The sequence below is a fragment of the Halobacillus sp. B23F22_1 genome (assembly GCF_043497005.1).
In the GTDB taxonomy this organism is placed as follows: Bacteria; Bacillota; Bacilli; order Bacillales; family Halobacillaceae; genus Halobacillus_A.
Genome location: NZ_JBIEKE010000003.1, coordinates 1 through 55,920 on the forward strand (window position 1 = coordinate 1; position 55,920 = coordinate 55,920).

The following is a 55,920-nucleotide window of genomic DNA, read 5'->3' on the forward strand; positions in this document are numbered from 1 at the left end:
CAAACTCTCCATAAAAGTTGAGAATGACTTGCTCATTTGCACACCGAATGTGCTTGTTTTACTTCCTTCTATACTATAGAAAGAAATCTTGACGTACTGGTTGGTTCGTTCAGTTTTCAAAGATCAAATTTGTTCGCCGCTTCAAAATGGCGACTTAATTAATATATCATGTGTTTAAGTTAAAGTCAATAACTTTTTTCATGATATTTAATTTGTTTTCTTGCGATGTCGCGACCTCTTGATGCGACGTTTAATAATATACCACGCTTTTAAAGACAGCGTCAATATGTTTTTTCATAAAAAACCCTTTCTTTTATGATAACAAAGAAAGGGCCTTCCATTTAATAGCTTAGTTTTCCTCTTTTCTAGAAACTTTATACATCCGATGATAGATGTTTATCCCCTTCGTATCCTGCAGAACTATCTCTACTAACTCTTTTTCTACTAAATACTCAATCATAGAAGAAAGATCCAGGGCATATTCCTTAATTTCCGGATGGACTTTTAATTCTCCAAATGACCAGGGCTCCTCTCTTTGGTTCATTAAATCAAGGAGATGCTTAGCACTTGTTTTTGCTCGTATACTCACGGCGTGCTCCACCGCAAGGGTCATGAGCTCCACTCTTTTTTCAGGTGACTCTTTGCTCATAATCAACTCTTCGTAATACTTATAGACTTCCGGCTCAATTTTCTTTACTTGATTCCATACGGTCACTTCAGGGTGAAATCCTTTTTCAATAATCGCAAGTCTTGCTAAGTAATGCAAGGAATGAACCATCCGGCTAAAGGCATCAAGGTGGTGCCCATTTTCATATAAATCTTTTGATTCACTGTAGCTGCGAATCAATTTCGCAAATTCAATCGCCTTTTTTAAATCCCTCGTACCTGTTGGAAAAGTCCTAAGCTTTTCTTTAAGTTCACTAATGTAATCATTTCTTTCAAATATTATCGATCCATTAATCACCCATTCCACTGAACGTCGATAAGAACTGGTCTCAATCCAGTGCTGCAATAATTGTTCATCTACAATATGCATAGCGGCAGTTTTTCCTTCAAAATCATAATGTTTCACATACCAAGGTTCCTCAGCCTCTCGCACAATAATAAATAGAATCACATCAAAATTATCAGTGACGGGACTGATCGGTTTTTTCTTTTCTAAAATTAAAATGCCAAGAGTATTCACTTGGCTGGCTCTTTCTTGGTAAATGGGCCGTAATAGATCTTCCATTAAAGTTCCCCCATATCGTAATTCGGTACACTATGTTATTCGATATAGAATAGCAAATTCCTTTTCATAAATATATTTTTCTCATAAAAAATGCTATACTACGGTTGTAAGCTTACTAGGAGGGAAATCAGTTGGCGTTAAAATATACGAGTAAAATTAACAAAATTCGTTCGTTTGCTTTTTGGCTGATTTTTGTTGGGTTTGGCGTCATGTACATAGGTCTTCTTTTTAAAGAAACGGCCTGGGCGATGGCTATATTCATGATTTTGGGGATGGGCTTTATTGGCTTAAGTACTGTTGTTTATTTTTGGATCGGCATGCTTTCTACAAAAACCATCCAAATCGTGTGCCCCAGCTGTGAAAAACCGACAAAAATGCTCGGTCGTGTCGATGCGTGCATGCATTGTAAACAGCCTTTAACCATGGATAAGTCGCTAGAAGGAAAAGAGTTTGATGAAAAATATAATTCAAAACGCTACCAAAAGCAAGAAGCCGATCAACGGACATAAGTACAAAGGCTTAAAGCACCCTGGTATACACGAAACACATAAACAAAACGGCCGCGGGAAGGTGTTTGGCAGATTGCTTATGATGCGACCGTCTGGGCGCTGGAGCAGGATGTCGCTCCTCTAAACATATATCAACAGCTTGGAATTTTATAATTTTCCAGACAATAATAAAAAGGACCTGCTGAAATCAGCAGGTCCTTCTATTTGTTTATTCCTTTAATGGGCAGCTTTAGCTTTGCATTGCGAACAAGTTCCATATACTTCCATGCGATGATGACTTACAGTAAATCCAGTCACCTGTTCAGCTAATGATTCCACTTCATTTAAACTAGGATAGTGAAAATCAACGATCTTACCGCATGATTCACAAATTGCATGATAGTGATCAGATGTATTGCAATCGAAACGGCTTGATGAATCTCCATAAGTTAGTTCTCTAACGAGACCAATTTCTCTAAACACGCGAAGGTTGTTATAAACCGTTGCTACACTCATGTTAGGAAATTTACTCTCTAATGCTTTGTATATTTCATCAGCTGTAGGGTGAGTCATAGAATTCAGTAGGTATTCAAGCACCGCATGACGTTGCGGTGTTATTCGTACCCCAGAATCTTTTAACGTATCTATGGCTTCTTGAAGTCGATGATCTGACACCGTCATGCACCTCGCTTTCATAAACTGATTCTTGATTTAGAAAATTATTAAATTAGAATCCTTATAATTAGTTTAACCTGCTTGTTAATCTATTGTCAAACAAAGTTAATAACTATTCTATGCTCCTTTAAACATCAGGGTGTAAAGGTACTTCCTTCCCGCCTGAACGATAATTTACGTATCGTGCCGCTACAAACAATAAATCAGATAAACGGTTTAAATAGCTGATGACGAGTGGGTTGTTTACTTCTTCCTCTAGTCCAACCGCCGTACGCTCTGCTCTTCTCACTATAGTTCTTGCCATATGAAAAGCCGCTGAAGACTCATGCCCTGAAGGCAGAATAAAGTTCTTTAATGGTGATAATTCTTTATCCCACTGATCAATTTGCTTTTCTAATTCTTCTATATGTTCGTTTTTTAACTGCCATTTTACTTCTTTTCCTTTTGGCGTGGCTAATTCAGCTCCGACATGAAAAAGAATGGTTTGAATTTTATGCATAGCCGCTATAAATGCTTCTTTCCCGTCCCAATCTTCCCGAGTTAAGTGGCTTAATGCCACTCCTATCGAAGAATTTGCTTCATCACAAGTTCCATAAGCTTCTACACGCAAGTTATTTTTGGCCACTCGCGTTCCATAAATGAGCGATGTTTCACCTTTATCCCCTGATCTTGTATATATACGCATGATTAATACCCCCGTTTAGGATCAATTACGTTTTCCAGCTTACCGTTCTTTAAGTATGCTTTTAGATTACGTTCAAATAGTTCAAATCCTCTTGGAATATAATGTGGTGATATTCCTGAAAGATGTGGTGTAACTGTAATGTTTTCTTCATCCCAAAACACATGATTTTCCGGCAGCGGTTCCTCTTCAAACACGTCCAGTACAGCATGAGCCACATCTCCCGAGCGCACGGCGTCAAGGATATCCTCACTTTTCACAAGGTCTCCTCTTCCCATGTTTAGAAAAACGGAATGAGAAGGCATTTTCCTAAAGTGTTCTCTATTTAACAAATACCGTGTACCTGACGTACTAGGTAGGGCGGCAACAAGATAATCTGCCGCTTCAAGCGCTTGATTTATTTCCTCTACATTATACGTTTCGTCAAAATAATCCTTTGATTTGCCAGAGCGTGAAACTCCGATCGTCTTCATTTGAAAAGCCCGGGCAAGTCTTGCAGTTTCTTGAGCAATGGCCCCTGTTCCCAGCAAGACCATCGTACGTTGATTAATTTCTTGCATCGGAACACGACGATCCCACTTGTGTTCTTTTTCCCTATTCGTAAGCATTTTCGCGTTACGGGCGACTTGAAGTATCATCGATAGAGCATACTCAGCCATAGGTTTAGCGTGAATTCCTCTTACATTTGTCACCAGAATATCCTGCTGATCAATTTCGCTAAAAGGCATACGATCCATTCCTGCAGATAAAACCATAATCCATTTCAACTGCTTAGCCATTTGGATTCTTTCCTTGTTTAAGTCTTCCCCATATGTAACAAATACATCTGCTCCAGGTAAATATTCTTCTGCTTCATCCATTCCATGGCAAAAAAGAAATTCTACCTCGTCAAAAGTTTGTTCAAAGTGTTTTCTAACGTCATCAGGTACACGTTTGATAGCTGATAATATAAGCACCGTACCCCTCCTGCCCTGTTTTCTTCTATTCTTATAAGTAAAATATAATTCATCGCAACTTATAGGTAAAGGAGTTTAAACTTCATTACCCTTTTTAATAAAAATGAAACCGTGATAGTATGCCTATCACGGTTTTAAAATTACGCTAGTTTTTCACGAATAAATTGTAAGGCAGATTCAACGTGTCCATCTACTTTAACTTTACGATAGTCTTCAGCAAGCTTTCCCTCTTTATCGATAATAAATGTAGAACGTTCAATTCCGTAATATTCTTTCCCGAAGTTTTTCTTCAGTTTCCAAACGCCATACTCTTCAGCTACTTTGTGATCCTCATCAGCTAATAACAAGAAAGGGAGATCGTGTTTATCAATAAACTTCTTATGGCTTTCAATTGGATCTGGACTGACGCCAAGTACTACGGCATCTAGGTCAGCAAAGCTTTCATGGTGATCACGGAAATCACACGCTTCTGTTGTACATCCTGGAGTCATGTCTTTTGGATAAAAGTATAGTACTACGTTTTGACCTTTATAATCGGATAATTTCACCTTTTCCCCTGTGTGGGCCGTTAGTTCAAAATCTGGCGCTTGTTGTCCTACTTCTACTGTCATACTTAAATCCCTCCTAAATCATTTCTCATTTAAGAGTATCGCATCTGCAGCTAAACTTCCAATCTCAGCTATCTCTTTTTGAGGTTTGCCAGACTTTTGCGACTAAAGCCGCAGGAATGGTATAGCCTATCATTGCTTCTAGAAGGGCGATCCACCGCCCCCAGCCAATAGGCATTAAATCACCATATCCTACTGTAAATAAAGTGACCCCGCTAAAATAAATCCCTCTTGAAATTTCATATCCCCACATTGGAGGGTCATGGTGGACCGTTCTCATAAACACTTCTACACCTCGGACAGATAAGGAAGCATAAATTAACCCAAAGCCAATCATAACTACGGTGTATAAAAGAACAAGGGTAATAAAAATATGAAAAGAAAACATATGATGTTCAATCTCTAGTGAAGTAAATAACTGTCTGATGCTCCCTGAAATGAGTAAAAAACAAATCATAACAATAAATATCGTCATCATAAGGCCACGATCCTTTTTAAAAGTAGACAGGCTTACTCACTAGATATGCGAGTTCTTTCTTTATTATGAGTTCTCTCTAGTCTTCTGCCTAACCAAATCGTGTTAGAATATAGGTTGAATGCTTTTTTGGAGGGATATAAATGAACTTTACACAATCTGAATTATTATATGAAGAAGCACAGACACACATCGTCGGCGGTGTCAATTCTCCTTCTCGTGCTTACAAAGGGGTAGGCGGGGGAACTCCGGTTTACATGGAACGGGGAGAAGGCGCTTATTTCTATGATGTAGACGGGCATAAATACATTGATTACTTAGGGGCATACGGTCCAATTATCACAGGCCATGCCCATCCACATATTACGAGCGCTATTGTTGAAGCTGCTCAAAACGGGGTATTGTACGGGACACCGACGTCTCTAGAAAATCGATTTGCTAAAATGCTGAAAGAGGCAATTCCTTCTCTAGATAAGGTACGGTTCGTCAATTCAGGAACAGAAGCCGTTATGACGACTATTCGAGTCGCACGCGCTTATACAGGCAGAAATAAAATTATAAAATTTGCCGGCTGTTACCATGGCCACTCTGACCTTGTACTTGTCGCAGCAGGTTCAGGTCCTTCTACTTTAGGAACACCTGACTCAGCAGGAGTTCCAGCTTCTATTGCACAGGACGTAATCACCGTCCCGTTTAACGACATTGAACCGTTTAAGCAAGCTCTTGAAAAATTTGGGGATGAAATTGCCGGCGTTTTAGTTGAACCGATCGTTGGAAATTTTGGTATTGTAGAACCTAAACCAGGATTTCTTCAGCAAGTGAACGACCTGACACATGACGCTGGAGCTCTTGTTATCTATGATGAAGTCATTACAGCTTTTCGTTTTACGTACGGAAGTGCTCAGCAGCTTCTAAACATTGAACCCGACATGACAGCGATGGGTAAAATTATTGGCGGCGGTCTTCCGATTGGAGCCTACGGCGGTCGTGCCGATATTATGGAACAAGTGGCTCCGCTGGGTCCTGCTTACCAAGCAGGAACAATGGCCGGCAACCCAGCTTCAATGTCAGCAGGCATTGCATGTCTAGAGGTACTGAAGCAAGAAGGAGTTTACGAAGAAATGGATCGTTTAGGTGCAATGCTTGAACAAGGTATTTTAGAAAAAGCAGAAACTCATGACATCGACCTAACCGTTAATCGATTAAAAGGAGCGCTCACTGTCTATTTCACTAATGAACAAGTCGAAAACTACGAACAAGCAGAAAATACTGACGGAGAACAATTCACTCAATTTTTCAAATTAATGTTGGAAGAGGGCATTAACTTAGCGCCATCTAAATATGAAGCATGGTTCTTAACGACTGCCCATAAAGAAGAAGATATTATACAAACCATAGAGGCGGTAGATCGGACATTTAAGAAAATGGCTCAGCATCTCTAATTCACTAAGCGCACATCCTACAAAGGGAGTGCGCTTTTCTAATCTGATTACAGTCGTTATGATAAGGGTAATGTTCACATAACATTCTATATTTCTGCAGTATATATCGTATATAATGAATGAGTAATAATTTTACAGAGAAGGATGAATAACATGAAGCTTGGAGCTCGCATGATGAAAACGGGACTGGCCGTTGCTGTCGCTTTATATATAGCCAGCCTGTTAGGGTTTATCAGCCCATTACTCGCCGCTATTGCAGCGATCTTCTCCATTCAGCCATCGATTTACAGGTCATACCAATCGATTGTTGAACAAATTCAAGCCAATATAATAGGTGCAGTCGTAGCAATTATTGCGGTTTTCACTTTAGGTAATGATCCTTTCATCGTCGCTTTTGCAATTATTGTCGTCATCGGATTAACGATGAACTTAAAGATGAATGAAAATACGATTTCTTTAGCAGCTGTAGCAGTTATCGCTCTTATGGATTCAACAGACCAGACCTTTATATATTTCGCAGCTTCACGTTTTGCTTCTCTGATCTTAGGGATATTAGCAGCTTTTCTTGTTAATTTAATGTTTGTGCCTCCAAAATACGAAACGAGGCTCTTCACAAAAATTGATACATCTACAAATGAAATTCTACAGTGGCTGCGCGTCATGACACGCCAGCTGTCTGATGAACCAGCTTTAAAATATGAGATTACAAGGATCCAGGACAATATCCGCTGGACCGACCATACTTATCTTCTTTATTCTGAAGAACGTACGTATTTTAAAGGTTCACGTTTTTCAAAAGGGCGAAAGCTCGTCTTGTTCAGGCAGCTCATCACGACGACAAAAAAATCATTTGATGTGTTAAAAGCTTTTTATCGGTTAGAAAGTAAAATCGAACAAATCCCTTATGAATTCCAAGATGCCCTTGTTGGAGAACTGGATAAGTTAATAAACGCGCACGAAAAACTTCTCCTAAGTTTAAAAGGGCGTATTCGCGAGACCCATAAAAAATCTTTGCGTCAAATCGAAGAACCAAACATTCCGATGCTGGTTGAAAAGTTAATGAAAGAATATGAAGATAGCAACCATCATCCTGATAAGCTTGTCTTTCTTCCGCTCGCTTCCCAGCTGATGGAATACTACTACCAACTCGAAAAACTTAAGCGCTTGTTAAAAAGTTATCAAAAGTATCATCCTAACAATTACCTTCAAACCACTGATAAATAAAAAAGAAACCCGGTGAGATATCCTTTAGACGAGGCTGGGACAAAACTGAATAAAGCTTAAAATAATCCGAACGATTCTATAGAAATCAGTTCGGATTATTTATATTAAATCGAAATTACACCATCGCTCCGCCAAAACACTTCGCTTTCCTCGCGGCGGGTACCAGGTACCGAAATTCACACTTGGCACTTCGCCCTTTTACAGCTTTTCGGTACCTGGTACCCTTATGCTCCCTCGCTGCAATAGAGTATCTCCACTGTTGCGGCATTTTCTCCATCTATCCAAAGGGAGCCAGGTGAAGGAGTGTCTTTTTCTGGCTTAAGGAACTTCCAAGGAGCGAGGACCCTTCCACTCCTGCGGAAGAACGAGTGAGCCGAGATCGCCGAGTGTGGGTTTCACGAGGAAGCTCGGGCTCTCGTCCGCGGAAAGGGAAGGTCCTTCGCTCCTGAAAGCAAGTAAAAAAGCTTGCGGAAAACCTAAATTTTCCACAAGCTGAGGAGACCCGGTATGGTCTCCTTTTTTACGTTCCCATATATTCTGTTTGATTGTCATCCAGCTGCTGCACCTGGTAAAGATCATAATAATGTCCTTTACGCCTGATTAATTCTTCATGGGAGCCCACCTCCACAATTTCTCCATTTTCAATATGCACGATACGACTCGCGTGAGTAATCGTAGCTAAACGGTGAGCTACAATGAACGTTGTCCGATCGGAAGCTAATCGCTCCAGAGCATTTTGGATTAAGTTTTCGCTTTCTAAATCCAATGCAGAGGTAGCTTCATCTAATATGAGCAATGGAGGGTTCTTCAAAAACACCCGTGCAATGGCCACACGCTGCTTTTGACCTCCCGACAGCTTAACACCTCTTTCTCCAACCAAAGTATCGTAACCATCAGGTAGATCCATAATGAACTCATGTGCATTCGCCGCCTTTGCCGCTTCTATTACTTGTTCATCTGAAGCATCCGGGTCCCCCATTTGTATATTCATTTTAATCGAATCACTAAATAAGATGTTATCTTGAAGCACCATTCCAATTTTATCGCGCAACGTTCGAGCTTGAACATCACGAATGTCTTTCCCATCAATCAAAATCTGACCGCTGGTGACATCATAAAAACGAGGGATTAAACTGATTAGTGTAGATTTTCCTCCCCCGCTCATTCCCACAAAAGCAATGGTTTCACCTTTTTCAACTTCCAGGTTCACATTCTTCAATACAGTAGGGTCGTTTTCTCCATAGCTGAAAGAAATATTTTTTAACGATACATCTCCGTGTACGTTTTCCAGTGGTTTAGCATTCTTTCGATCAACTATATCGTACCGCTCATCCATAAATTCAAACACTCGATCCATTGATGCGATCGACTGTGTCAGTACGGTAGATGAGTTGACTAGTCGGCGAAGCGGATTGTAAACCCGATCCATATACCCAGTAAAGGCAACCATTGTACCTACTGTCATCGATCCATTGATGACTTGATAACCTGCAAACGCAATGACAAGCAATGGAGCCAAATCAGTAATTGTGTTCGTAATGGAATACGTATACGCATTCCAGTTTGTATGCTTCAATGCTTTATTTAAGAAGTTAGAATTTCTTGTATCAAATTGGTTTTGCTCATAGTTCTCAAGAGCGAAACTCCGTGTTACAGGCACCCCTTGCACCCGTTCATGCAAATGCCCTTGCACTTCCGCCAGAGCTTGAGAACGGTCTCTAGTTAATTTTCTAAGACGAGCGTAGAAGTACTTCACAGCGAACCCATAAAACGGAAACAGCGCCACTGCTACGAGTGTAAGCCAAGGATCCATCGTCAGCATAATAATAATAGCAATAACTATAGTAAACATGTCGAGCCAGATATTCATCAATCCTGTAATGACAAACGTTTTCGTCTGCTCAACATCATGGATCACTCTTGAAATGATTTCGCCGGTTTTCGTACGAGAATAAAAACCAAGACTCAGCCTTTGAATGTGATCGAACAACTTGTCACGAATATCATAAAGTACTTTACTTCCAATCCATTGAGCCAGATATTGCCTTGCATATTCGACGGGAGGCCGCATGATCATAAAAACAAAAAAGGCGCCTCCCATTAAGAGAAGCAGCTGATCAATTTTTTCTGATTGAGCTAAAGACTCTGAATTGATGATATCATCAATGACATATTTAATAATTAAGGGCATTAATAAAGGAATAGAAAATTTCAATACGCCAATTAAAACAGTAAGAATGATTTTCCCTTTGTACGGTTTAACAAATGATAAATAACGCTTAATGCTTCCCAATCGTACCACCTGCCTTTCACTAAAAACGCAAGCAAGCGCACCGCCGGACAGTGCGCACTACTATTCATCGATACGTTAAGTATCGTTCATACCATTGATCAATAAATTCTGGAGAAAAAGGTCCCTTACGCTGCCTAATCCAGCGTATCAGTACATCTATATTGTTGTATAAGATACGATCTAAAACGTGTGGATAATTCATCTGTCTTTTGTGCAGTTCGTATTCGTCTTCGTCCAACAATTTAAATGTCATGTCAGGAAACACTTTGATATCAAGATCATAATCAATGTATTTAATAATTCCATCTTCATAAATAAACGGAGAGCTAATATTACAATAATAATATACGCCATCTGTACGAAGCATTCCAATCACATTAAACCAGTGCTTCGAATGAAAATAACAAATAGCCGGTTCGCGAGTGATCCACGTCCGCCCGTCGCTTTCTTGAACGCGTGTACGATCATTCGCACCAATAATTACATTTTTTGTCCCTTTTAGAACCGTTGTACTCTCCCAAACGCGGTGCAGTTTACCATTATGTTTATAACTTTGTATTTCCGTTTGAACTCCAGAGTCCGGGCCGGGCATAATCATCTCCCCTTCCCTCAATTATCCCGCTAGTCACCTTTAACTATTATAACGAGTTATGTCTCCGAATGAAAACAATAGTATTTATATATGTAAGAAGCCGTCCAAATTTGGACGGCCCCTGGGAGTTTGATGCAGGCTAAATTGCAAGCCTGTACAGACAAGTATCAAGCGTTATTTTTTCTTAGCTTGAGACTTTTGGTTTTGTTGACGTACTTGCTGTGCGTCAGTTTGTTCTGCGCCAAATTCAGTACCATATTGGTTCTGACCTTTAGCAGCTTGTTGAGCGTTTTGCTGAGCGTTTTGCTGAGCAGCTTGTTGGTTTTTTTGTCTTACATGATTCATATCTGTACCCGCTGCAGTTTTACCTTGTTTCGGTTGCTTAGCCATCAGTATCACCTCCGCAAAATTATTCTGCGCAGGTTTCCAAAAAACATTCATTTAATTTCATTATTTTTTTCAAAAAATCTTTTTGACCTTATGAGCAAATTTCTGGTTTAAATGATGGGAATTTCGTGAACAGTACATATAAAAGACGCTCCCTGTAAAGAGAGCGCCTTGTGTTAATTTATTTCCTATTGCAGGCGTTTTGCGCCAATGTAGCGTGGGTTCCAGTAAGTATTAGATAGTGAACTAATTTCAACACCACGAGAAGATCCAGCGTGGATAAACTGATTGCCACCTACATAGATACCAGCGTGAGATGCGCCAGGCTTATATGTTTCGAAGAAAACAATATCGCCTACTTGAAGATTAGACTTGCTTACTGAAGTCATACGGCTGTCTGCATACATGGAAGCAACTGTACGAGGAAGGTCCTTGCCTGTTTTACTGAATACGTACTGTAAGAAACCACTGCAGTCAAATCCAGATGGAGAAGTTCCACCCCAAGAGTAAGGAGTACCAATATGCTTCTTAGCTTCACTAACTACTCCAGTGTTTGAAGATGTAGAAGTGCCTTTCACCTTCTCAGAGCTGCTAGATGAGTTTGAGCTAGATGAACTTGAAGAACTTGAGCTGTTTGATGTCTTTTTAAGATCAAGCTTTTGACCCACATAAATAAGATAGCTGGAAATGCCGTTCCAGCTTTTCAGGTTAGAGACACTCACTCCGTATTTGCTTCCGATTTTAGACAACGTATCTCCTGATTTTACAGTATAAGTTGTCGCATTAGAGCTTGAAGAGCTGGAGCTGCTGGAAGAACTAGAGTTAGATGAGCTTGAAGAACTAGATCCATTAATCTTTAAATTTTTTCCTGCATAGATTAAAGATGAGCTTAAGTTATTCCAATCCATTAAGTTGCTTACAGATACACCATGCTTCGAAGCAATCTTAGAAAGAGTATCTCCACTCTTGATTTTGTATGTACTGCTTTCACTTGAACTAGAAGAACTATTTGAAGAGCTATCCTTATCAACGACTAAACTTTGACCGACAAGAATGAGATCACTGTTCAAGTTGTTCCAAGATTTCAAGTCTGAAATGCTCGTGTTATATTTGTTACTTAGTTTCCACAAAGAATCTCCAGATTTAACCTCGTGTGATTCATCTGCCATTACTGTGCCACCGAAAAGCGACGCACCGACAATCGTTCCAAATACTGTTGTTGCTAGACGTTTTTTATTCATCTTATTTACCCTCTCTTTTATATAATTCATTTTATTTAAATTCAGAGTTTAATAATTTTGAGTAGTTCGATTAGGCTACGTTCTGTATTGCTTGTTTTGCTCTGTTACCTATTATTCATATTTTTCTATGTCTTGTCTACACAGTTAAACATTGGAAAATCCCTATTAATCTATGAAACCCGTTGATGTGACAAGGTTCAGCAAGTTTCGTTACAGTTCCATTACAGTTCCATTACAAGTGTCATTTTTCCTGAAATTCATGTCTTTTTTCATGCATAAAAATCTCCAAAAACCCTATAATACTAAGGGAAAGGAGAGATATAATGTATGTAGGTCGAGATATGTCGGAACTTAGCATGGAATCGAAAAAAAATTGGCAGGATCGGGAGCTTGGCTACTTTCATTATGCTCTATCACAAACCGCTCCTTACTTAAATCAAGAGGGTGTCACTTTATTACGAGAAATTAACGAAGAAATTAAGCTCCGCGGTGGTTTGAAACAACGCGAAGCTTCGTGGGAAAGCGGTTCTAAACCTGCTTTTGATTAATTGAATGATAAGTGTTTGTGAATCTTTTGGTGGGATACAGGAAACGGGTACTTTTGAATCTGGTCTTTACTTACAAATTGAGCATTTTCTCGATCTAATGTACCCTTTCTTACGTACGCATTCTTTACACTCATATCCCAGATTAAATGAGAAAACACGTGATGGACATGATCAATAGTAGAACCGATATCAATCGTTATTCCATACTCAGCCTGAAACCAGTCTGGGATGTCATTTTCAGCAATTTCAGAAATAGGGACCATTGGATACTGCCATAAAGATGCTAATAATCCTTTTGATGGACGTTGTTCAACAAGCACTTCCCCTTCTTCATTTTCAATAAATAAAGCCACATAAGGTTGTTTCTTCTGTTTCTTTGATTTCGATTTGATGGGAAGTTCTCCTTCTTTCCCTTCACTGAAAGCCCGGCATTCATCTTGCACAGGACATAACATACACGAGGGAGATTTCGGGGTGCAAATAATCGCACCAAGTTCCATTAACCCTTGGTTAAATGCAGAAGGATCTTCTTTAGAAATCAATCCACGAACGAGATACTCAAATAAATTTTTTGTGCTCGCTTTTGCAATATCTTCTTCAACTAACAATATACGTGATAATACTCTCATCACGTTTCCGTCTACAGCCGGTTCAGCCTGATCATAGGCAATACTTAGAATTGCTCCTTTCGTGTAAGGTCCCACGCCTTTTAAATCCCCCAGTTGTTCTTTATTATGAGGAACCTTTCCTCCATAATACTCAACAACCTCCCGAACAGCGTTTTGTAAGTTCCGCGCTCGGGAATAGTAACCTAAGCCCTCCCACGCTTTTAGAACGTCTTGCTCCGGAGCCTTTGCCAAAGCTTCAGTAGTTGGAAACTGTTCCATAAAATTATTAAAATAAGGGATGACTGTATCAACCCGTGTTTGTTGGAGCATAATTTCTGATACCCATACGCGATAAGGGTCCTGGTTTTCTCTCCAGGGCAGGATACGTTGTTCTTTTTTAAACCAGTCTATTAAGTGAGCACGAAAGGCTTCTGCATTAAAGTTTTCTAAAATATAAGTTACTCTTTCTTGCTGTTTCATTTGATTATCATCCTTTATTTTGCACTAGTTTATTGTTGTCGGCCAAAGGAGGAAGAATTCATGGATACTGGCACTCATGTGGTCATGGGTGTAGCTCTTGGCGGGTTAGCTACGCTTGACCCGGTCGTTCAAGCCGATCCCACACTGGCAAATGCAGTGATTGTCGGAACTTTGATCGGCTCACAAGCACCCGATTCGGATACGATATTAAAACTTAAAAACAATGCCGTTTATATCCGCCACCACCGAGGTATTACGCATTCCATTCCTGCCGTTATTTTATGGGGAATTGGACTTGCTTCCCTCATCTATTTGTTCACTCCGGAAGTGAACTTTTTACACCTTTGGCTTTGGACCTTTCTAGCCGTTATTTTACATGTGTTTGTTGATGTGTTTAATGCCTACGGAACTCAAGCTTACAGGCCGTTCACTAAAAGGTGGGTAGCTTATGGATTCATTAATACATTTGATCCTTACATTTTCACCATGCATTTAGCGGGCATTGTGGCTTGGAATTTAGGAGCAGATCCTGCTTATATGTGGCTCATCATTTACTTTGTCATTGCCTTATATTATGTTAAACGATATTTCGACAAACGTGAACTCGTTAAACTTGTATACGAACATTTTGACGACATTGTGCAAATTGCCACTTCGCCTACCATTCGTCAAAGCGTATGGCGTATTGCCATAGAGACAAAGACAAATTACTATGTAGGTCATGCTGAAGATGGACATATTAAAATTTATGATGAATTTTTATACAAGGAAATCGATTATGAAGATCCAATCATTCAAAAAGCTTTAACAGATCCAAACATCAAAGCCTTTTTGTCATTTTCACCTGTATATCGTTACGACATTCGTTATTACGATGAATATACAGAAGTCAGGTTTATTGATTTAAGATATCGCTCAAAGGGACGTTATCCATTCGTCGCACTTGTTCAAATTGATGATGAGCACGGCGACGATTTAAAGATTTTAAACTCTTATACCGGCTGGGTCTTTACAGAAGAGAAACTTCAAGACAAATTAACCTTAGCTGCAGAAACAAAATAAATGAATCCAGGCTGGGAACGCCTGGATTCATTTATTGTTCATACCCCTTTTTGTTGAGCATGTCTTTATATTTAGGGTTGGTCGCGATATAATCGTGAAGCTTTGGACCGTAATTCTCTATCCATCGAATCACGATCTGTTCTGTCACCTGTTTTCCTTTATAATCGTAACCCGCTTTTGCCCGTGTGGATTCAAAATCTTCCCACAGTAATTCTACCCATGTACGTGCTTCATCTATTGTTAAACGACTATTTTTTTCATAAAGCTGTTCGGCTAATTGCTGGTGAATCTCTTCCATTCTGCATCCTCCTTTCATGGAAAAGTTTACACCCCATTTTATCACATAAACGCCTTTATTCTACACAAACTAGAAGAGCCACATCACAGTGGCATCTAGGAGGATAACTGATGCGAAATAAAGCAAAAGACTTTCCTAACAGAAAAATGACACACTCCCCCGACGATCAAAGCGAGTATTTAGCATTACGTCCGAATGGCACGATTAATTCTAAACCTCAAGAACGTGCTATGCACTCAAGAGAACGCGACGTGAATCAAGGAGGTAAATACTAAAATGGGAAAGAGAAATAAAACCCAAAAGTCCCTTCATCGAGGAGCGAAGCATTTAAATCACCGAGTAAACGGTGAAACTGAGCAAACTCAAGCTGATCAAATTACTGAAACTCAGGCAAGAAAAAGATCATAATCTTTTTGCGCAGTCACTTCACTGGCTGCGCTTTTTAATAACTTACTTTCTTGCCAAGCATAGAAATTGGCAATGCTTCTTCTTTGTCACTTGTTTTGCTGCCAGTTAAATTAATGCGGTACCCCCAGGCGAAGACGCCGTTCATGTAGTCAATGTGAAACGTGTGAGCAGGATCACCTTCAATTTGGTAAACAGTGTTACGTTCGAATTCACCTGGATCCATCATATAGGCTTTCGCCATAATAATCTTTCGTTCATAAACCGCGTATTCATTAATAATCCCCATCTGCTCTGCTTTCCTCGCCTTCTCAGTTAGCTGAGCTACTTCGTTTCTTAATTCTTCATAACTATATTCACTATATCTTTTTTCCATCTTATAATCCCCTTTTTAATACCGATTCATGCCGTTACTGTTTTCATTTTACCAGTCTTTTGTCACAATATAAATACTACCAACGGGGAGGATATCACATGAGAAAAGCATTAATTAGTGGAGCAGGTACTGGGTTAGGACGAGCTTTAGCTTTGCAATACGCTCAAAATGATTACAACGTCATTTTAACAGGGAGAACAGAAAGAAAGCTGCTGCTCGTTCAAAAGGAAATAAAAGAACGTGGTGGAGAGGCTGAGCTCCTCATCTGCGATGTTACTGAGCCTGCATCCGTCCAGGAAGCGTTTAAGCAGCTGGATCATATCGATGTATTAATTAATAATGCAGGATTAGGTATTTTTGGCGATTTGTCTTTCTACACTTCTGAAGATATCGATCAGATGATGAACACAAACGTCAAAGGAACCATTCTTATGACACAAGCGGCCATTCCATTTCTGAAACGCTCCAATGGACGTGTGTTAAATATCATTTCCACAGCAGGCCTGCGAGGGAAAAAGTGCGAAACTGTTTATTGTGCTTCTAAATTTGCTGTTCGCGGCTTTACAGAAAGCCTGCATAAAGAATGGGAAAGTGAGCCGATGAAAGCAACTGCAGTGTATATGGGAGGGATGAACACGCCTTTCTGGGATGAGAGTGACCATGTGAGCCAGCCGGAAAATCTAAAAGGTCCTGAGGGAGTAGCGGAGAAGATATTCAATGAAGATGATGGCCGCCCTGAAATCTTTGTAGATCGCTAGGTCTATGGGGCCATGCCATTCATGCAATAAAGGAGCAGACCAATTCTGGTCTGCTCCTTTGCTTTAAAAGAATTATTCGCCTAATCCTTCTTCTTTTGTTTTTTGAACAAGGGCTTCAACTGCTTGATCTGCATCTGAACCTTCAGCAGTATATTTAATTTCAGCACCATTAGGAATACCTAGAGACATAACACCCATGATGGATTTCATATTTACGGATTTCCCTTTATATTCGATGTTTACGTCTGACTCGTATTGTCCTGCTACTTGTACAAGGGCTGTAGCTGGACGAGCGTGTACACCGTCTGCTGCTGTGATTTTCATTGTTTGTTCTGCCATAATAAATCTCTCCTTTTATTTTGTGATGGTAATGACATTCTCTGTATTATGATCCACTTCTCCAGCGGCCGTTACTTCAACTTGCTGACCTTCTTCAAGGTTTGTAAAGACGATTGGAGTAATGATAGAAGCAGCATTTTTACTTACATAATCAAGGTCAACTTCCATTAAAGTTTGTCCTTGTTTCACTTCTGCTCCATCTTCGACTTTAGAAGTAAATCCTTCGCCTTTAAGCTTCACAGTGTCAATTCCGATATGAATCAGAATTTCCATTCCATTTTCAGCTTGCAGACCAATCGCATGCTTAGTAGGGAATACATTGAGTACTTTACCATTAATAGGCGAAACAATTTTACCATCAATCGGTTCAATTGCAAAGCCATCCCCCATCATTTTACCAGAAAACACTTGGTCTGGCACTTCTGTAATTGGTAGTACTTTACCCTTAATCGGACTAACAAATTCTAAGTCTGCATCTGAGACGGGCGCAACAGCGCCAGCTTCTTTAGAACTTTCTTTTACATCTTCTTCTCGTTTACGAGGCGTTTTGCCGTCGATAATATCTTGCATTTGTCCGCGGAGTGTGTCTGAGACTGGACCATAAATAGCTTGAATGTTATTTCCTACTTCCATAACCCCTGATGCCCCAAGCTGTTTCAGACGGCTCTTGTTCACGTTTTCTTTATCGTTTACGGAAACTCTTAGACGTGTAATACAGGCGTCAAGATAGCTGATGTTCTTCTCGCCGCCCATCGCTTCTAGAATTTCAAACGGTAAATCATCCGCTTCTCCAGTATCTCCATCCACGTCCGCTCCTTCGTCTTCACGACCAGGTGTGGCAAGGTTGAACTTAAGAATCGCCCAACGGAAACCAAAGTAGTAAATGACAGAGAAGATAAGACCAATGATGATGACCCACCACCAGTCGGTTCGATTCGGCATAACACCGAAGAGAATAAAGTCAATCAGACCACCTGAGAAGGTTTGTCCAATTTTCACATTTAAAATTTCCATAGTCATAAATGATAAACCAGCGAAGATAGCATGAATACCAAATAGTAATGGTGCTACAAATAAGAAAGAGAATTCAATTGGCTCAGTGATACCAGTAAGGAATGAAGTTAAGGCTGCAGAAGCCATAATTCCCCCTACTACTTTTTTACGTTCAGGTTTAGCCGTATGGTAAATTGCTAAAGCTGCCGCTGGCAGTCCAAACATCATGAATGGGAATTTACCAACCATAAACGTTCCGGCTGTAAACTCAACACCATCTCTCAACTGTTCAAAGAAAATCGTCTGGTCTCCACGGATAAGCTCTCCAGCTTCATTTTGATAGGACCCAAACTCAAACCAGAATGGAGAGTAGAAAATATGGTGCAGTCCAAATGGAATTAATGAACGCTCAATGACCCCGAAGAAAAATGCTGAAATCGTTTGGTTCCCTTCAAGCATTAAATGAGATAGAGCATTTAACCCATTTTGTGCAAACGGCCAGACAACGAGCATGATCATACCTAAGAAAATCGCAGAAAATGCGGTAATGATTGGAACAAAACGTTTACCCGCAAAGAATCCTAAAAACTGTGGCAATTCAATTTTAAAGTATCGGTTATACATAAAGGCAGCCAGTATACCGACGATAATACCGCCGAACACCCCGGTTTGGAGGGTAGGTATCCCTAATACTTCAGCATAGGCAGGGTCTGATGTCATATCACTATCGACATTGCCAAGAACCCCCATAACCACATTCATAATTAAGTAACCGATAATCGCAGCAAGTCCGGCAACACCGTCACCTTTTGCTAGTCCAATCGCCACCCCTACTGCAAAGAGCAGCGGTAAATTATCAAAAACAACTCCACCTGCTTCGGCCATGACTTCCAGCAATGTTTGAACCCAAGGCGTTGTGAAGAATGGCACTTTGTCTGTAAAATCTTCCTGCGCAAAGCTTGTACCAAATGCCAGCAAAATACCAGCAGCCGGAAGCAAAGCAACAGGTGTCATTAATGCTTTACCAACTTTTTGTAAAGTACCAAAAGCATTCTTAAACATAAGTATTTCCTCCCTATTTTTTATTTGTGAGTACAAAACAGCAATTGTCAGAAAAATAAAACGGTTTCATGAGTACGTAAAGTGTAGAGGGGCTGTTTAACATATGATGGAGTATCCATGCTAAGAAAAGGAGCCCCTCGAAAGTAGTCGACTAACGCAAAAGCCGGCTCACCGTCAGGATTTTGACAACAAAAAAGGCATGAGTACAAAGGTTCAATCATTACGAAAAGGGTACACTTCTCCCTTATATCGTAACCATTAGATCCTTCGATACTCATGCCTGATCGTATCAGTAACACGTAACGTTAAGATTTTTTAGTTAGTCGCTGTAAATGAATCGTTAAATAGATTGCTTCTGATTCATCAACTGGTTTATTTAGCTGTTTTTGCATCACTTTAATTAACTTCCAAGCTAAATTATAGCATAACGGATATTCATTTTTCAACATGTTAGCCAGACGAATTTCCTCTCCAATACTTTCCTCCTGATATACCCGGTCAATCGCCCTGTGTAAGTGCTGAACAAGACGATGATAATCCACGCTGTGCTTGTCAATTGTTACGTGCATCGTCTCTTCTACTATTTCCACGAGATTTGTAATGAGCTTGTTATGAGTGTTTATTTCCCGAAGCGTTTTATCTGTTACTGCACTATGAATATGCAGGGCAATAAAACCTACCTCACCTTCAGGAAACTGCACACCTAATTTGTCATATACCATCGTTACGACTTCCAGTGCAATTTGATACTCTTTTGGATATAGGGATTCAATTTCTGGTAAAAAAGGATTAGTAAACTGCAAATTTTTTTGTGTTCTCTTAAGAGCGAATGCAAGGTGATCCGTTAATGCCACGTGAATATGTTCATTTAATTCCTGTCCCATTCGATTTTCGATATGGAACAAAAGGTCATTCATGAAGTCAATAAATCCTTCTTCAATATGAGGGATCAAATTCACATATTGCTGTTTTTCATTTTCATTTTTTAATAAAAATGTTTTATCCGCTTTATTAAACGAAATAAAGTCCCCTCTTTTTTTGCTAAATCCAATTCCCTTACCAATAAGCACAACTTCTTGATAGGACGGATGTTTAGCGATGACCACGTTATTATTCAGCACTTTATCAATCGTAATTTGTTCGTCCATATTTGCTCCCCCACATTATCTGACAAAAAAACGTTTTCAATGTCTCAGTATATTCTATCGTATAATCCACTATCAAATTTGACAACCATCGTCTTAGGAAAATTAAAGTATTTCTTTTGTCTAAATATAGCGTTCCGTGTAAAATCATTAGCGTGAATGTAAGTGCAAAGAGCCGAAAGGAGCATGGCAGATGATTAAATTGTTTATTAGTGACCTGGATGGAACGTTACTAGGAATGAATCACTACATTAAGCCTCACGATATAGAAGCATTAAAGAAATTAAAGGATAAGGGGATTGATCTCGCAGTAGCTTCCGGAAGGATGGACCATGACATCGCTCAAGTTTTGAGTAAAGTTGGAGTGTCCGGTCACCGTATCAGTCAAAACGGGGCTTTTGTTTATCATTCAAACGGTGAGTACATCTATTCAAAATCGTTTGAAATCGATAAAGCGAAAGAAGTCATGAATTTTATAAAGAATGAACCCATGGTAAAAACCGTATCAACAGAAGATAAAATTTATACGTCAGAGCACAACGAGTGGGTGGATCTAATATCCGAGCAGCTCTTTCAAGATGTGATCATTGAGCCGGATTTAATGAATCGCTTCGGAGATCATATCATCCCTGCTAAAATTACGCTTCATGGCAAAGAAGATGACGTAATATTAGCTTCCGGCCGGCTGCGCGAGCAATTTGGCAATGAACTAGACAGCTTTATTTCACACGAGTCATGTGTAGATATTATGCCTCAAATGATTAATAAAGGGAATGGAATTAAAGCCCTTCTCGATACGATTGGTTTAGAACCAAATGAAATTGCCTGCATCGGTGATTCCTTTAACGATCTTCCCATGTTTTCCGTAACTCCTCATAGTTATGCCATGTCTTCAGCACACCCTGAAGTACAGAAAAAGGCTGAGTACGTCGTTGATCATGTGTACGAAGCTATTGAAGATTTAAAAACGAAAGTTCTATATTAATTAAGAGTGCCCCTGCGATTGTAGAGGCACTCTTTTGCTTTAATGAATATTCTGCCTGTCTCATACACACCTTAGCAAAGATATAAACATTATTAGTAGTTTATAAATAACTATTCTTCTACAACATATTCCTCAATAAAGCGGTCAATCAATTCAAAAGAAAAACCTTTTCTATAGAGTCCTGATTTAACCTTTTGCTTTAGTTCATATCCCTCAGATTTCCGCTCGTATTTACGAAGAAATTTTTCTCCCTGGAAAACGACAGCTTCCCATTCCTGATCTTCCTCTTCTTCAGGCAGTTGTGTTAACGATTCTTTGATGATATCGCTGTTAAACCCTTTTTGCATAAGATGCTGCTGCACGTTTTGAATTTGTTGGCGCTGAGATTTTTTTCGATCACTTTTTAATTTCTTTTCTGCTAATTTCACAGCTTTCTCCACTTGCTGATCAAACGGAAACTCCTGTACCGCCTCATCGGCTAACGAAGCATCTACTCCTTTTTCAATTAACTCTTTCTTCAACATTAAAGGACCTTTAGTAGAAGTATTTATCCGGGTTCGCACTAATGCTTTCGCAAATTCTAGATCATCTAACAGCTTTTCTTGATATAGACGGCGGATGATTTCGTCAATATGCTCTTCGTCCACTTCTTTTTTCACTAAATAATTACGAATTTCTTTTTCTGAGCGCATTCTATAGCTTAAATAGTTAATCGTTTGGGTATATACCTTATGTATAGTATCTTTCTGGATTAAAGCTTCGATGGTAGACTCTTCCAGCTCCGTAGACTTCGAGAGCCTGTACTTAATTAAGATGTCTTCATCAACGCTGAAACCGTAGGCCTCCCCTTGACCTCGATCCAGATAGATATTGTACCGATTCTTATTCTTTTTCTGAGTCGTGATCCGAGTGATTTTCGCCACATTAACACCCCTTTTCCACTATTGTAGCACGGCTTGCTATCATTCGGTCACGTCTAAGAATCGTACCACTTACGAAGGAGGCATCTTTCATGAATATTGTTGTTACTGGAGGTACCGGATTTGTTGGTCAAAAGCTGACAAACGCGCTTATAAAAGAAGGTCACAAAGTCTACATATTAACGAGAAATCCCGATAAACATCACGACACGAATCAAATCACATATGTAGGATGGCTAAAGGAGGAGTACACCCCCTGGAAAGAACTACCTTCGATCGATGCTATAGTTAACCTTGCCGGTGAGTCACTAAACAGCGGACGCTGGACCGAAGATAAGAAACGCTCCATTATGAACAGTCGAATTGATGCAACTGAAGGCGTGCTAGAGATTATTGAAAAAGCTGAAACAAAACCTCAGGTTCTTGTAAATGCTTCGGCTGTAGGTTTTTACGGAAGGTCAAAAACAAAAACATTTACTGAAGCAACCACACAGCCTGGAAATGATTTTCTCGCTAATGTTGTAGTTGAATGGGAGAAACGCGCAGCCAAAGCTGCTGAGCTTGGAGTCCGTACTGCTTACGTCAGGTTTGGTATCATTTTAGGCGAAGAAGGTGCCTTGCCTAAAATGATTATACCTTATCGTTTAATGATCGGCGGGAACCTGGGTTCAGGAGAACAGTGGATGTCTTGGGTGCATGTGGATGATGTCGTTGGACTTATTACATTTGCTATTCACGAGAAAGAGATTAGTGGTCCGGTCAATGGTACCGCTCCTCACCCTATGCGAAACAAGGATTTCGGACAAACTTTAGGTAACGTGCTTAATCGACCTCACTGGCTTCCAGCACCGGCTTTTGCATTAAAAGCTGCTCTTGGAGACATGAGTACGCTGCTCTTAGACGGCCAATCCGTCGTACCCAAGAAAGCCACTGAACACGGATACACCTTTAAGTTTCCGGAACTGAGCCCAGCGTTGCATTCAATACTAGTCGATTAAAAGCTTGACCAGAGTCAAACATCGACAGGTGAAAGGAACTGGAAAGAGGCCTTTATCAGTTCCTTTTTATACTTAATAGGTTTTTGAAAACATCGGATTTTGGGTTCTCCTTAATTTTTTCCAGTGTTCTTTTTTGTAAAAGGGTTAAATGAAACGACGAAAAGTTTTATCTAATCGGTGGTGACGCCTATGGGAACAGTGCGAGCCGAAGCCCCACTTGGTAAAGGGAAGTTAGCTGAAGCCGTGCCCGCGCCCAGCATCAACCTAAAAGCGATGTGTGAGCTTCACCAAAGGATTTTTTCAGTGACATTAAGAAAATAGATATTTCTCTTTAAACGGACGGAAGAAGTATCTTCCGTTCTTTTTTTATGCTCTAGTTTTCATTTTTCGAAGTATAATAAAGAAAAGAAGATTAGAGGGGGAGTGCCGATGCAGACAATTATAAAGAACGTGCACATTCATCCGATTACAGCTCCATCTTTTAACAATGGGTGCATACACATTACGGACGGAAAGATCCAGGATTTTGGTCAAAGTCTGCCTATACCTGAGGAAGCTGAAATAATCGACGGGAAGGGGTATCACCTCTACCCTGGCTTTGTTGACGTTCATACGCATTTAGGATTATATGACGAAGGAACTGGATGGGCTGGAAGTGATGCGAATGAGACCATTGAAGCTACTACCCCCCACCTACGAGCTATTGATGGAGCTCACCCCTTTGATCCTGCCTTTTTCCATGCAAGAAAAGCAGGGGTAACTACAGCACATATTATGCCAGGGAGTGCTAATATCATTGGAGGGACGACGGCTGTATTAAAAACAATTGGTCACTCGATTAACGATATGGTGATTAAAGAGACGGCAGGCTTGAAAATGGCCCTTGGCGAAAATCCAAAACGCGTTCACTCTCCTTCTAAAAATGCTTCAATTACCAGGCTTGGAATTATGGGAACGTTAAGAGAAACTTTTTATCAAGCTCCAAAATGTGATCCAACCGACCTGCGCATTCAGCCTATTTTGAAAGCTTTAAACAAAGAAATTCCTGTCCGTATTCATGCACACCGTGCGGATGATATCGTCACAGCCTTACGTTTCTCAGAGGAATTTGACTTAGATTTAAGAATTGAGCATTGTACAGAAGGTCACTTAATTGCCGACAAGCTTACTGGTCGCGGGCTGCAGGTTTCAGTTGGGCCTACCTTGACTAGAATGTCTAAGATCGAGCTTAGAAATAAAACATGGCAGACTTATAAAGTATTGCATGAATACGGCATCCAAGTCTCCGTTACGACAGATCATCCATACACACCTATACAATACTTAAACGTTTGTGCAGCTCTTGCGACTCGTGAAGGATTCCCTATAGAAGATGCTCTACGAGGGATCACCATCACCCCGGCTAAAAATTTAGGGGTTGATGACAGAGTTGGCTCTATTGAGAAAGGTAAAGATGCCGATCTTGTTTTATGGAACGGACATCCTTTTGAATTCATGTCTACCCCGCTATGGACGATGATTGATGGAGAAATTGTATACACTCAGTAACTTGAATGAGGCTTTGACAATCGTCGAACCCTCATTTTATTTTGCTTAAAAATCATAACAGCACATTCAATATGCTTAAAAGGTTTTCTATTTTTAAAATTCGTGTATATTATAGTTATTCAAAAATTACACAATATTTAAACAACTCGTATAATGATATAAATTGCTTGAAGACCTTCTTCAGCAATTTATATAAATACAATACTATTTTAAAGGAGTGGGAACATGTCGAAATTATTTACATGTTGATAGTTATAAAGGGCCTGCCGTCTTCTTTGATTTAGATCAGTTACAAACCGGAGATGAAGTACTCATTTATGGACAAGGTTCCATTCTTACATTTGAAGTTAAAGAAGTGGTCGCTTACCCAACAAAGAAAGCACCGATTAATCAAATTTTCGGCTCATCTGACTCTCCTTCTTTAAACTTAATTACTTGTACAGGTTTGTATAATCGTGAAGCTGAAACCCATCAAGAAAGATTAGTGGTATATACGGAACTAGTGGCTCAAAAAGATGCATAATTACAGTAAAATTTAACAAAAAAATTTGCGCAGCGCCTATTCCTTTTTACAGAAAAATCGATTAAAATATTCTTACTATAATATATAGTAATGAACGAAGACAAAGGGAAGGCAAATGGTGCGCCACCAGCTTATGCTGGTTCTAGTGGGTTCGATTCCCACCCCGAATTTTTGTGGGCAATTGATAAAAATTCGAGGGTGGTTTGAACCAACTGAACTGTTTACTTTTCCTGCGTTCAGACTGCCCTCCTCTACCCATAAGGAGGGATTTTTTATGCTGAAAAAGCGTGACTTACACGACGTGCCAGCTCTGTTTGATTTGATGATTGACCCTGAAGTTTTCCCGTACGTGCGCCATAAAGCGGATACAAGCGATGAATATTATTTCATCACCAAACAGACGATTGAAGCTGAAGAACGCGGTAAGTTAATATCCCGGACGATCCTTGATGAGTGGGGACAGCCAATCGGCACCATCAACTTATTTGATATTCAGGAGAACAGAGGGTTTCTTGCCACATGGATTGGAAAACCTTATTTCGGTAAAGGATACAACCAAATAGCGAAAGAGGCTTTTTTTGAGGAATTGTTTTTCCAAATAAATATCGAAGGAATTTTCATGAAAATACGACGAGCCAACATCAGGTCTTTAAAAGCAGCTCAGAAAATGCCTTACGTTGTGAATGCCAATGAACTTTACCCAGATGTGTATCAATGGATTAATCGTCACGAGGAAGTATACGACCTTTATATGATTTCGAAAGAACAATATATGTTTCATTATTATGGAGGACCAACTTCAGATGAAGAAGTGTTGGAAGCATAGAACTATGCTTCCTTTTTTTACACAGTTTTAGGTACAGGTACACTCTTTTTATGCTGTGGCTTCTCTTTCTTAACTAAGTGATACGGAATGCTGATTTCTGGTGTTCCAAAGACTCCGTCAGCAATTTCGTATTTATTAAAAATTAAAGTTAATTTACCATCTTTGATATAGAAGGCCGTGTCTTTTCTTACACTTTGAAAGGATTGGATATTAAACGTTTCTGGATCGCTCGATAATTTTTTTTGAACTTCTTTGTTCAGCTTTTCAATATGAGCCACATCCTCCAGATTTAAAAATATTCCATCTTTTTTATTTTCGAAATTAATCGATCTCACTGATGATTCGTAATAATCCCCTCTCGTGATATTAGACGTCAAAATCACAGAAATAAGTGCTTTTTCCTCAATGACTGACGATTCTCCATAATATAAAATGGGAAACCCGACCGAATCTTCTCCTGCCCGTTTCACTTGCTTCATGGTTTCCTCTAATTCTTCTTTTATTCCATTATTGACTTCCTCTTCAAGCTTTTTGTTATCCAGTCCATCAAAGTTTGGAAAATCGATATGGATTTCATAATCCTGCATCACACGATCTTTATGCTGAATGCTATAAACACTTTCCGCCTTTACTGGATAAGCAAAAATCATCATAGCTGTTAGTAATAACAGTAACTTTCTCATCATAATCCCCCTTTTTGTTCACTTGTTTTTAGTGTGACCACTTTTATAAAAACTTATTGCCCTTGAAAATATTTCTAATATTTATTGAAATCTTCAATCTTTTTGGTAAACTTAATACAATTTCTAACAAAAGGGGGAAAGGGAATGATTAGAAAACTTACAGATATAGACGATCCAGCATGTCAGCGATTATTAGCTGAAAAGCCAGCAGAAAATTTATTTATTATAGGCGACATCGAAAATTTTGGTTATGACCAAGATTTTCAAAAATTATGGGGAGAGTTTAACGATCAACAGGAGCTTCACGCCATTTTACTAAAATACCATAACAACTACATCACTTATGCGAGCCAGCCTTTTAATGCCAAAGGATTTGCAGAGGTCGTTAACAAAGACCCGGAATTTATGCAATTATCAGGTCTCCAATCCGTTACAGAACAAATTCTTCCTTACATTGAACATACACCGAAGAAGACACGCTCCCTTTTCTACGCAAAATGTGACCACAAAGAAAAGCTGGAGTTAAACCTAAATACTTCGAATGTTCAGCTAGCTGCAGTGGAAGATGTCCCACGCATCATTGAACTACAGGATCAAATTCCAGAATTTGAGCAAGATAACAGCCGTGAAAGCAGTATGATTAAAGGAATTGAAGGAAGGTCATCCCGCATTTATTACATTGAAGAGAGTGAGCAGATGATTTCAAGTGCTTCTACTACAGCTGAAAACACTATGTCTGCAATGGTTGTTGGGGTTTGTACACATCCTGATTTTAAGCGAAGAGGCTATGCGAGCGCTTGTATGAAGAAACTTTGTGAGGATCTTTTAGATGAAGGAAAAATGCTTTGTCTTTTTTACGATAATCCGGAGGCTGGTTCCATTTATAAAAGACTAGGCTTTGAAGATATCGGTAAGTGGATGATGCATATATTCGAACCAGTAGAACAACCTGCTTCTTTATAAATTAACGCTACTGGAACATAAGTAAAGCAGAGTTTTCAAAAACGAATATTAGTATAAACGCAGATCACCAGCGTAGTCAAAATGGGAAGACTCCTGTGCACGAGTTAAAGATCCCGCTGTAAAGCGCTTTTTGTTTTCTCAGTACACTTATGCCGTTACCATGGAAAGGCAGTGATTTTGACGGAGCGATGGTTTGAAGTCTCCTTAACATAAATTATCCGAACGTGATTTCTCCATAATCGTTCGGATTATTTTTTTGTCCAGCGCGATTATTCAGGTATACTTATTTCGTTTCCTAATGGACCTTTCACACATAAAGAATTTCTTCACCGGTTGCCGATTATTTAGTAAAATTGCTTCGCTGGCTTCAGGCTGGTCCCCAAACTGCTTTTTTATAATAAGGTGACTCTGAAATGGAATAGTTCACTTAAGTCGCTAAACTATTTTTTTGTAAAATTATTTATGTTTGTTCACTTTACTTCATCTCAACAAAAATGACTTTTAACATTACGACTACACGGGTATGGTTCTACAAACACCTTATAGGAGGTAATTATAATTATGGATAAGTTAATGTTCATTCAAACTGGAATGGGAATTGATGTACACGGACAAAATGTCACACACGCTTCACTGCGTGCCGTTCAAAATGCCATTAATTCTAATTCGATGCCAGGGATACGCGAAGCTCTTCCCGATCAAGATTTAAATAACATGAAAGTAAAAGTAAAACTTGCCCTCCCTGCCGATCATGACAAACTGGATGAAGAAGAAGTAAAACAAGCGATACCTTACGGTGAAGTAACTGTGGAAAAACTAGAAGGCGGAATGATGACGACGAGCGGCATCGTGTTAGAAGAAAAGAACGATTCTAATGATCAAATGTATATTGTGAACGCTTCTGTTGAAGTAGGTTACTAATAGCGTGTAACTATTTCCATAGCTTTGGAAGAATAAAATGGAAGAAGATTGAATAATGCATAATATAATCCGAACGATTTTGTTGAAAATCAGTTCGGATTATTTATGTGCCAAGAAAAATTTTCACTTTTCAAAAGACTTTCCTTATTTTTCCCACTCATCGTGTTCATCTTTGTATTTTTCGTAATGAACGTTTCTCTCAAAATGGACATTTTCTTCCCCTGTATAACCATGAATATCAGTAGAAACAAACGGTTCGAATTCCTCCGTGTACCCCGAACCTTCATCTTCCTCTTGCACAGAGGAGTCCTCATACGTCATACTATTTTCATTAAATGAAGCTACCTGCTGATACGCATTTGGATCTCGATTATCCTCCTGATCAATCTCCCGTAAAACCTCTTCCTCAATACTTCTATCATCCGGAACATTTTTAGGAGAAGCAAACTCTTTTTTCGTCTTAGCTGTAGGTAAAGCTTTCAGTCTTTCCTCAGGAATTTTTTCTCCAGAAACTTCACATACTCCATAGGTTCCTTGTTCTATCTTTTGTAAAGCTGCATGGATGTCTTCAAGTTCCTGTTCAGCATGGTCCAATAACGCCATGTCTTTTTCTCTTTCATAAAGCTCTGTTCCTGAATCGGCAGGATGGTTATCGTATTGGGATAACTCTCCGGATGCCATGTCACTCGCAAATCCCCTATCTAATCCATAATGATTGTTATCCATCATTTTTTGCTCAATTTCTCGTTTTCTTTCTTCGAGCTGAGCTTTAAAATGCGCGTAATCCATTGTCATTCCTCCTGTTCAACCAGCTTACCTATAGTGTGGCTAAGGTGAAACGTTGTATTCATGAATAGAGGTCAACGAGTTTTTCAGCCGGCCTCCCTTAAGACCGCCTTTTTCCACATTATTTTCTTAAAGCCTGTAGAAAATCTTCTTTTAAATCTTCAATATCTTCTAGACCAATCGAGACACGAACAAGACCATCCGTAATGCCAAGTTCCTTACGACGTTCGGCAGGAATTGACGCATGCGTCATCATAGCAGGGACAGAAATTAAACTTTCCACTGCGCCTAAGCTTTCAGCTAACGTAAAATACTTCACGTTTCTCAACACTTGATCGGCTCTTTCGCCGCTTCCTACATCAAAAGAAATCATTCCTCCGTTGCCGCTCGCTTGACGCTCGTGTACCTCACGTCCTTTATGACCTTGTAAGCCGGGATAGTAGATATTTTTGATTTCAGGAAGAGATTCGAGGAATGCAACAAAGTCACGGGTATTATTCTCAATCTCTTCCATCCGGACCCCTAACGTCTTCATGCCTCGCATTAAAAGCCAGGAATCATGTGGACCTAGAATGCCGCCTGAAGAGTTCAATACGAAATGAACGTCTTCTGCTAATGCTTCTGATTTTACAACGACAAGCCCGGCGACGACGTCACTATGACCTCCTAAATATTTAGTTGCACTGTGAAGAACAATATCAGCTCCGAAGTTTATTGGGTTTTGCCAGTATGGGGTACTGAACGTGTTATCCACGATAAACATTAAACCTTTGTCCTTTGCTAAGTCTGCTACTTTTTTCATATCGGTTATTTTCAAAAGCGGATTAGTCGGTGTTTCCACATAAATGGCCTTTGTCTTCTCCGTTAATGCATCTTCGATATTTTCAACTTCACTAGTATCTACGAAACTGGCTTCTAATCCAAATCGATTAATCACTTTTGAAACCAGGCGGTAAGTCCCGCCGTAGACATCATCTGTAAAAACAATATGATCTCCCTGGTTAAATGTCATGAGAACCGCAGTAATCGCAGCCATCCCTGAACCAAAAGCAAAACCTGCATGACCTCCTTCAAGATCTTTAATTAACTGCTCAAGCGCAAACCTTGTAGGGTTTCCTGTTCGTGAGTACTCATAGCCTGTGTGTTGACCTACTCCCTCTTGCTTATACGTGCTCACTTGATAAATGGGTACTGAAACTGCTCCTGTTTCTTCATCACCTGTGATCCCACCATGAATCAACTGTGTTTTTTTCCTCATTGCTTTCACTCCTCATAAATTCCTTGGCTTAAATAACGTTCACTGCTATCTGGAAAAATAGTTACTATTCGTGCCCCCGGCTTAGCTTTTGCTGCTTCTCGTAGTGATGCTTCAAACGCTGCACCGGATGAACTGGCTACGAGCAGACCTTCGTTTAAAGCAAGCTCCTTTAACCGTTGAAAAGCTCTTTCATCCGTAACGGTATGAATCGCGTCAAAAAAACTTTTTTCCATATAGGGAGGGAGAAATTCCATACCAATCCCCTCGGTTCGATGAGGACCTGACTCTCCTCCATTTAAAATTGATCCCTCAGGTTCAACGATCACTGTCTTAATCGAGGCATCCTGTTCTTTTAAATAGCGCGCCGTGCCCATAAATGTGCCGCCAGTTCCTGCTCCGGCAACAAATATATCGATTTTACCGTCTAAATCACGGTAGATTTCAGGGGCAAGGGTTTCGTAATACGTATTTGGATTCGCCATATTATGAAACTGCTGAGGACTAAAAGCATCAGGAATTTCATCACACAGCTCTTTTGCTTTTCTAATAGCTCCAAGCATTCCTTCAGCTGTAGGAGTATGAACGATATGTGCTCCGAGAGCTTTCATCAATGTTTGCTTCTCTTTACTGAATTTTTCTGGAATAACGAACACAACTTTAAACCCTTTTCCAATCGCCGCAAGAGCAAGACCTATTCCTGTATTACCTGCAGTCGGTTCCACAATCGTACTTCCCGGCTTTAAATGACCGCGATTCAAAGCGTCTTCAATCAGTTTTAAACCCAGGCGGTCTTTCACACTGCCGCCTGGGTTCATAAATTCGAGCTTCGCAAATATTCTCACTTGATTCGGAATTGCAGAATGAGTCAACTCAATCATCGGCGTATGGCCGACAAGTGATTGCACGTTCGTAACGTAACCCATCGGTATTTCCTCACCTTCTAATGTTAAAAGACTTCCGTCCATTCATCACGCTTCTTAAGCAATTCTCGCGCAAGCTCTTTTGCACCTTCTAAACTGTGGCTGGCCGCAAAACCACATTGAACTTCATTACAAGCTGGAACTTCGTCCGCCTCTAGTACGTCCTGAAGCGTGTTCTCTAGTACTTCTAAAACATTTTCATAGCTGTCATCATTTAAAACAGCCAGGTAAAAGCCGGTTTGACAACCCATTGGTCCAATATCGATAATGCGGTCATGGTGGTTACGACTTTTTTCCGCCATCAGGTGCTCAAGGGAGTGAAGAGACGGCATTTCCATATGCTCCTTATTCGGCTGTTTTAGTCGAATATCATATTTATAAATTTTGTCTCCATGATCGCCTTCTGTCACTCCAACTAATCGGACATAAGGTGCTTTTACTTTCGTATGGTCCAAGTTAAAGCTCTCAACGTTCATTTGTGGCATACATCATTCTCCTTTTCTAGCCTGGATTAACCAGGCAAATTTGTTTAATGGTTTAAAAGATACGTCAAACCCTAGCTGTAAAAACATTTGTTCAAGGTCATCCAAATAAGGATAATACTCCTCTCTCAAATCTTGAGCTAAGTTCATGAAACCCTTTCGTTCCGCTTCGCTGATTAATTGCTGTTTGTAATCTTCATTTTCAAACAGCGTATCTATAAAAATGATTTCTCCATTTGATTCCAGTTTATCATAATATTCTTTTAAGGCTAACCTTTTCTCCTGGTCGTTTAAGTGGTGAAAAGCAAAAGAACTTACAATGGAACGAATGGGCATTTGAAGCGTCGGAAATTGAATGAAATCGCCTGCATATACAGCTGCTTCAGGACATTTCACATTCGCAATCCTTCTCATTTCTTCTGAAGGTTCAATTCCGACCACGACTTTATGCTGCGCAATCATTTTCTGTGTTAAATTAGCAGTCCCTACTCCAAACTCAAGAACAGGGGAAATAGAGAGATCAGCTAATTCCTGCAGCATCGTGTCGTAACCTTCAAAAACTTCCTTATATTCTGGATCACTGCCAGAAACTGTATCATCATATGAGCTCGCCCATTGATTAAAAAGGTCGACAAACTCCACACCCATTCTTCTCATCTCCTATTATGCATAATTCCTATCATATAACTCGGAATTACATCTTTAACTTATCATATTTCACTTCTCATCTCAATGTTCGTCATTTTTACTACAAAAAAAGAAGCGAGGAGATCGCTTCTCAGACTGTCGAAAAAGCTTAGAGGGGTTTATTATAAGATTATAGGTGGGGTCATTCCTATTAGTATGAAGAAAAGGAAAGAAAAAAACGCCGCTTTCCGCGAGTCCACTGAAAAAATCCATGGAATCGTGAAGGTACACCAAGCTGCAAACTCTGTTTTCTTAAGGACACAGCTTGATTAAGTGGTTTTTCCAGTGATCTATCTCGAAAAAGGGATTTAAAAAACGGCGAGACTCCTATGGGAGATACGAATAAGGTGTGACCCCGGAGGGCTATAAAGCCCGAGGAGGCACACCATTCGCCCATGGAAAGGGAGTCGTTTCCTAAAACCCTTTACTCTTTCTAATGCGAGAAGTGTTTACATTGTCGAGGTAAAAGAGAAAATTAAGGTTTTTCTACAAGCTGATAAGCGAGGAGATCGCTTCTCCCTTTTACTTTCGCCGTCTTCTTTTTCGCTGCTCATCTTCTTTGTCCTTTTCCTTTTTACGAGGAGCAAGACCAGCCAACGTACGACGTTGCAGTTTCTCTCCAATTCCCTTTTCAATCGATTTCAGTGCTTGCTTATCCTTCGGGGCAGCAAACGTAATGGCGAGACCTTTTCCACCTGCGCGTCCGGTACGTCCGATTCGATGGATATAACTTTCTGAGTCCTGAGGAATATCATAGTTAAACACGTGGGTAATGCCTTCAACATCTATTCCGCGTGCCGCTACATCCGTAGCTACTAAATATTGAATCTTGGCATCACGAAATGCCTGCATGACTTTCTCACGTTTTGCCTGCGATAAATCTCCATGCAGTTCGTCTACTTCAAACCCATGAGACTTCAATGCTCCGTGCAGTTTAATCGCTCTTCGTTTCGTCCGGCAGAAGATCACAGCTAAAAACGGCCGGTGCTCGTTCATAATTTGAATTAAAGTATCCTGCTTGGCACGGTCTGTCGTCTCATAGACAAGCTGCTTGATTGCTTCCAGGGTTACTTTTTCTGCTTGAACTGAAACCTTCTCTGGTTTCTTCATAAACTTATTCGCTAAGCTTTTTACTTGAGGCGAAATCGTTGCAGAAAAAGCGCTCGTCTGTCTTTCGAAAGGCGTTTCAGCAAAGATCTCAGTTACATCGGGCAGAAACCCGGCTTCAAGCATCTGATCGGCTTCATCCAAAACTACATATTCGACGGCTGCAAGAGATATCGTCTCTCTTCGAACATGATCTAACAGCCTTCCCGGAGTAGCCACTACGATATGCGTACGTCCTTTTAATCTTTTCGCTTGCTTAGCCACATCTTGTCCGCCATACACGGCCAGTACACCGATTTCTTCTGGACGAAGCTTTTCCACTTCATTCGTAATTTGCAAAGCTAACTCACGAGTTGGAGCAACGATCAACCCCTGAACCTCTGAGATATTCGTGTCTACTTTTTGTAAAAGAGGCAAAAGAAATGCCAGTGTTTTCCCGGTTCCAGTTTGTGCTTTAGCAACTACATCTTTACCATCAAGTAATAAAGGAACAGCCTGCTCCTGAACCGGAGTAGGTGCAGTCATCCCGTGGCGTTGTAATTTTATTCGCAGCTGCTCCTCTATCCCTACATCTTTAAAGTTTTTCATTTAATTCACTACTTTCCTAATATACATCCATCCTCTTATTGTACCTCGGATCACCAATTAATGAACATTTTTATTTTCAAAAACCCATATAATATAGATAAACATACGTGGAGGAGGTCGGCTGTCAATGGACGTACAAGTAAGGGGAGGCGACTCCTTATGGTCTTATTCCAATACTTTTAATGTCCCTCTGCCTCTTATTATTAATTCCAATCCAACTATTAACCCTTCTATGTTATCCATCGGACAAACCATTCAAATTCCTGGCTATCGACTGCAGCGTTACACCATTTTACAAGGAGATACTTTTTATAAAATTGCTACAAGAAATCGAATCTCCATTGATGGTTTATTTTTAGTTAATCCCGGCGTAAACCCAAAGGAATTGCAAATCGGTCAGACCGTGAACATTCCTAAACGTATCACCACTACCATAATTAATCCCCGTCAAAATTATGATTTTAAAATGTTGACAGCTGATTTAGAAGTCTTGGGTCAGCTTTATCCTTTTATGAGAAGAAGGACGATTGGGCACAGCGTGATGGGGAAAGATCTTATAGAAATTCAAATTGGCAATGGAGACAAAATCGTACATTGGAACGGTGCTTTTCATGCCTACGAATGGATTACTACATCAGTGATCATGGAGTTCATAAACACCTATTTACTAGCGCTTACGAATAATGAGACGATACGCGGCCGTTTCATGTTCCCTTTCTACGATCAAGTTACTTTATCCATCGTGCCGATGGTTGACCCTGATGGTGTAGAACTCGTCTTAAATGGCCCCCCCGACGGCTCTTATGGGGAAGAAGCTTTGCAAATCAATGGAGGGAGTACTGATTTTAGCGGGTGGAAAGCGAACATAAGAGGTGTAGACTTAAACAATCAATTCCCAGCTAATTGGGAAATTGAAGCTGAGCGTAAACCTAAACAACCAGCTCCTAGAGATTTCCCCGGATACGCACCTCTGACCGAACCAGAAAGCGTCGCCATGGCCGAATTAGCCGGCGAATTAAATTTCGAAAAGATGCTTGCCTTCCACACGCAGGGTGAAGTCATTTACTGGGGATTTGAAAACCTTGAACCCCCAAGAGCCCGTGAAATTGTGAATGAATTTTCAAGAGTTAGCGGCTACGAACCTATTCGTTATGTTGATAGCTTCGCCGGCTATAAAGACTGGTTCGTACAGGACTTTCGAGAGCCAGGGTTCACGGTTGAGCTTGGCCAGGGAATCAACCCCCTCCCAATAACTCAATTTGATGAAATTTATCAAAAAACACTCGGAATCTTTTTAGCAAGTATGTATATTTAGAATCATTAGGGGCGGTTCCTTTTGGTGCTTTACTATAGCAACAAATAAAGCGATGCGCACAATTTGTGAGCATCGCTTGTCTTTTCCCTATATTTTATCCTTATCCATGTGGCCATCATGCTTTTTCAAAATAGCCAGCGCTTCATTATAATCATCTTTATCTACATCAAACTGGAGCAGATGCGTAAGATGGTCTGTTTCTGGTGGTGTATCCTCATCAGTAGTATTTTTGTTAGGTTTAATAAAATCTTTAAAACCAGCTACTCCGGCTGTAGTACCTTGGTTTAATACCGGAACAACTCCTGTTAATCGAGATTCTTCCGGGATAGGCTCCATAAAAGGATTCGATATAGAAAGCTTCTGGAGTGAAGCCTTTGCACTTTCTGCATCATTTTCAGTTTTGAAAAAAGCCTCAATATGCTTTTTCATCGGTCTAACCCTCTCCTTTATACATGAGATTCGATTCAATACTTACACTATTCCCCAAATAACATGAACTATAACTTTAGAGCAGCTGTTTTCTATGTAGACGATAAAAACCCCTTTCAAAAGAAAGAGGCTCCCCTATTAATTAATATGCTTTTTAGCGAGTGCAAGTTGTTCCTTCACCTGCTCAAATCCAGTACCGCCCTCACTTGCTCGAGCAGCTACAACGTGATCAGGCGCTAATTTTTCATAAATGTCTTCTTCAAACAACTTAGAGAACTGCTGATACTCTTCAAGCTTTAAATCAAGCAAATACTTGCCTTGCTCAATCGCATACAGCACCACTTGACCGATGACTGAATGAGCTTCACGGAACGGCAGCCCTTTAACAGCTAAATAATCTGCGATGTCTGTAGCATTAGAGTAATCTTCATTGACCGCCTGACGCATATTCGCATCCTTTACTTCCATAGAAGCCAGCATAGGGGCCAATAAGGAAAGTGCCCCGTCTAACGTTTCTACCGTGTCAAACATGCCTTCCTTGTCTTCCTGCATATCCTTGTTATAGGCAAGCGGAAGACCTTTAAGTAATGTAAGTAATCCCATTAAATTTCCATAAATACGACCAGTCTTCCCGCGAAGAAGTTCCGGTACATCCGGGTTCTTCTTCTGAGGCATGATGCTGGAGCCTGTACAAAACGCATCATCTAACTCTACAAAATCAAACTCCTGGCTGCTCCAAAGAATTAACTCCTCAGAAAGTCTGGAAATATGGGTAATTAAAATGGAGGAAATCGACAAGAATTCGAGAATAAAATCACGGTCACTGACGGCGTCTAATGAGTTAGGATAAACGTTCTCAAATCCGAGCGCCTCTGCTGTCATCTTTCGATCGACAGGATAAGGCGTTCCCGCAAGCGCTGCAGCTCCAAGTGGAGACCAATCAATTCGTTTGATGCTGTCTTGAAGACGTTCTTTGTCACGCTCAAACATCCAGAAATAAGCTAATAAATGATGAGCAAAAGAGACAGGCTGGGCACGCTGTAAGTGCGTATACCCTGGTATTATGGTATCGACATGCTGTTCTGCTTGATCGGCCAACGATTTCTGAACAGCCTCCACTAAACCGATCAGCTGATTTGTTTTCTCTTTTAAATATAAGTGCATATCTGTAGCTACTTGATCATTACGGCTTCTGCCTGTATGAAGCTTTCCTCCCACAGGACCAATCTCCTCAATCAGCAGCCTTTCAATATTCATGTGTATGTCTTCATCTTCTACAGAAAATTCCACATCATCATTCTCAATTTTTTTCTCAATCGTCTGCAGTCCTTCTTTTATCTGCGCTGCTTCTTCCTCAGAAATGATGCTGCACTTGCCCAGCATTTCTACGTGCGCTTTGCTGCCCTGAATATCTTGTAATGCTAGTTTAACGTCAAAACCGATCGAAGAGGTATACTCTTCGACCAGCTTATCTGTTGGTTTTGTAAATCTTCCGCCCCAAAGCTTACTCATTCACACTCACCGGCACTTTCTTTGCTTTAATTTCTTTTGCTTTATGCACATCTGCATTCACTTTTGTTGGCAATCCCCATAGTTTAATGAATCCTACAGCTGCATCGTGGTCAAAAGCATCATCTTTTGAATACGTGGAAAGCTCTTCATTATAAAGACTAACTGGAGATTTCTTCCCTATTACATTGTAATGGCCTTTAAACAGCTTCACTTTAACCGTTCCTGTAACGACTTGCTGGGTTTCTTCCACAAATGCCTGAAGTGCTGGCTGAAGTGGAGAATACCATAGGCCGTCGTAAATCATTTTGGACATTTGCTGTTCAACGTTTACTTTATATTGAGAAACTTCTCTCGTTAACGTAATAAACTCAAGCTCTTTATGCGCATTGATTAAAATCATAGCTGCTGGATTTTCATAAACCTCTCTGGACTTAATTCCAACGAGACGGTTTTCCGTATGATCAATACGTCCCACTCCGTGCATACCACCTAAGTCGTTTAGCTTCTCAATAAGAGGTACAAGATCCATCGACTGCCCATCCAATGCAACAGGAATCCCTTGATCGAACTCGATTTCAATCGTATCTGGTGTATCTGGTGTTTTCTCAATTGGATTTGTCCAGGCGTACGCCGCTTCAGGTGCTTCCATCCAAGGATCTTCAAGCACACCTGCTTCACAGGCACGTCCCCAGATATTCGCATCAATAGAAAAAGGGTTTTCTAGATTAACAGGGATTGGAATCCCTTTTTCTTCTGCATACTTAATTTGCTCATCACGTGTCATACCCCATTCTCTTACCGGAGCAATCACTTCCAAGTCAGGGTTTAACGCTTGAATGGAAACTTCAAATCTTACCTGATCATTCCCTTTACCTGTACAGCCGTGAGCCACGGCTACTGCACCTTCCTGTTCTGCCACCTCAACCAGCAGTTTAGAAATTAAAGGACGGGACAGCGCTGAAGATAAGGGATATTTCCCTTCATAAAGTGCATTTGCCTTCAGAGCCGGCATTAGATAGTCTTGTGCCAGCATTTCCTTTGCATCTACCATGATCGCCTTAATAGCCCCAACATCAAGCGCTTTTTGACGAATGGCTTCAAGATCCTTCCCTTCGCCCACATCAAGTCCAAGAGCAATCACATCGTACCCGTACTTCTCTTGAATCCACTTCACTGAAATCGATGTGTCCAATCCGCCTGAATATGCTAATACTACCTTTGGTTTTGCCATAGTAAATGCCTCCTTATAAATTTCCGTATATTTTCCATCAAAAAAGTCCGCCTCTTCTTGCACAAGAGACGGACTTCATAACATCCGCGGTACCACTCTAATTGTCTATGAAAATAGACCAACTCGTATGCTGATAACGGGTGCTCCCGGCTCTGACTACTGTTGTTTCACCAGAACTTCTCAGAAGGGCGTTTCAACGTATTTCGAATACCAGGCTTTCACCACCCCTGATTCGCTGTCATTCTTCATACATCTACTCTCTTCATCGCAGAATCTTTTTTCGTGTTCATTTCTGTATGTTTATTACTAATTGTTTATAATTATACATAGATATTTTTAGAAGTCAACGGTTTAATTCAAATTTTTTTATAAGAGATTTAATTCCTATTAGGTAAGGGTTGATGTGCTCTTTCTCTTTTATTAAGGCAAATAAAAAAAGAAGCAACTTTACATTGCTTCTTTTTTATTTATTGTATATTATGCAACGAGCTTCTTGCATTCTTCTGCACACGCGTAGCAAGCTTCTGCACACTGCTGGCAATGATCATGATCATGCTTCTTACATTCATTCCCGCATGATTCACAAATCTTTGCACAAGCCTCAGCTAATTCCGATACAAAAGGAGTTCCTCTCGTTAAGGCTTGTTCTAGAAAACTGCAAATATCAGCGCATTCGCGATCTGTACGGATACATTCAGCCATCATCTTCACATCATCTTCTTGTAAACAAGCGTCATAGCAATGATTACAAGCTTCCATACATTCATGTAATTTTTCGATCGCCGATTGATACTTTAAGTGAGACATTATTATCCTCCTATTAAAAGTAGTTGTATTAACCTATTTTCCACCTTCGGGAAAGGTTAAACCCTACATTATGTTCCCCAGTAATTGTGCAGATATTATGCATTTTCAATATAATGATCCAAGTGTTTTTCTAATTCGTCTAGATACCTATGGATCGAGGGAGCTTTTTTCACGTTAAAGCAAGCAAAAGTTTTAATTGGTTCCATACCTACATATTTATGGACAAGATGCAGGGGAAATAACGTATCTTCAACACTTCTGCCTTCAAAAAAATGCGTGCGATCCCCAAACGCTTCAGCAGGAGCATTCCAAGTCGTAGAAAACATATACTTTCTTCCATGAAGCAGCCCACCTGTCCCATACTGGGTTTTGTTACCTTCAAATACACCCCGTATTCATGGACCTCATCAAAATACTTCTTAAATAAGGCGGGCACACTATAACAGTAGATCGGCGTTTGATAGATCACGATATCTGCCCACTTCACCTTCTCTTGCTCTATCTTCTTTTCATAACCATTTTGTATAATCGTTTTTTTAACATTATGACGCCGGTTAAAATATTCACACAAGAAATGAAATAACGTGTGATTTAATTCTCCTCTGGAATGATCATAATATTCATGGCCGTTGATAATTAACACATTTGCGATGACTGCTCATCCTTTCTCTTCCTTAATCCCTCGAAAGTATGTAAGGAAGGTTGCTCTTTAGGTCACATTTCTATGATAATTTACCCTTTTCTTCTATTTTATAGTTCTGCAATGGCTTGCATAGTTATCAGTTCATTGCTTAACGGCAAACTTAACAATGTGCTATTTCTCTTCTCTTGCGAACATTGTAGAAATTTTTGTTGTTTAAAAGGAGTGAAAAGACGGTATAAGCTAATATATAGCAATTAAATCTATCCATGGAGGAGATTTGAGTGAAAATCAAAGTAAGTAACTGGAGGATGTTATCGAAGCAGGAACAAATTTATATTTTACGAAAGATTAGTCAACAGCCTAAACTATTAGCCGCTCGTTAACCGATAATGAGAAATCCACGCCTGGAAAGGAAGTCGCTTATCATTTTTTATTCATGGAACATATAATTGGAAAGATGGGTTTTGATAAAATTATGCAGCAATTGACTTGTCACTACACTCTACTAACTCTGAACTCTTTACTTATAAAAAGTATTGGACTAACGTTTCTGATCGATAGGAGAAATTAACTTATCAGGCTCAGCGTATATATCATACAAAACCGTCTTTCCTATTCTTCTATTATTAATAGATGGTTCTGCATACCCACGCCTCTGATTAACTACTGTGTCTCTTTCCTCCATTCTCCGTTCCATATCATTGTCTCCACTCCTCTCGCAACTGTTTCTAGACAACTTTTAATTTCCTCGTTTTTCACAGGAGAACATTAGAAATAATGGAATTCGCCTGCGTCGTTCATATTCCCCTTTCTCTAGATAGTTACTGTTTGGTTTTCCCTCTCTCACATCGTTCACGTGAAACCCTGCCTGTTGAAGAAGTGAAAAATAGTCTTCAAACGTGCGATGATACTTCACGACGTATTGTTGAATCCAAGGTTCTATACGCTTTCCCGTTTTAAAGTAATCGTCCACGATCCAATCCGAACGTACTCTCTCCTTACCCGCACTTTTCATGGAAGACGTAAGAACAGGGTGTTGAACAGAAAATACGAACTTTCCATCTTCTCGAAGAGTTCTGTGTATTTCATGTAGTACTTTGTGAAGGTTCTTTATGTAATGAAAAACTAACCGCGAGATTACGAGATCAAATTCCCCCTCTGGATATTCCCAATTCTCTAAAGACGAACGCATTACATCTCCGTTGACACAATCAAGATTAGCTTCAGCAGCTTTAATCATATTAGCTGAAGCATCAACCCCCAAATACCAAGCACAGCCTCTATCCACTAATTTCTTTCCAAAGCGTCCATCACCACACCCTAAATCCAGTATATTCTCACCTGCCACCTCACCAATCAAATTGTTGAACACAGGTTCTTCTATAGAATGATTTGGACTCTCTATGCGGTTTCTTCGTTTTAAATAGGCATTAAAAAATTCATTCTGATCATAAACGGATGAACCTTTATATTCCATGAAGTAACTTCCTCCTTCAGTTCTTCTTCCTCATCCAATTCGACATTGTTTCTGTAAGTCCTTCTTATCTATTAATAGATAATCACCATATTTGTCACACACAAATTGTAGGAGTATAATTTTTCATTAGGTCACTAAATAATGAGAGTCTTATAGATTTCCGTTTTACATAGAGGAGGGCAAGTTATGGCACAAAATTACAGCAAAGTATTAATTGCTGGATTATTGATTTCTGGTTCATTTATTACCATCTTAAACCAGACACTTATGATTACGGCAATCCCTCCTATCATGGAGGAAATGAATATAACAGCTAACACTGGCCAGTGGTTAACCACTGTCTTTATGCTCGTTAATGGGATTATGATTCCAATCAGTGCATTCTTAATTGAAAAATTCACAACTAGACAGCTCTTTATGACAGCAATGGGAGTCTTTGCTGCAGGTACAATAGTAGGAGGGCTTGCCACTAATTTTCCTGTACTATTAACAGGACGAATTATCCAATCGGCTGGGGCCGGTGTGATGCTGCCCTTAATGCAGACCGTCTTCCTTCTCATTTTCCCTGTTGAAAAGAGAGGAGCCGCTATGGGTTACATCGGGCTTGTCATTTCATTTGCGCCAGCGATCGGCCCGACCCTATCAGGCTGGGTTACCGCAAATTACTCATGGCGCTATCTATTTTGGTTCATTCTCCCACTAACTATTATCATGATCATCGTCGCATATAAAATACTTAGAAATGTTACCGAACTTAAAAACCCTAAAGTCGATCCTATTTCTATTATTTTATCTTCCTTCGGGTTTGGTGGCTTGCTTTACGGATTTACGAGCGCTGGAAATAATGGCTGGGATAGTCCAATGACGATTGGGACTCTAGCAGCAGGAGCCATTATCTTATTCGTCTTTATTCTTCGTCAGCTTCGTATGCACCACCCAATGCTGGAATTTCGTGTATTTAAATTGCGCACTTTTACAATTACGACAATTATAGGCATGGTCAGTTTCATGGGATTGATTGGAGCTGAAACGTTAATACCGTTATATATGCAGAACATGAGGGACTTTACAGCTTTAGAATCAGGGTTAGTCTTATTGCCAGGAGCGCTCATTTCCGGTTTAATGTCGCCCATTACTGGAAGGATATTTGACCGAATAGGTGCTCGTTCACTTGCCATTGTGGGGCTGACCATCATGACAGGATCATCTCTTGCACTGGGATTGCTTGACACGGAAACTTCTTTAACTTACCTTATGATCGCTTATGCGATTCGGATGTTCGGATTATCTATGGTGATGATGCCTGTAACGACCGCTGGACTAAATGAACTGCCTCCTAAGCTTATCCCTCACGGGGCAGCGATGAATAATACGATGCGGCAAATTGCCGCATCAGTCGGTACAGCGATTCTTGTCACAGTAATGACAACCACTGCTATGACTGCCGAGCAGCAGCAAACAAGAGAGAACCCTGAAATCTTTGGGGTAAATTTTGCCTTTATGGTAGTTACTGCTTTAACCTTTATCGCGTTAATTTTAGCGATATTTGTAAGAAGAACTTCACCACCAACTGACGAAGAATGGGATGCACAGCAGAAATAACGCACAAAAATAGCACGAGAGTACGATCACTATCGTTTCTCGTGCATATTTATGTTTATCAATTACCCGTCTTCATCGGAATCTTCTTCCTCTTCCATATCATCTTCACTTTCTGTGTCACCCTGTTCTCCATTCATGTCATCTTCTTTGTCCACTTCATCGTCTTCCATATTCTCTTCTTCTGATCCGTCATTTTCCGTACCATTGTCTTCGTTTTCTTCCGTATCCTCCATCTCATCTTCCTCTACAGGCTCCTCTTCACCGCAAGCGACCAGTAATGTCACAGCCAACAACGCAGTCATACCTTTTAACCACCATTTTTTAATACGGCATCCTCCTATGAATAGATTCAAAGATAAGATACCCGGTAGTTTACAGTTAAAACTAAAATTGCACACTTTAACAATATCATTACATTGAGTTAAAGATTATTTTACGACTAAATTGTATAACTTCGGTACCTGCTGCCTCATCACCTCTTTATCTGTGCGCCACTCGAAAATGGGACCGACTCCTCCATATTCAAAAGATGCAATCCAGGGTTCGCTCCATGCTCCTTGTTTTATGTTCAATAAAGCCCATTCAGCCAGCTGCCAGTCTGCTTCCACCATAGGCATACTATCTTTGTAACTTCCATTTCTCTTTTGAATGCCTGTAATATGCAGTTCTTTTAACCGTTCAACAGGGAAGCGGCTGATGTAGTTATACACATTTTCACCAGAGTAATAGCACGTCATCTGCGCATGGGCAATATCTAATAACAACCCACATTTTGTTTCATGCACAATATCAGAAATTATTTCTGGTGTTACGATTGCTTTCAACATATCACTGTTTTTATCACGGTATACCACATTTTCAAGTATAACCCGCTCTGCACCAAATCGGTCGACCACCTGTTGGATGTCCTTTATGACGAGATTTTTCACTTGTTCTATATCTTTTTCCTTAAGGCTGGTACTCTCGATTGAAGGAAAATCTTTAGAGTACGCGACTAAATGCAAGTTTATAAAAGGGGTAGAAGTCAGGCTAAGGAACTCTTCCACTTGGAGCCAATCAAAAGAATTTAAATTACCTTGACCTGCATTTAGATCAAAGTGGATATAGGAGGGTCTGCTTTTCTCAGCTTGCTGTACTAAACTTTTATCGAAGTCTGGACATTTAAACAAGTCTATATTGATCATTGATTGATCGATTAGTTGCTGAGCTTCAGGAGAATAATTAATAGCAAACTTCATTCTAGTTCCCCTTTCCTAATGGCAAATGGAGTTGAGTTAAGCGTTTCTATATTTAGCATAAAGCAGCTCATCCCGATACTTGTCGTATGCAGGAAGGCCTGCTTTTTTTGATAATTCCAATTCGGCTTCACGGTCATAATTGACCCGGATAAATTGAATCGCATTCGTGTTATATGAGCCATCAATTATGGCATACGAAGCAGAAGTTAAATCTAACGAATTACCCACACTTCCTGTGTTACATAAAATCCCACACTCATACGTATGTAAAAAAGTCGTATGGACATCCCCGTAAAATACAATATCAGGAGGGTGAGTCAATCCCGTTTGTTCACTGTTCTCAAACATAGTGAGACGTTTCTCTATAGAATGAAAAGGAAGAATTCTCTCAAATTCGCTTCGCGGGGAAGCATGGAAGAACCTGAGCAGCTGATCGTTTAATTCTAAATCAATATGAAACGGCAGCGATTCTAAATAATTATAATCTTCTTTCGTCAGGCGGTCTTGAAACCATTGAATAAAATCATCTTCAGCTGGATTTTGTATAAATACGTCCCAATTGCCACGTACCACTTTCTCACAGTTTTCTCGAACAACCTGTATGCATTCTGATCCCTGAGGCCCTTTACCAATTAAATCTCCGAGGCAAAAAATTCTCTCGATCCCTCTATGATGTATATCTTTCATAACGGCGTCTAATGCGCTTTTATTTCCATGAATATCAGATATTACTGCAATTCTTGTCATGCTTTATTCCACCTTGTGCATTCATTTATATTCTAAAACTCTAAATACTTACCTATACTCTACAATTCTTTATAGTCAGGCAGTTTTCCTGCTGATTCTTAATCTTTTACCTTCGCTATATTTTAGTGGATATTCTACTCAAATATTGAAAGGGATGCCTATTAAACTTAAACAAAAAAGCAAGGCATACGCTGGTTATGTATACCTTGCTTTCTTATTTAATGATTAAAGTGTTGTTCGACAAGCTTTATAAGGGGATGAGTTTCAGGTAATTCGGAGACTCGAAGCAGCGTAGGAGTTCCCCCTATATCTTTGATGGACTGTTGAAGTTCACGTGATTCCTCATCGTTTGGATCGTTAAACTTAAGAGCTGCTGCAATGACTTCTGATAGGTAGACAGGTTCTTTTTGAAACAGATCTACATATTCTACAGCTGGTCGAATAAGCCGATCCTTAGGACCCAGCTTACGTTTCGGTCCTCTTCCCACACGAGTAACTTCATCTGAAATACTTGGATTCATAAAGCGTTCAATGATTTTATTCGTATAAGCCTCGTGAGCCTCACGTTTGAATTGATATTTTTCTATTAATACGGCACCCGTTTCGGATAACGTACCACGGACTTTCTCAACTACTGATTCGTCATCCATCACTTCTTTTATCGTTTGCAGACCGTGCTGGCTTCCTAAATAAGCCGCTGCAGCATGCCCTGTATTCACAGTAAATAACTTCCGTTCGATATAAGGGGTAAGATCTTCTACATAAGTAATCCCTGTTACATTCGGCTGCTCACCTTTAATGTCTCTTGTTTCTACAACCCACTCATAAAAAGGTTCTACTTCAACGGTCAAAGGATTTTCATGGTTTTGATCAGGTACAATTCGATCCACTGCTGCATTAGGGAAACCAACTAGTCGATCACATTCCCTTTGTTCTTCATGACGCAAATGTTCATAAACATGTTCTTTTAGTAAAGAGCTGCCGCCAATCATATTTTCACAAGCGATTATATTTATTGGTGTCTTATTCGTTTCTATGCGCTTTTGCAGCCCTTTTGAAATTAATGGGGCTACGATGGGAAGAATATTTGCTCCAACCGCAGTTGTAATTAAATCCACTTCAGTGATTAATTTAATAATCCTGTCTTCCTCATACTTACTGTTGACACCTGAGACGTTTTTGACGTTCACCACTTGGTCAGCACCCGCTAAAATAACATCGTAAGATTTCACGCGATTTAACGTTTCAATTACTTCATCATTTACATCAACAAAGATCGTTTCATACCCTGATTGATCCAACAGCATCCCAATAAAACCTCGTCCAATATTGCCGGCTCCGAAATGAATAGCTCTCATTTAGCTCACCTCATTAAAAATAGCTAGTACGGCCTCTTTCGTCTCTGCAGCCAGGATCTTATCAATATTTTCTTCCTCAGAACACACAATAGCGATCTGGGAAAGGACTTCTAAGTGGTCGTCTCCTTTACCGGCAATGCCGATCAAAAGTTTCACCATATTCCCGTCCCCAAAATCTACCCCGCCAGGTACAGTAACAAGTGAGATCCCTGTTTCTTTTACAGATTTTTTTGCATCTTCTGTTCCATGAGGTATAGCAACATGATTTCCCATAAATGTAGATGTTAACTCTTCGCGCTTTAACATTTCATCAATATAGTCAGAAGAAACATATCCTTGGTCTTGCAGGATTTTCCCAGTAAAACGAATGGCTTCCTCTTTGCTGCTTAATTCTACGTTAAGTTCGATATTATTGGTTGTTAAAATATTTTCAGACATACATCATTCTCCTCTTTTAAAGTAATTCTTTTTTAAAAAACTGGTGAAGCTGATTTGACATATAGTGCATGATCTTATCTTCGTCTTGAGATTGCAGCGTCTCGATTCCTTTTGGATCATCTACTATTAAAGAGCTAAGAAAGCTTAACACTTCAAGTGACTCTTTGTTTATTTCTTGCGGAGCCAGCATAAGCAATATTGTTGAAACCCCGGCTTCTTCTCCATCCATCCCTTTAACAGGAATAGTGCGATCTACAATGTGGACTGTAAAAGAAGGCCGCTTCACTTCTGTTGACCGTGTATGATACAACGCCAGTTTAGTCCCTGGGATTCCTAGACCTCCAACTTTTTCCCGCTCGCTTAACGCTTCTAGAACCCCATCTGCACTTTGGATAACTTCTTCTTGCTCTAACGTAACACAAGCTTGCTGCAATATATTCTCCGCTGCTTTTCCTGAAGCTTGGTACACACTTAATGAATCTAATAGTTGATGCACTGCTGTGGCATAGCGCTGAACCGACAAAACGGAGTTCTGGATGTTTTTAATCGTTTCATCCTGCTGAACGGTTTCTTTCTTAACTTGCTTTGTTTGCTTGGTTACCTTTTTCCTTCGTATGGCGTGTTCAATTTTATGCATATCGGATGACGGAAGCATGGGATTCACATGGATATAATCTTTATAATCAAGTAACCCTACAGTCGAAACGACGAGGTCATACACCGAAAGATCGATGTTCTTTAATTCAAAAAGTGATTCGTGTTCAACTTCCTCGATTTCTTTAAACTGCTGGTTCAATTTAGCAGCTAAAATTTTAGCCGTGCCAATACCGCTTGAACAAACAACAAGAGCTCGAAGACCCTTCAGTTCCTCATCATTTAATAAAGCAGAAGCGAAATGCATCACAAGAAAAGCCGTTTCTTCCTTTGGAAAGTGAAACTCTGGGAATACATGGTGAACCGCGTTTTCTATAACTTGAAATAACTCTTCATAGTCCTCTTCAATTTGCTTCTTTAACGGATTTTGAATGTCCATTTCCTGCTGAATCCGGTAAACACTCGGTTTTAGGTGAACGACTAAATCATTTAGTAAATAAGGGGAGTCATGTAAGTTAACACCGACTTCTTTCGAAACAAATTCAATTAATTGTTTCGCTTTAAAAGCTACACTTAAACTTGTTGCTTCTAAAAAGGAATCTTGATTGTAGCGAGCTTTAGCCCCCATTAGATGCATGGTAATATAGCCTGTTTCTGCTTCAGGAAGGGTGAGTTCAAAGGTTTCTTCGAGCTTTATTATCAGCTTGCTGGCCATCTCGAACTCTTGCGTTTGCCGCAGTTCTTCTAGATACTCTTCAGCCATCTCGATCATCTCACCTTTTTGGATACGTTCGATGGCAAGAGCCAAGTGAATGACCAGCCCTAAATAAGCACTATCTGCTAAATCATAAGCTAAAGAAGAGCGGATCCCTTCAACGCTGCGTTCAATGACTGAAAGCTTTTCTTTATCAACGAGTCCTAGTAATTGATCGGAAACCGTGTTTACCGTCGAGTTAGAAGTGTTTCCAATATTTTCTCTTAGAATATTTAATAGATCTAACTCATCCATATGGCGCATAATCAAAAATCCAATAGCTTCACGTATTTTAGCTTCTTCCCCTTGAATTTCCACTCCATAGCCGCGTTTTCTTATTAGAGTAAGATGGAAGCCGTATAGATCATCTTCAATTTTATCAAGGTCGTTACTAATGGTTGCTACTGTAACCCCGAGCTCATTCGCTAATGAAACCAGTTTGATCGGCTCTTTTGCTTCAAGTAAACGTGATAGCACCATGACTTGCCGCTCTTCAGGCGTATAATCTAATGTGGAAAGCTGATTAATTTCTACCTTCAGCAAGTCTCTCTGCTTTACCTCACCCTGAAGGACAAGGCCGCTTCCTGACTTCTTTTCAAGACTTAGTTCATAGGAGGCTAATAGATCTTCTACACCTTTTAAATCACGATGCACGGTACGGGTGCTTACATCCAATTCATCAGCAATGGCCTTTACGGTGGTTTCACTATGAGCCGTTAATAACAACTGTAAAATCTTCCGCTCTCTCGCTGTCATATACATTTCACTTCCACCTCCTCTCTTTGTGACATCATTTAACTTTTAAGTGTTTCTTCTCTTTCATCATATGTCTTTTAACCCTTTTAAAACAATGATAAGAAAACAAACTTCCTTCATCCTTGTTGTTGCCAAAATTTAATTGCGGCAGTGTAAGAAAGAGCCTGAACAGGTCCAGACTCTTTAGTTCTATTATTGTTCCGACTTCAATTCTGCTACCAATTCATCATATTTCGGACTGTTCAAGAAGTTTTCCACTGAAATATGGTGTGCATTCGGTACTTTCTGCATGGCACGTTCCGTTAAATCCTTGTGAGTAATCACGATGTCTACATCAGAAGGCAGATCGTTAATCGCCATGTTCGTAACATCAATGTCGATTGATGCTTTCTTAAATTTATTTTTTAATAAGGAAGACCCCATTGCACTAGATCCCATTCCAGCATCACAGGCAAAGATAATCTTATCCACGTTTTCACGATTCAATGCAGGAACTTCATCTGTAGACAATTGTTCAGCTGCTTCCTCTTGTTCACCTTTTTCCTCGCCAGCTAATCCACTGGTTACACTACTTTTTTTGCCCTTCATACCTTCCATTTTAGCTGTAGCTTCCGTAAGATCTCCATCTTCCTCCTGTTTGCTTAGCTTTAGAATAAATGAAGCGATCAGGAAGGAAACAACCGTTGCAATTAGCACACCTAAAATAACGCCTACGTAATCCGTTCTAGGTGTTAATGCCATATAGGCAAAAATACTTCCAGGGGAAGGTGTAGCACTTAATCCGACACCAAACGCGGCAAAAGTTGCTGTACCACTAACACCACCGCCAATTACAGCCAGCAGCAATGCAGGCTTAGATAAAATATAAGGGAAGTAAATTTCATGAATTCCGCCAAAGAATTGAATGACTGCTGCACCAGGAGCTGTTTGTTTTGAAACCCCTTTGCCAAAAATCATAAAAGCAAGCAGCACACCAAATCCCGGGCCAGGGTTTGATTCAAGCATGAACAGGATAGACTTCCCAAGTTCAGACTGTTGGCTTGCACCAATTGGATTTAAAATTCCGTGGTTAATCGCGTTATTTAAGAAAAGAACTTTAGCCGGTTCAATAAAAATGTTGACTAACGGAAGAAGCCCGGCGTTCACTAAAAATTCAACCCCGACGGCAAGTGCCCTCGTCAGTCCTGATATAATCGGTCCCATTACGTAGTAAGAAAGAATCGTAAGAATGGTACCCAGGATTCCTGCGGAGAAGTTGTTAACAAGCATTTCAAATCCCTGACGGATCCGTCCTTCAAACAGCTTGTCGAGTTTTTTGATGGCGTAACCGCCAATCGGTCCCATAATCATAGCACCTAAGAACATTGGTGCATCTTCAGAGAATACGATGACTCCCATCGTTGAAATCGCACCAACTACTCCGCCGCGAAGTCCGTAAATTAATCGGCCCCCGGTAAATGCAATTAAAATGGGCAGTAAGTAAAATAAGATCGGTTCAACCATTTCCGCAAGGTCAGCATTTGGCAGCCATCCATCCGGGATAAACAGCGCTGTTATAATCCCCCACGCTATAAATGCTGCAATGTTTGGCATAATCATTCCACTGAGGAAACTTCCAAACTTTTGAACTTTCGCTCGAAAGCCTGATTTATTTTGTTCAGTCACGTGAAACACTCCTCGTCTCAAATATTTTTTTATTTTCGTTGTACTTCTATAGTAAAACGGTTACATTGTTGCCATCAATACAATCTAAATGCATGTTTGGCACATTAATTGTTGCCAAAATTTGAATTGAATGTGCTTTTAATGTGCTGAAAATGCGCTCCCCTCGCGATTCTTCCAAACCCTTTGATACATATAGGGTTTAGCCGCTTTTCAAAAAACACTCAATTTCCAAATCTCTTCAAATCTTCTGAAATCTTAACTATACATAAGCATAGTAGAAGGAGTAGCCACTTAGTGTGTGCCATTCCCATTCATCACGATTAAAGCCAATTTATGGGGAATAAGCCGGTTTGATAAAATTCTCATATCCCCCTATTATAAAAACGTTAACAATTCCAGATTTATCCCATCCAGCGGAACTCCAATTGGGAGTTTTATTTCCAGGATGGTTCTGGTCAACTGTCGTTAAGTCACGAGATTTTTTAAAGGAGGCCAATGTCATTAAAATTAACGAAAATGAAACAGGTGATTACTCATGAATCCCAACACTGCCACAATCACTAAAGCTGAAGATAAGTTATCCTTTGAAAAGCCTGCTGTTGAGGACGGCTCCGCAATGTGGGAGCTTGTTGACAACTCAACCCTCGATCAAAATTCACCTTATAAATATATAATGATGTGTGAATTTTTCGCGGAAACATGCATCGTTGCTAAACAGAATGATCAAGTTGTCGGATTTATCACGGCTTTTATTCCACCAGAAAAGGAAGACGTTCTGTTTATCTGGCAAGTTGGTACAGATGCTTCGCAGCGTGGAAAAGGAGTCGCCTCTCGACTCTTAAATAGTCTACTGGAGCGCAAGAGCTGCCAGGACGTTCGATACGTGGAAGCCACAGTTACTCCATCTAATAAAGCTTCCCAGGCATTATTCAAACGCTTAGCTAAAGATCACGACACCAAATGTGAAGTCTCAGAATGCTTTGCCGAGGAATTATTCCCTGGGGATGAACACGAAGAAGAACTAACGTACAGAATCGGACCATTTTCCAAATAGAACCAAGAACTTTTCAAAAGAATGATTCAAGGAGGATTTTAGAAAATGAAAAACGATCTAACCGTATTCGAACAACTAGAATCAGAGGTACGCTCTTACTGCCGCAGCTTTCCTACAATCTTTACGAAAGCACAAGGCCATAAAATGTGGGACATTGATGGAAAAGAATATCTTGATTTCTTCAGTGGAGCTGGAGCCTTAAATTACGGGCACAACGATCCAAACATGAAGAAAAAGCTGATTGAATATATTACGGATGACGGAATCACACACAGTTTAGATATGGCTTCTACTGCAAAAAAAGATTTCTTAACTAAATTGAATGATGTCATTTTAAAACCGCGAGACTTGGATTATAAAGTGATGTTTCCTGGACCTACAGGTACGAACACGGTAGAAAGTGCTCTAAAGCTTGCCCGTAAAGTTACAGGACGCACGGAAGTTATTAGTTTCACGAATGGATTCCACGGCATGACAATTGGAGCCCTTTCGGTTACAGGTAACTCCTTCAAACGTAAAGGTGCAGGAATTCCATTGCACAATACAGTGACCATGCCTTATGACAATTATATTGATGAAACTTCAGATTCTTTAGATTACCTCGAGCGTTATCTCGAAGATGGCGGAAGTGGAGTAGAAATTCCTGCCGCAGTTATTCTTGAAACAGTTCAAGGAGAGGGCGGACTAAACACAGCAAGTCCGGAATGGTTGAAGAAGCTAGACTCGATCTGTAAGCGCTGGAATATTTTCCTCATCATTGATGATGTTCAGGCTGGTGTAGGACGTACAGGTACGTTCTTCAGCTTCGAACCCGCTGGCATTAAACCGGATGTTGTCTGCCTGTCCAAATCGATTGGCGGTTACGGATTGCCGTTTGCCATCACACTAATTAAGCCTGAACATGATGTTTGGGCACCAGGTGAACACAACGGTACATTCCGTGGAAACAACATGGCTTTCGTAACAGCAACTGAAGCTCTCAACTATTGGGATGATCCTAACTTTGAGAAAAGCATTCAAGAAAAAGCTGAAAAAATTACAGACTTCCTTGAAGGTCTAGTGAAAAAGTATCCAGAAATGAACGGGTACCGTAAAGGACGCGGAATCATGCAAGGCATCTCATCAAACGTCGAAGGCTTCTCTGAAAAAGTAGCAGCGCTTGCGTTTGAACAAGGATTAATCATGGAAACAGCTGGCGCAGATGATGAAGTATTTAAGCTGTTCCCGCCAATTAATATTAATGAAGATGCTCTTCAAAAAGGATTTGAAATTATTGAAGAAGCTGTTCGCTCAGTAGCAAAAGAAAAAGATTTAGTTACTTCTTAAATCAACCTAACAAATTATACAACAGGAATTGGAGGATCATATCATGAAAGTCGTAAAATTAGAAGATGTACTAGGAACTGAAAATGAAGTAAAAGGTGATAACTGGACTTCTCGTCGTCTATTGCTTAAAAAAGACGGAATGGGTTATTCCGTGCATGATACTACAATTAAAGCAGGTACTGAAACTCACATCTGGTATCAAAACCACCTGGAAGCTGTGTACTGCATCGAAGGTGATGGAGAAGTAGAAACCATAAAAGACGGAAAAGTATGGCAGATCAAAGCGAATGAAATCTACGCATTAGATGAAAACGATGAACACCTTCTTCGTGCGAATACTGATATGCGTATGGTATGTGTGTTTAATCCACCAATTACAGGGACAGAAACCCACGATGAAAATGGCGTTTATCCAATCGTAGATGATGAATAAATGACGGAAACCTCCCTAAATGTTAGGGAGGTTTTTATACGCTCAAAAAACATTTTGACGGAGCGATGGAGGTGAATTCTCTATACCAAAAATCATCCGAACGGATTTCTCCAGAATCGTTCGGATGATTCTATGCTTTATTCAGTTTTTGGCGCATGTAAGCATCACTAAGCGTATAGAGATGCTTTTTAAAGAAATTAAAGGATTCTTTAAATTGGTGAAGAATAGAGTTAAAAAGGAGTTGATACGATGTTTCAAATTCATGGTGTTTTTGTACCCGTAACTGACTTGGAGCGTTCAAAAAGTTGGTACGAAGAACATTTAGGACTGATTAAAGCAGATGAGTGGGATGAAGGTGCAGGATATGTTTTTCCTTCCGGCAGCATGACCATAGCTCTAATTAAAGTAGAAAACACAGAGTTTAGCACAGAATTTACGATAGAAGATAGTCACAAAAATGTTTACTTTAACTTAAAAGCGGACGATATTGAAGCCGCTCACCGAAAACTTAAAGCCAATCAAGTTGAAGTGACACCTATTGAAGACTTTGAGTTTATGGCGAAATTTGATAGTAAAGATCCTGATGGAAATACAATAAGCATCGTTAGTGAAAAACCGTCTTCTCCCTTTCACAAAAACCAAATTAAAAAGCTTCAGGAAGTGAAGTTTTAACTCTCACTCCTCATCACGATCATGGAATTTCAACAGGACAATCATTAACATGCTGAAATTAATCATCAACGACAACGCTTCAAACGTATCCATCATTAGAAATCCCTCCTTAGAGCTTAGCATTTCCTGCCCCAAGTTTGTCCTATACACATGCAAAAAGAAAAATACGCGTCACCTGCATTAGTGCAGATGGCGCGCATTTTATTTTATCGGCGTTTGCGTGCTTCCTCCGGGCCTTCCATCTTTGCAGCACCAGGGTAATCTAATCTCTGATCTCGATCTGACTCTACTTTGTTAGACTTCTTCAATTTCTTCTCCTGACGATCTTTTCCCATGGAATTGTTCCTCCCTTCCTTCATATCAAACGTAGTATGATGAAAAACCAAAAGTTTAATTCTTTTTTCTGCGTACCTTCTGCGTACCTGGTACTAAAAAAAGCTTAAAAATTAAATTTTTCGATGGTATCTTTTCCTGTTTTCATATTATTAATCCGTATTTAAAGGTTTTGCACTTCTAATGTTGGTACCAGGTACGCAATCCAAACAGCAGTGTACCTGGTACCAGCTTTGGTATGATACCAACATTCTATTTATTCAAATCACAATGCACAAATCTTCCTTCAAATGTGCGGAAGGTTTCACCTATTGTAAACTCCACCTTTTTATTAAAAATGGGTCCATTATAGACAAAAGTATGAAATTCGCCGTTTTCACCGCACGGATCCACATTACCGGGAAGCGAGCTTAGAAATTCCTTAGTGAATTTCCTTCCTACATATTCTTCAGAAAGCTTCTCAGTATCCACAGTCGTCACAACTGCCTCGAAACCTTCTTCCACAAACTGGTTCGCTACAGCCGCCGTATCTTTTTTCCATATTGGGTAAATCCCACACATCCCTGACCGCTGTAAAAGCCCATCGCGATACTCTTTAATATCTTCAAGATATAAGTCTGCATAAGCAATGGCATGTATCCCATTCCTTTTCAAATCCATAAACTGCTGTGCCATTTCGAGTTCATACTTCTCATTACTGCTCATAGCAGGAAGCTGCACTTCATATAACTGGAACCCCAGTGCCTCTGCTTGTGTATGAATAAGCTCCCTTGTTACTTCATGAATCGGCAGACGTTCGTTTTCCAACGAAGTGGAAGACAACAGCCCTTTTACTTTATATTCTTTATGGTGAATCAGTTGCTCCAGTGCAAAGGCACTGTCTTTCCCGCCGCTCCATGAAACGATTAATTCTTTCAACTCTCTCCCTCCTTCAGCTTTTATCATAACCCTAACAATCCTGCTGAACCTCCGA

General features: G+C 40.0%; 61 protein-coding genes, 1 pseudogene and 1 other annotated feature. Of the genes and pseudogenes, 21 read left to right on the plus strand and 41 right to left on the minus strand.

All coding sequences use genetic code 11. From position 1 onward, the window contains the following. Positions 1-349: 349 nt before the first annotated feature. The gene (locus ACGTNH_RS15020; RefSeq protein WP_394587719.1) at positions 350-1,231 is read right to left on the minus strand and encodes a nucleotidyltransferase-like protein; all 882 of its coding nucleotides are present in this window, start codon (positions 1,229-1,231) and stop codon (positions 350-352) included. 131 nt (positions 1,232-1,362) lie between these two features. On the opposite strand from ACGTNH_RS15020, the gene ACGTNH_RS15025 reads away from it, so the two are divergent. Next, positions 1,363-1,740, plus strand: coding sequence for a YgzB family protein (locus ACGTNH_RS15025; RefSeq protein ID WP_394587720.1), 378 nt, complete (start codon positions 1,363-1,365; stop codon positions 1,738-1,740). Between the two features lie 216 nt (positions 1,741-1,956). Here the strand turns inward: ACGTNH_RS15025 and perR are convergent, their stop codons facing one another. The 5 genes from perR to ACGTNH_RS15050 all read right to left on the minus strand — a co-directional run bounded on the left by perR (position 1,957) and on the right by ACGTNH_RS15050 (position 5,118). Beyond that, complete coding sequence (gene perR, locus ACGTNH_RS15030) at positions 1,957-2,400, minus strand: peroxide-responsive transcriptional repressor PerR (RefSeq protein ID WP_394588497.1); 444 nt, start codon at positions 2,398-2,400, stop codon at positions 1,957-1,959. Between the two features lie 121 nt (positions 2,401-2,521). Next, positions 2,522-3,079: a cob(I)yrinic acid a,c-diamide adenosyltransferase gene (locus ACGTNH_RS15035; RefSeq protein WP_394587721.1), complete on the minus strand. Its 558-nt coding sequence runs from the start codon at positions 3,077-3,079 to the stop codon at positions 2,522-2,524. A gap of 2 nt (positions 3,080-3,081) precedes the next feature. Then, positions 3,082-4,032 (minus strand): D-2-hydroxyacid dehydrogenase, encoded by a 951-nt coding sequence (locus ACGTNH_RS15040; RefSeq protein WP_394587722.1) that lies wholly within the window; start codon positions 4,030-4,032, stop codon positions 3,082-3,084. Positions 4,033-4,172: 140 nt separating this feature from the next. After that, positions 4,173-4,643 (minus strand): thioredoxin-dependent thiol peroxidase, encoded by a 471-nt coding sequence (gene bcp / locus ACGTNH_RS15045; RefSeq protein WP_188377606.1) that lies wholly within the window; start codon positions 4,641-4,643, stop codon positions 4,173-4,175. Between the two features lie 64 nt (positions 4,644-4,707). Further along, the gene (locus tag ACGTNH_RS15050) at positions 4,708-5,118 is read right to left on the minus strand and encodes an ion channel (protein WP_394587723.1); all 411 of its coding nucleotides are present in this window, start codon (positions 5,116-5,118) and stop codon (positions 4,708-4,710) included. 140 nt (positions 5,119-5,258) lie between these two features. Between ACGTNH_RS15050 and ACGTNH_RS15055 the strand changes: the two genes are divergently transcribed. Next, positions 5,259-6,557, plus strand: coding sequence for a glutamate-1-semialdehyde 2,1-aminomutase (locus tag ACGTNH_RS15055; protein WP_394587724.1), 1,299 nt, complete (start codon positions 5,259-5,261; stop codon positions 6,555-6,557). A 153-nt stretch (positions 6,558-6,710) separates the two neighbouring features. Then, a complete protein-coding gene (locus tag ACGTNH_RS15060) occupies positions 6,711-7,781 on the plus strand; it encodes an FUSC family protein (protein WP_394587725.1) in 1,071 nt (356 codons plus the stop codon). Between the two features lie 520 nt (positions 7,782-8,301). Here ACGTNH_RS15060 and ACGTNH_RS15065 read toward each other — a convergent pair. The 4 genes from ACGTNH_RS15065 to ACGTNH_RS15080 all read right to left on the minus strand — a co-directional run bounded on the left by ACGTNH_RS15065 (position 8,302) and on the right by ACGTNH_RS15080 (position 12,294). Next, a complete protein-coding gene (locus tag ACGTNH_RS15065) occupies positions 8,302-10,074 on the minus strand; it encodes an ABC transporter ATP-binding protein (RefSeq protein WP_394587726.1) in 1,773 nt (590 codons plus the stop codon). A 64-nt stretch (positions 10,075-10,138) separates the two neighbouring features. Further along, a complete protein-coding gene (gene ntdP, locus ACGTNH_RS15070) occupies positions 10,139-10,666 on the minus strand; it encodes a nucleoside tri-diphosphate phosphatase (RefSeq protein WP_188377611.1) in 528 nt (175 codons plus the stop codon). 174 nt (positions 10,667-10,840) lie between these two features. After that, positions 10,841-11,056 carry a gamma-type small acid-soluble spore protein gene (locus ACGTNH_RS15075; RefSeq protein WP_394587727.1) on the minus strand — a complete coding sequence of 72 codons (216 nt, stop codon included), beginning with the start codon at positions 11,054-11,056 and terminating at the stop codon, positions 10,841-10,843. A 185-nt stretch (positions 11,057-11,241) separates the two neighbouring features. Beyond that, positions 11,242-12,294: a C40 family peptidase gene (locus ACGTNH_RS15080; protein ID WP_394587728.1), complete on the minus strand. Its 1,053-nt coding sequence runs from the start codon at positions 12,292-12,294 to the stop codon at positions 11,242-11,244. 323 nt (positions 12,295-12,617) lie between these two features. Between ACGTNH_RS15080 and yfhS the strand changes: the two genes are divergently transcribed. Then, positions 12,618-12,842 (plus strand): mother cell protein YfhS, encoded by a 225-nt coding sequence (gene yfhS, locus ACGTNH_RS15085; protein WP_394587729.1) that lies wholly within the window; start codon positions 12,618-12,620, stop codon positions 12,840-12,842. On the opposite strand, the gene mutY is transcribed toward yfhS, so the two are convergent. Then, the gene (mutY, locus tag ACGTNH_RS15090; protein ID WP_394587730.1) at positions 12,839-13,930 is read right to left on the minus strand and encodes an A/G-specific adenine glycosylase; all 1,092 of its coding nucleotides are present in this window, start codon (positions 13,928-13,930) and stop codon (positions 12,839-12,841) included. The two genes, yfhS and mutY, sit on opposite strands and share 4 nt — an antisense overlap. Before the next feature lie 60 nt (positions 13,931-13,990). On the opposite strand from mutY, the gene ACGTNH_RS15095 reads away from it, so the two are divergent. Then, positions 13,991-14,992 carry a metal-dependent hydrolase gene (locus ACGTNH_RS15095; protein WP_394587732.1) on the plus strand — a complete coding sequence of 334 codons (1,002 nt, stop codon included), beginning with the start codon at positions 13,991-13,993 and terminating at the stop codon, positions 14,990-14,992. A 31-nt stretch (positions 14,993-15,023) separates the two neighbouring features. On the opposite strand, the gene ACGTNH_RS15100 is transcribed toward ACGTNH_RS15095, so the two are convergent. Then, positions 15,024-15,290 carry a YfhJ family protein gene (locus tag ACGTNH_RS15100; RefSeq protein ID WP_394587734.1) on the minus strand — a complete coding sequence of 89 codons (267 nt, stop codon included), beginning with the start codon at positions 15,288-15,290 and terminating at the stop codon, positions 15,024-15,026. 110 nt (positions 15,291-15,400) lie between these two features. Between ACGTNH_RS15100 and sspK the strand changes: the two genes are divergently transcribed. Continuing rightward, positions 15,401-15,565 (plus strand): small acid-soluble spore protein K, encoded by a 165-nt coding sequence (gene sspK / locus ACGTNH_RS15105; RefSeq protein WP_188377618.1) that lies wholly within the window; start codon positions 15,401-15,403, stop codon positions 15,563-15,565. Between the two features lies 1 nt (position 15,566). Beyond that, positions 15,567-15,698 carry a YpzG family protein gene (locus ACGTNH_RS15110; RefSeq protein WP_394587735.1) on the plus strand — a complete coding sequence of 44 codons (132 nt, stop codon included), beginning with the start codon at positions 15,567-15,569 and terminating at the stop codon, positions 15,696-15,698. Positions 15,699-15,732: 34 nt separating this feature from the next. Here the strand turns inward: ACGTNH_RS15110 and ACGTNH_RS15115 are convergent, their stop codons facing one another. Then, positions 15,733-16,071: a YfhH family protein gene (locus ACGTNH_RS15115; protein ID WP_394587736.1), complete on the minus strand. Its 339-nt coding sequence runs from the start codon at positions 16,069-16,071 to the stop codon at positions 15,733-15,735. Between the two features lie 98 nt (positions 16,072-16,169). On the opposite strand from ACGTNH_RS15115, the gene ACGTNH_RS15120 reads away from it, so the two are divergent. Next, positions 16,170-16,829 (plus strand): SDR family NAD(P)-dependent oxidoreductase, encoded by a 660-nt coding sequence (locus ACGTNH_RS15120; RefSeq protein WP_394587737.1) that lies wholly within the window; start codon positions 16,170-16,172, stop codon positions 16,827-16,829. Positions 16,830-16,901: 72 nt separating this feature from the next. Here ACGTNH_RS15120 and ACGTNH_RS15125 read toward each other — a convergent pair whose 3' ends face one another. The 3 genes from ACGTNH_RS15125 to glcT all read right to left on the minus strand — a co-directional run bounded on the left by ACGTNH_RS15125 (position 16,902) and on the right by glcT (position 20,371). Further along, the gene (locus ACGTNH_RS15125; RefSeq protein WP_394587739.1) at positions 16,902-17,168 is read right to left on the minus strand and encodes a phosphocarrier protein HPr; all 267 of its coding nucleotides are present in this window, start codon (positions 17,166-17,168) and stop codon (positions 16,902-16,904) included. 15 nt (positions 17,169-17,183) lie between these two features. Next, positions 17,184-19,223: a glucose-specific PTS transporter subunit IIBC gene (gene ptsG / locus ACGTNH_RS15130; RefSeq protein ID WP_394587741.1), complete on the minus strand. Its 2,040-nt coding sequence runs from the start codon at positions 19,221-19,223 to the stop codon at positions 17,184-17,186. 305 nt (positions 19,224-19,528) lie between these two features. Beyond that, on the minus strand, positions 19,529-20,371 hold the full coding sequence (gene glcT, locus ACGTNH_RS15135) for a glucose PTS transporter transcription antiterminator GlcT (protein ID WP_394587742.1): 843 nt from the start codon (positions 20,369-20,371) through the stop codon (positions 19,529-19,531). Between the two features lie 190 nt (positions 20,372-20,561). On the opposite strand from glcT, the gene ACGTNH_RS15140 reads away from it, so the two are divergent. Continuing rightward, entirely contained in the window at positions 20,562-21,353 is a 792-nt protein-coding gene (locus ACGTNH_RS15140; protein WP_394587744.1) for an HAD family hydrolase, read from the plus strand. Between the two features lie 110 nt (positions 21,354-21,463). Here ACGTNH_RS15140 and recX read toward each other — a convergent pair whose 3' ends face one another. After that, positions 21,464-22,276 (minus strand): recombination regulator RecX, encoded by an 813-nt coding sequence (recX, locus tag ACGTNH_RS15145; protein WP_394587745.1) that lies wholly within the window; start codon positions 22,274-22,276, stop codon positions 21,464-21,466. Between the two features lie 89 nt (positions 22,277-22,365). On the opposite strand from recX, the gene ACGTNH_RS15150 reads away from it, so the two are divergent. The 4 genes from ACGTNH_RS15150 to ACGTNH_RS15165 all read left to right on the plus strand — a co-directional run bounded on the left by ACGTNH_RS15150 (position 22,366) and on the right by ACGTNH_RS15165 (position 26,168). Beyond that, positions 22,366-23,271 carry a TIGR01777 family oxidoreductase gene (locus ACGTNH_RS15150; RefSeq protein WP_394587746.1) on the plus strand — a complete coding sequence of 302 codons (906 nt, stop codon included), beginning with the start codon at positions 22,366-22,368 and terminating at the stop codon, positions 23,269-23,271. A gap of 429 nt (positions 23,272-23,700) precedes the next feature. Then, positions 23,701-24,819 (plus strand): amidohydrolase, encoded by a 1,119-nt coding sequence (locus tag ACGTNH_RS15155; protein ID WP_394587747.1) that lies wholly within the window; start codon positions 23,701-23,703, stop codon positions 24,817-24,819. A gap of 217 nt (positions 24,820-25,036) precedes the next feature. Continuing rightward, complete coding sequence (locus tag ACGTNH_RS15160) at positions 25,037-25,342, plus strand: class F sortase (RefSeq protein WP_394587749.1); 306 nt, start codon at positions 25,037-25,039, stop codon at positions 25,340-25,342. Positions 25,343-25,616: 274 nt separating this feature from the next. Further along, the gene (locus ACGTNH_RS15165) at positions 25,617-26,168 is read left to right on the plus strand and encodes a GNAT family N-acetyltransferase (protein WP_394587750.1); all 552 of its coding nucleotides are present in this window, start codon (positions 25,617-25,619) and stop codon (positions 26,166-26,168) included. Positions 26,169-26,185: 17 nt separating this feature from the next. On the opposite strand, the gene ACGTNH_RS15170 is transcribed toward ACGTNH_RS15165, so the two are convergent. Then, complete coding sequence (locus tag ACGTNH_RS15170; protein ID WP_394587752.1) at positions 26,186-26,851, minus strand: RsiV family protein; 666 nt, start codon at positions 26,849-26,851, stop codon at positions 26,186-26,188. 144 nt (positions 26,852-26,995) lie between these two features. On the opposite strand from ACGTNH_RS15170, the gene ACGTNH_RS15175 reads away from it, so the two are divergent. Together ACGTNH_RS15175 and ACGTNH_RS15180 are read left to right on the plus strand one after the other, a co-directional pair. Next, entirely contained in the window at positions 26,996-27,814 is an 819-nt protein-coding gene (locus ACGTNH_RS15175) for a GNAT family N-acetyltransferase (RefSeq protein WP_394587754.1), read from the plus strand. A gap of 561 nt (positions 27,815-28,375) precedes the next feature. Next, positions 28,376-28,735, plus strand: coding sequence for a Lin0512 family protein (locus tag ACGTNH_RS15180; RefSeq protein WP_394587756.1), 360 nt, complete (start codon positions 28,376-28,378; stop codon positions 28,733-28,735). 144 nt (positions 28,736-28,879) lie between these two features. Here the strand turns inward: ACGTNH_RS15180 and ACGTNH_RS15185 are convergent, their stop codons facing one another. From ACGTNH_RS15185 to ACGTNH_RS15210, 6 genes are all read right to left on the minus strand, one after another. Continuing rightward, positions 28,880-29,524: a TraR/DksA C4-type zinc finger protein gene (locus tag ACGTNH_RS15185; protein ID WP_394587758.1), complete on the minus strand. Its 645-nt coding sequence runs from the start codon at positions 29,522-29,524 to the stop codon at positions 28,880-28,882. 118 nt (positions 29,525-29,642) lie between these two features. After that, the gene (locus tag ACGTNH_RS15190) at positions 29,643-30,779 is read right to left on the minus strand and encodes a bifunctional cystathionine gamma-lyase/homocysteine desulfhydrase (RefSeq protein WP_394587759.1); all 1,137 of its coding nucleotides are present in this window, start codon (positions 30,777-30,779) and stop codon (positions 29,643-29,645) included. A 5-nt stretch (positions 30,780-30,784) separates the two neighbouring features. Further along, on the minus strand, positions 30,785-31,702 hold the full coding sequence (locus ACGTNH_RS15195) for a PLP-dependent cysteine synthase family protein (RefSeq protein WP_394588498.1): 918 nt from the start codon (positions 31,700-31,702) through the stop codon (positions 30,785-30,787). A gap of 23 nt (positions 31,703-31,725) precedes the next feature. Beyond that, a complete protein-coding gene (locus ACGTNH_RS15200; RefSeq protein WP_394587761.1) occupies positions 31,726-32,184 on the minus strand; it encodes an S-ribosylhomocysteine lyase in 459 nt (152 codons plus the stop codon). 3 nt (positions 32,185-32,187) lie between these two features. After that, positions 32,188-32,829: a class I SAM-dependent DNA methyltransferase gene (locus ACGTNH_RS15205; protein ID WP_394587762.1), complete on the minus strand. Its 642-nt coding sequence runs from the start codon at positions 32,827-32,829 to the stop codon at positions 32,188-32,190. Positions 32,830-33,390: 561 nt separating this feature from the next. Beyond that, a complete protein-coding gene (locus ACGTNH_RS15210; protein WP_394587764.1) occupies positions 33,391-34,563 on the minus strand; it encodes a DEAD/DEAH box helicase in 1,173 nt (390 codons plus the stop codon). A 127-nt stretch (positions 34,564-34,690) separates the two neighbouring features. Here ACGTNH_RS15210 and ACGTNH_RS15215 point away from each other — a divergent pair, with 127 nt between their 5' ends. Next, positions 34,691-35,878: a M14 family metallopeptidase gene (locus ACGTNH_RS15215; RefSeq protein WP_394587765.1), complete on the plus strand. Its 1,188-nt coding sequence runs from the start codon at positions 34,691-34,693 to the stop codon at positions 35,876-35,878. 87 nt (positions 35,879-35,965) lie between these two features. On the opposite strand, the gene ACGTNH_RS15220 is transcribed toward ACGTNH_RS15215, so the two are convergent. The 7 genes and pseudogenes from ACGTNH_RS15220 to ACGTNH_RS15250 all read right to left on the minus strand — a co-directional run bounded on the left by ACGTNH_RS15220 (position 35,966) and on the right by ACGTNH_RS15250 (position 41,977). Further along, the gene (locus ACGTNH_RS15220; protein WP_394587767.1) at positions 35,966-36,307 is read right to left on the minus strand and encodes a hypothetical protein; all 342 of its coding nucleotides are present in this window, start codon (positions 36,305-36,307) and stop codon (positions 35,966-35,968) included. A gap of 138 nt (positions 36,308-36,445) precedes the next feature. Further along, positions 36,446-37,819, minus strand: a complete 1,374-nt coding sequence (gene argH, locus ACGTNH_RS15225) for an argininosuccinate lyase (protein WP_394587768.1) — start codon at positions 37,817-37,819, stop codon at positions 36,446-36,448. Continuing rightward, positions 37,812-39,050 (minus strand): argininosuccinate synthase, encoded by a 1,239-nt coding sequence (locus tag ACGTNH_RS15230; protein WP_394587769.1) that lies wholly within the window; start codon positions 39,048-39,050, stop codon positions 37,812-37,814. The genes argH and ACGTNH_RS15230 overlap by 8 nt, the downstream gene beginning before the upstream one ends. Positions 39,051-39,111: 61 nt before the next feature. Next, positions 39,112-39,328 (minus strand) — a binding site (T-box leader). 199 nt (positions 39,329-39,527) lie between these two features. Beyond that, complete coding sequence (locus ACGTNH_RS15235) at positions 39,528-39,857, minus strand: four-helix bundle copper-binding protein (protein WP_394587770.1); 330 nt, start codon at positions 39,855-39,857, stop codon at positions 39,528-39,530. Positions 39,858-39,952: 95 nt separating this feature from the next. Further along, a pseudogene (locus ACGTNH_RS15240) lies at positions 39,953-40,509 on the minus strand (NAD(P)H-dependent oxidoreductase). 532 nt (positions 40,510-41,041) lie between these two features. Beyond that, entirely contained in the window at positions 41,042-41,197 is a 156-nt protein-coding gene (locus ACGTNH_RS15245; RefSeq protein WP_394587771.1) for a hypothetical protein, read from the minus strand. A gap of 42 nt (positions 41,198-41,239) precedes the next feature. Further along, positions 41,240-41,977, minus strand: coding sequence for a class I SAM-dependent DNA methyltransferase (locus ACGTNH_RS15250; protein WP_394587772.1), 738 nt, complete (start codon positions 41,975-41,977; stop codon positions 41,240-41,242). Positions 41,978-42,163: 186 nt separating this feature from the next. On the opposite strand from ACGTNH_RS15250, the gene ACGTNH_RS15255 reads away from it, so the two are divergent. Then, the gene (locus ACGTNH_RS15255; RefSeq protein WP_394587773.1) at positions 42,164-43,579 is read left to right on the plus strand and encodes an MDR family MFS transporter; all 1,416 of its coding nucleotides are present in this window, start codon (positions 42,164-42,166) and stop codon (positions 43,577-43,579) included. 62 nt (positions 43,580-43,641) lie between these two features. On the opposite strand, the gene ACGTNH_RS15260 is transcribed toward ACGTNH_RS15255, so the two are convergent. From ACGTNH_RS15260 to ACGTNH_RS15290, 7 genes are all read right to left on the minus strand, one after another. Then, complete coding sequence (locus tag ACGTNH_RS15260) at positions 43,642-43,881, minus strand: hypothetical protein (RefSeq protein WP_394587774.1); 240 nt, start codon at positions 43,879-43,881, stop codon at positions 43,642-43,644. A gap of 126 nt (positions 43,882-44,007) precedes the next feature. Next, positions 44,008-44,817: a multinuclear nonheme iron-dependent oxidase gene (locus tag ACGTNH_RS15265; protein WP_394587775.1), complete on the minus strand. Its 810-nt coding sequence runs from the start codon at positions 44,815-44,817 to the stop codon at positions 44,008-44,010. Positions 44,818-44,853: 36 nt separating this feature from the next. Further along, positions 44,854-45,564 (minus strand): metallophosphoesterase family protein, encoded by a 711-nt coding sequence (locus ACGTNH_RS15270; RefSeq protein WP_394587776.1) that lies wholly within the window; start codon positions 45,562-45,564, stop codon positions 44,854-44,856. Between the two features lie 218 nt (positions 45,565-45,782). Continuing rightward, on the minus strand, positions 45,783-46,922 hold the full coding sequence (locus tag ACGTNH_RS15275; protein WP_394587777.1) for a mannitol-1-phosphate 5-dehydrogenase: 1,140 nt from the start codon (positions 46,920-46,922) through the stop codon (positions 45,783-45,785). Continuing rightward, on the minus strand, positions 46,923-47,360 hold the full coding sequence (locus ACGTNH_RS15280) for a PTS mannitol transporter subunit IIA (protein WP_394587778.1): 438 nt from the start codon (positions 47,358-47,360) through the stop codon (positions 46,923-46,925). Positions 47,361-47,376: 16 nt separating this feature from the next. Then, on the minus strand, positions 47,377-49,470 hold the full coding sequence (locus ACGTNH_RS15285) for a BglG family transcription antiterminator (RefSeq protein WP_394587779.1): 2,094 nt from the start codon (positions 49,468-49,470) through the stop codon (positions 47,377-47,379). Between the two features lie 186 nt (positions 49,471-49,656). Then, on the minus strand, positions 49,657-51,063 hold the full coding sequence (locus ACGTNH_RS15290) for a PTS mannitol transporter subunit IIBC (protein WP_394588499.1): 1,407 nt from the start codon (positions 51,061-51,063) through the stop codon (positions 49,657-49,659). Positions 51,064-51,664: 601 nt separating this feature from the next. Here ACGTNH_RS15290 and ectA point away from each other — a divergent pair. From ectA to ACGTNH_RS15310, 4 genes are all read left to right on the plus strand, one after another. After that, positions 51,665-52,183, plus strand: a complete 519-nt coding sequence (gene ectA / locus ACGTNH_RS15295) for a diaminobutyrate acetyltransferase (protein WP_394587780.1) — start codon at positions 51,665-51,667, stop codon at positions 52,181-52,183. A gap of 45 nt (positions 52,184-52,228) precedes the next feature. Further along, a complete protein-coding gene (ectB, locus tag ACGTNH_RS15300; protein WP_394587781.1) occupies positions 52,229-53,509 on the plus strand; it encodes a diaminobutyrate--2-oxoglutarate transaminase in 1,281 nt (426 codons plus the stop codon). Positions 53,510-53,552: 43 nt separating this feature from the next. After that, positions 53,553-53,942 carry an ectoine synthase gene (locus ACGTNH_RS15305; protein ID WP_394587782.1) on the plus strand — a complete coding sequence of 130 codons (390 nt, stop codon included), beginning with the start codon at positions 53,553-53,555 and terminating at the stop codon, positions 53,940-53,942. Between the two features lie 249 nt (positions 53,943-54,191). Continuing rightward, positions 54,192-54,614: a VOC family protein gene (locus tag ACGTNH_RS15310; RefSeq protein WP_394587783.1), complete on the plus strand. Its 423-nt coding sequence runs from the start codon at positions 54,192-54,194 to the stop codon at positions 54,612-54,614. 3 nt (positions 54,615-54,617) lie between these two features. Here ACGTNH_RS15310 and ACGTNH_RS15315 read toward each other — a convergent pair whose 3' ends face one another. The 3 genes from ACGTNH_RS15315 to ACGTNH_RS15325 form a co-directional block, all read right to left on the minus strand. Next, complete coding sequence (locus ACGTNH_RS15315; protein WP_229735233.1) at positions 54,618-54,710, minus strand: putative holin-like toxin; 93 nt, start codon at positions 54,708-54,710, stop codon at positions 54,618-54,620. Positions 54,711-54,820: 110 nt separating this feature from the next. Then, positions 54,821-54,949 carry a YpzI family protein gene (locus ACGTNH_RS15320; RefSeq protein ID WP_394587784.1) on the minus strand — a complete coding sequence of 43 codons (129 nt, stop codon included), beginning with the start codon at positions 54,947-54,949 and terminating at the stop codon, positions 54,821-54,823. Positions 54,950-55,199: 250 nt separating this feature from the next. After that, entirely contained in the window at positions 55,200-55,865 is a 666-nt protein-coding gene (locus tag ACGTNH_RS15325; RefSeq protein WP_394587785.1) for a Dph6-related ATP pyrophosphatase, read from the minus strand. Between the last annotated feature and the right edge of the window lie 55 nt (positions 55,866-55,920).

Excerpts from the sequence above, each read along its gene's own strand:
- ACGTNH_RS15020 (WP_394587719.1), bottom strand. The coding sequence starts at position 1,231 with ATGGAAGATCTATTACGGCCCATTTACCAAGAAAGAGCCAGCCAAGTG.
- perR (WP_394588497.1), bottom strand. The coding sequence starts at position 2,400 with ATGACGGTGTCAGATCATCGACTTCAAGAAGCCATAGATACGTTAAAA.
- ACGTNH_RS15035 (WP_394587721.1), bottom strand. The coding sequence starts at position 3,079 with ATGCGTATATATACAAGATCAGGGGATAAAGGTGAAACATCGCTCATT.
- bcp (WP_188377606.1), bottom strand. The coding sequence starts at position 4,643 with ATGACAGTAGAAGTAGGACAACAAGCGCCAGATTTTGAACTAACGGCC.
- ACGTNH_RS15050 (WP_394587723.1), bottom strand. The coding sequence starts at position 5,118 with ATGATGACGATATTTATTGTTATGATTTGTTTTTTACTCATTTCAGGG.
- ACGTNH_RS15055 (WP_394587724.1), top strand. The coding sequence starts at position 5,259 with ATGAACTTTACACAATCTGAATTATTATATGAAGAAGCACAGACACAC.
- ACGTNH_RS15060 (WP_394587725.1), top strand. The coding sequence starts at position 6,711 with ATGAAGCTTGGAGCTCGCATGATGAAAACGGGACTGGCCGTTGCTGTC.
- ntdP (WP_188377611.1), bottom strand. The coding sequence starts at position 10,666 with ATGCCCGGCCCGGACTCTGGAGTTCAAACGGAAATACAAAGTTATAAA.
- ACGTNH_RS15075 (WP_394587727.1), bottom strand. The coding sequence starts at position 11,056 with ATGGCTAAGCAACCGAAACAAGGTAAAACTGCAGCGGGTACAGATATG.
- ACGTNH_RS15080 (WP_394587728.1), bottom strand. The coding sequence starts at position 12,294 with ATGAATAAAAAACGTCTAGCAACAACAGTATTTGGAACGATTGTCGGT.
- yfhS (WP_394587729.1), top strand. The coding sequence starts at position 12,618 with ATGTATGTAGGTCGAGATATGTCGGAACTTAGCATGGAATCGAAAAAA.
- mutY (WP_394587730.1), bottom strand. The coding sequence starts at position 13,930 with ATGAAACAGCAAGAAAGAGTAACTTATATTTTAGAAAACTTTAATGCA.
- ACGTNH_RS15095 (WP_394587732.1), top strand. The coding sequence starts at position 13,991 with ATGGATACTGGCACTCATGTGGTCATGGGTGTAGCTCTTGGCGGGTTA.
- ACGTNH_RS15100 (WP_394587734.1), bottom strand. The coding sequence starts at position 15,290 with ATGGAAGAGATTCACCAGCAATTAGCCGAACAGCTTTATGAAAAAAAT.
- sspK (WP_188377618.1), top strand. The coding sequence starts at position 15,401 with ATGCGAAATAAAGCAAAAGACTTTCCTAACAGAAAAATGACACACTCC.
- ACGTNH_RS15110 (WP_394587735.1), top strand. The coding sequence starts at position 15,567 with ATGGGAAAGAGAAATAAAACCCAAAAGTCCCTTCATCGAGGAGCGAAG.
- ACGTNH_RS15115 (WP_394587736.1), bottom strand. The coding sequence starts at position 16,071 with ATGGAAAAAAGATATAGTGAATATAGTTATGAAGAATTAAGAAACGAA.
- ACGTNH_RS15120 (WP_394587737.1), top strand. The coding sequence starts at position 16,170 with ATGAGAAAAGCATTAATTAGTGGAGCAGGTACTGGGTTAGGACGAGCT.
- ACGTNH_RS15125 (WP_394587739.1), bottom strand. The coding sequence starts at position 17,168 with ATGGCAGAACAAACAATGAAAATCACAGCAGCAGACGGTGTACACGCT.
- ptsG (WP_394587741.1), bottom strand. The coding sequence starts at position 19,223 with ATGTTTAAGAATGCTTTTGGTACTTTACAAAAAGTTGGTAAAGCATTA.
- glcT (WP_394587742.1), bottom strand. The coding sequence starts at position 20,371 with ATGGACGAACAAATTACGATTGATAAAGTGCTGAATAATAACGTGGTC.
- ACGTNH_RS15140 (WP_394587744.1), top strand. The coding sequence starts at position 20,562 with ATGATTAAATTGTTTATTAGTGACCTGGATGGAACGTTACTAGGAATG.
- ACGTNH_RS15150 (WP_394587746.1), top strand. The coding sequence starts at position 22,366 with ATGAATATTGTTGTTACTGGAGGTACCGGATTTGTTGGTCAAAAGCTG.
- ACGTNH_RS15155 (WP_394587747.1), top strand. The coding sequence starts at position 23,701 with ATGCAGACAATTATAAAGAACGTGCACATTCATCCGATTACAGCTCCA.
- ACGTNH_RS15165 (WP_394587750.1), top strand. The coding sequence starts at position 25,617 with ATGCTGAAAAAGCGTGACTTACACGACGTGCCAGCTCTGTTTGATTTG.
- ACGTNH_RS15170 (WP_394587752.1), bottom strand. The coding sequence starts at position 26,851 with ATGAGAAAGTTACTGTTATTACTAACAGCTATGATGATTTTTGCTTAT.
- ACGTNH_RS15175 (WP_394587754.1), top strand. The coding sequence starts at position 26,996 with ATGATTAGAAAACTTACAGATATAGACGATCCAGCATGTCAGCGATTA.
- ACGTNH_RS15180 (WP_394587756.1), top strand. The coding sequence starts at position 28,376 with ATGGATAAGTTAATGTTCATTCAAACTGGAATGGGAATTGATGTACAC.
- ACGTNH_RS15185 (WP_394587758.1), bottom strand. The coding sequence starts at position 29,524 with ATGGATTACGCGCATTTTAAAGCTCAGCTCGAAGAAAGAAAACGAGAA.
- ACGTNH_RS15190 (WP_394587759.1), bottom strand. The coding sequence starts at position 30,779 with ATGAGGAAAAAAACACAGTTGATTCATGGTGGGATCACAGGTGATGAA.
- ACGTNH_RS15195 (WP_394588498.1), bottom strand. The coding sequence starts at position 31,702 with ATGGGTTACGTTACGAACGTGCAATCACTTGTCGGCCATACGCCGATG.
- ACGTNH_RS15200 (WP_394587761.1), bottom strand. The coding sequence starts at position 32,184 with ATGCCACAAATGAACGTTGAGAGCTTTAACTTGGACCATACGAAAGTA.
- ACGTNH_RS15205 (WP_394587762.1), bottom strand. The coding sequence starts at position 32,829 with ATGGGTGTGGAGTTTGTCGACCTTTTTAATCAATGGGCGAGCTCATAT.
- ACGTNH_RS15210 (WP_394587764.1), bottom strand. The coding sequence starts at position 34,563 with ATGAAAAACTTTAAAGATGTAGGGATAGAGGAGCAGCTGCGAATAAAA.
- ACGTNH_RS15215 (WP_394587765.1), top strand. The coding sequence starts at position 34,691 with ATGGACGTACAAGTAAGGGGAGGCGACTCCTTATGGTCTTATTCCAAT.
- ACGTNH_RS15220 (WP_394587767.1), bottom strand. The coding sequence starts at position 36,307 with ATGAAAAAGCATATTGAGGCTTTTTTCAAAACTGAAAATGATGCAGAA.
- argH (WP_394587768.1), bottom strand. The coding sequence starts at position 37,819 with ATGAGTAAGCTTTGGGGCGGAAGATTTACAAAACCAACAGATAAGCTG.
- ACGTNH_RS15230 (WP_394587769.1), bottom strand. The coding sequence starts at position 39,050 with ATGGCAAAACCAAAGGTAGTATTAGCATATTCAGGCGGATTGGACACA.
- ACGTNH_RS15235 (WP_394587770.1), bottom strand. The coding sequence starts at position 39,857 with ATGTCTCACTTAAAGTATCAATCGGCGATCGAAAAATTACATGAATGT.
- ACGTNH_RS15245 (WP_394587771.1), bottom strand. The coding sequence starts at position 41,197 with ATGGAACGGAGAATGGAGGAAAGAGACACAGTAGTTAATCAGAGGCGT.
- ACGTNH_RS15250 (WP_394587772.1), bottom strand. The coding sequence starts at position 41,977 with ATGGAATATAAAGGTTCATCCGTTTATGATCAGAATGAATTTTTTAAT.
- ACGTNH_RS15255 (WP_394587773.1), top strand. The coding sequence starts at position 42,164 with ATGGCACAAAATTACAGCAAAGTATTAATTGCTGGATTATTGATTTCT.
- ACGTNH_RS15260 (WP_394587774.1), bottom strand. The coding sequence starts at position 43,881 with ATGACTGCGTTGTTGGCTGTGACATTACTGGTCGCTTGCGGTGAAGAG.
- ACGTNH_RS15265 (WP_394587775.1), bottom strand. The coding sequence starts at position 44,817 with ATGAAGTTTGCTATTAATTATTCTCCTGAAGCTCAGCAACTAATCGAT.
- ACGTNH_RS15270 (WP_394587776.1), bottom strand. The coding sequence starts at position 45,564 with ATGACAAGAATTGCAGTAATATCTGATATTCATGGAAATAAAAGCGCA.
- ACGTNH_RS15275 (WP_394587777.1), bottom strand. The coding sequence starts at position 46,922 with ATGAGAGCTATTCATTTCGGAGCCGGCAATATTGGACGAGGTTTTATT.
- ACGTNH_RS15280 (WP_394587778.1), bottom strand. The coding sequence starts at position 47,360 with ATGTCTGAAAATATTTTAACAACCAATAATATCGAACTTAACGTAGAA.
- ACGTNH_RS15285 (WP_394587779.1), bottom strand. The coding sequence starts at position 49,470 with ATGTATATGACAGCGAGAGAGCGGAAGATTTTACAGTTGTTATTAACG.
- ACGTNH_RS15290 (WP_394588499.1), bottom strand. The coding sequence starts at position 51,063 with ATGATTATGCCAAACATTGCAGCATTTATAGCGTGGGGGATTATAACA.
- ectA (WP_394587780.1), top strand. The coding sequence starts at position 51,665 with ATGAATCCCAACACTGCCACAATCACTAAAGCTGAAGATAAGTTATCC.
- ectB (WP_394587781.1), top strand. The coding sequence starts at position 52,229 with ATGAAAAACGATCTAACCGTATTCGAACAACTAGAATCAGAGGTACGC.
- ACGTNH_RS15305 (WP_394587782.1), top strand. The coding sequence starts at position 53,553 with ATGAAAGTCGTAAAATTAGAAGATGTACTAGGAACTGAAAATGAAGTA.
- ACGTNH_RS15310 (WP_394587783.1), top strand. The coding sequence starts at position 54,192 with ATGTTTCAAATTCATGGTGTTTTTGTACCCGTAACTGACTTGGAGCGT.
- ACGTNH_RS15315 (WP_229735233.1), bottom strand. The coding sequence starts at position 54,710 with ATGATGGATACGTTTGAAGCGTTGTCGTTGATGATTAATTTCAGCATG.
- ACGTNH_RS15320 (WP_394587784.1), bottom strand. The coding sequence starts at position 54,949 with ATGGGAAAAGATCGTCAGGAGAAGAAATTGAAGAAGTCTAACAAAGTA.